General features: G+C 63.1%; 56 protein-coding genes (2 of these 56 running past the window's edge). 24 read left to right on the top strand and 32 right to left on the bottom strand.

Going from position 1 to position 56,109, the window contains the following annotated elements:
- The 10 genes in view from K9B33_RS11650 to K9B33_RS11605 are tightly spaced (at most 2 nt apart) and all read left to right on the top strand, a layout consistent with a single transcriptional unit that may run on beyond the window.
- Positions 1–307 carry the 3' portion of a TrbC/VirB2 family protein gene (locus K9B33_RS11650; protein ID WP_224548920.1) on the top strand. It extends 26 nt beyond the left edge of the window, so the window shows 307 of its 333 coding nt (coding positions 27–333); its start codon lies off the left edge, out of view; it ends in the stop codon at positions 305–307.
- A complete protein-coding gene (locus K9B33_RS11645; RefSeq protein ID WP_224548918.1) occupies positions 307–576 on the top strand; it encodes a VirB3 family type IV secretion system protein in 270 nt (89 codons plus the stop codon). The genes K9B33_RS11650 and K9B33_RS11645 overlap by 1 nt, the downstream gene beginning before the upstream one ends.
- Positions 573–3,008: a conjugal transfer protein TrbE gene (gene trbE, locus K9B33_RS11640; protein WP_224548916.1), complete on the top strand. Its 2,436-nt coding sequence runs from the start codon at positions 573–575 to the stop codon at positions 3,006–3,008. The genes K9B33_RS11645 and trbE overlap by 4 nt, the downstream gene beginning before the upstream one ends.
- Positions 3,005–3,706 (top strand): P-type conjugative transfer protein TrbJ, encoded by a 702-nt coding sequence (gene trbJ, locus K9B33_RS11635; RefSeq protein WP_224548913.1) that lies wholly within the window; start codon positions 3,005–3,007, stop codon positions 3,704–3,706. Before trbE ends, trbJ begins: the two co-directional genes overlap by 4 nt.
- Before the next feature lies 1 nt (position 3,707).
- Positions 3,708–3,992, top strand: coding sequence for a putative entry exclusion protein TrbK-alt (gene trbK-alt / locus K9B33_RS23240; RefSeq protein ID WP_224548911.1), 285 nt, complete (start codon positions 3,708–3,710; stop codon positions 3,990–3,992).
- Positions 3,985–5,265, top strand: a complete 1,281-nt coding sequence (trbL, locus tag K9B33_RS11625; protein WP_224548909.1) for a P-type conjugative transfer protein TrbL — start codon at positions 3,985–3,987, stop codon at positions 5,263–5,265. The genes trbK-alt and trbL overlap by 8 nt, the downstream gene beginning before the upstream one ends.
- Before the next feature lie 2 nt (positions 5,266–5,267).
- On the top strand, positions 5,268–5,951 hold the full coding sequence (gene trbF, locus K9B33_RS11620; protein WP_224548907.1) for a conjugal transfer protein TrbF: 684 nt from the start codon (positions 5,268–5,270) through the stop codon (positions 5,949–5,951).
- A complete protein-coding gene (gene trbG / locus K9B33_RS11615) occupies positions 5,948–6,949 on the top strand; it encodes a P-type conjugative transfer protein TrbG (RefSeq protein WP_224548988.1) in 1,002 nt (333 codons plus the stop codon). Before trbF ends, trbG begins: the two co-directional genes overlap by 4 nt.
- Positions 6,946–8,160 (top strand): TrbI/VirB10 family protein, encoded by a 1,215-nt coding sequence (locus K9B33_RS11610; RefSeq protein ID WP_411974006.1) that lies wholly within the window; start codon positions 6,946–6,948, stop codon positions 8,158–8,160. Before trbG ends, K9B33_RS11610 begins: the two co-directional genes overlap by 4 nt.
- Positions 8,160–8,396 (top strand): DUF2274 domain-containing protein, encoded by a 237-nt coding sequence (locus K9B33_RS11605; RefSeq protein WP_224548904.1) that lies wholly within the window; start codon positions 8,160–8,162, stop codon positions 8,394–8,396. The genes K9B33_RS11610 and K9B33_RS11605 overlap by 1 nt, the downstream gene beginning before the upstream one ends.
- Here the strand turns inward: K9B33_RS11605 and K9B33_RS11600 are convergent.
- Positions 8,332–9,279: a LysR family transcriptional regulator gene (locus tag K9B33_RS11600; protein WP_224548903.1), complete on the bottom strand. Its 948-nt coding sequence runs from the start codon at positions 9,277–9,279 to the stop codon at positions 8,332–8,334. The genes K9B33_RS11605 and K9B33_RS11600 overlap by 65 nt on opposite strands.
- A gap of 443 nt (positions 9,280–9,722) precedes the next feature.
- Here K9B33_RS11600 and K9B33_RS11595 point away from each other — a divergent pair, with 443 nt between their 5' ends.
- Genes K9B33_RS11595 through K9B33_RS11585 form a run of 3 tightly spaced genes read left to right on the top strand, consistent with a single transcriptional unit; the run spans position 9,723 to position 12,312 of the window.
- Entirely contained in the window at positions 9,723–9,857 is a 135-nt protein-coding gene (locus K9B33_RS11595) for a benenodin family lasso peptide (protein WP_156106185.1), read from the top strand.
- A gap of 53 nt (positions 9,858–9,910) precedes the next feature.
- A complete protein-coding gene (locus K9B33_RS11590) occupies positions 9,911–10,573 on the top strand; it encodes a lasso peptide biosynthesis B2 protein (RefSeq protein WP_224548901.1) in 663 nt (220 codons plus the stop codon).
- Positions 10,573–12,312: an asparagine synthase-related protein gene (locus K9B33_RS11585; protein ID WP_224548899.1), complete on the top strand. Its 1,740-nt coding sequence runs from the start codon at positions 10,573–10,575 to the stop codon at positions 12,310–12,312. The genes K9B33_RS11590 and K9B33_RS11585 overlap by 1 nt, the downstream gene beginning before the upstream one ends.
- A 16-nt stretch (positions 12,313–12,328) precedes the next feature.
- Here the strand turns inward: K9B33_RS11585 and K9B33_RS11580 are convergent, their stop codons facing one another.
- The 5 genes from K9B33_RS11580 to K9B33_RS11560 form a co-directional block, all read right to left on the bottom strand.
- Positions 12,329–14,470 carry an Atxe2 family lasso peptide isopeptidase gene (locus K9B33_RS11580; RefSeq protein ID WP_224548987.1) on the bottom strand — a complete coding sequence of 714 codons (2,142 nt, stop codon included), beginning with the start codon at positions 14,468–14,470 and terminating at the stop codon, positions 12,329–12,331.
- A gap of 5 nt (positions 14,471–14,475) precedes the next feature.
- Positions 14,476–17,046 (bottom strand): TonB-dependent receptor, encoded by a 2,571-nt coding sequence (locus K9B33_RS11575; protein WP_224548897.1) that lies wholly within the window; start codon positions 17,044–17,046, stop codon positions 14,476–14,478.
- 93 nt (positions 17,047–17,139) lie between these two features.
- The gene (locus K9B33_RS11570; RefSeq protein WP_224548895.1) at positions 17,140–18,150 is read right to left on the bottom strand and encodes a FecR family protein; all 1,011 of its coding nucleotides are present in this window, start codon (positions 18,148–18,150) and stop codon (positions 17,140–17,142) included.
- Positions 18,131–18,664 carry an RNA polymerase sigma factor gene (locus K9B33_RS11565; protein ID WP_224548893.1) on the bottom strand — a complete coding sequence of 178 codons (534 nt, stop codon included), beginning with the start codon at positions 18,662–18,664 and terminating at the stop codon, positions 18,131–18,133. The genes K9B33_RS11570 and K9B33_RS11565 overlap by 20 nt, the downstream gene beginning before the upstream one ends.
- A gap of 301 nt (positions 18,665–18,965) precedes the next feature.
- A complete protein-coding gene (locus tag K9B33_RS11560; protein ID WP_224548891.1) occupies positions 18,966–19,895 on the bottom strand; it encodes a nucleotidyltransferase and HEPN domain-containing protein in 930 nt (309 codons plus the stop codon).
- Positions 19,896–20,622: 727 nt separating this feature from the next.
- On the opposite strand from K9B33_RS11560, the gene K9B33_RS11555 reads away from it, so the two are divergent.
- Positions 20,623–23,019 (top strand): sensor histidine kinase, encoded by a 2,397-nt coding sequence (locus K9B33_RS11555; RefSeq protein ID WP_224548889.1) that lies wholly within the window; start codon positions 20,623–20,625, stop codon positions 23,017–23,019.
- Positions 23,012–25,099 carry a hypothetical protein gene (locus K9B33_RS11550; RefSeq protein WP_224548887.1) on the top strand — a complete coding sequence of 696 codons (2,088 nt, stop codon included), beginning with the start codon at positions 23,012–23,014 and terminating at the stop codon, positions 25,097–25,099. Before K9B33_RS11555 ends, K9B33_RS11550 begins: the two co-directional genes overlap by 8 nt.
- Positions 25,100–25,418: 319 nt before the next feature.
- On the opposite strand, the gene K9B33_RS11545 is transcribed toward K9B33_RS11550, so the two are convergent.
- Genes K9B33_RS11545 through K9B33_RS11530 form a run of 4 tightly spaced genes read right to left on the bottom strand, consistent with a single transcriptional unit; the run spans position 25,419 to position 31,616 of the window.
- Complete coding sequence (locus K9B33_RS11545; protein WP_224548886.1) at positions 25,419–26,222, bottom strand: phosphoadenosine phosphosulfate reductase family protein; 804 nt, start codon at positions 26,220–26,222, stop codon at positions 25,419–25,421.
- A complete protein-coding gene (locus tag K9B33_RS11540) occupies positions 26,219–29,602 on the bottom strand; it encodes a hypothetical protein (protein ID WP_224548884.1) in 3,384 nt (1,127 codons plus the stop codon). The genes K9B33_RS11545 and K9B33_RS11540 overlap by 4 nt, the downstream gene beginning before the upstream one ends.
- Entirely contained in the window at positions 29,599–30,501 is a 903-nt protein-coding gene (locus tag K9B33_RS11535) for a DUF4007 family protein (protein ID WP_224548882.1), read from the bottom strand. Before K9B33_RS11535 ends, K9B33_RS11540 begins: the two co-directional genes overlap by 4 nt.
- Positions 30,498–31,616, bottom strand: a complete 1,119-nt coding sequence (locus tag K9B33_RS11530) for a cysteine desulfurase family protein (RefSeq protein ID WP_263499551.1) — start codon at positions 31,614–31,616, stop codon at positions 30,498–30,500. Before K9B33_RS11530 ends, K9B33_RS11535 begins: the two co-directional genes overlap by 4 nt.
- A gap of 144 nt (positions 31,617–31,760) precedes the next feature.
- On the opposite strand from K9B33_RS11530, the gene K9B33_RS11525 reads away from it, so the two are divergent.
- Positions 31,761–32,597: a hypothetical protein gene (locus K9B33_RS11525; protein WP_224548881.1), complete on the top strand. Its 837-nt coding sequence runs from the start codon at positions 31,761–31,763 to the stop codon at positions 32,595–32,597.
- A 577-nt stretch (positions 32,598–33,174) separates the two neighbouring features.
- Here K9B33_RS11525 and K9B33_RS11520 read toward each other — a convergent pair.
- Together K9B33_RS11520 and K9B33_RS11515 are read right to left on the bottom strand one after the other, a co-directional pair.
- On the bottom strand, positions 33,175–34,320 hold the full coding sequence (locus tag K9B33_RS11520) for a hypothetical protein (protein ID WP_224548879.1): 1,146 nt from the start codon (positions 34,318–34,320) through the stop codon (positions 33,175–33,177).
- Positions 34,321–34,423: 103 nt separating this feature from the next.
- A complete protein-coding gene (locus K9B33_RS11515; protein WP_224548877.1) occupies positions 34,424–35,206 on the bottom strand; it encodes an esterase/lipase family protein in 783 nt (260 codons plus the stop codon).
- 114 nt (positions 35,207–35,320) lie between these two features.
- Between K9B33_RS11515 and K9B33_RS11510 the strand changes: the two genes are divergently transcribed.
- The 5 genes from K9B33_RS11510 to K9B33_RS11490 are packed head-to-tail and all read left to right on the top strand — an operon-like array spanning position 35,321 to position 36,614.
- Complete coding sequence (locus tag K9B33_RS11510) at positions 35,321–35,584, top strand: hypothetical protein (protein WP_224548875.1); 264 nt, start codon at positions 35,321–35,323, stop codon at positions 35,582–35,584.
- A gap of 41 nt (positions 35,585–35,625) precedes the next feature.
- The gene (locus K9B33_RS11505) at positions 35,626–35,799 is read left to right on the top strand and encodes a hypothetical protein (RefSeq protein WP_224548873.1); all 174 of its coding nucleotides are present in this window, start codon (positions 35,626–35,628) and stop codon (positions 35,797–35,799) included.
- Positions 35,800–35,809: 10 nt separating this feature from the next.
- Positions 35,810–36,232, top strand: coding sequence for a thermonuclease family protein (locus tag K9B33_RS11500; RefSeq protein WP_224548871.1), 423 nt, complete (start codon positions 35,810–35,812; stop codon positions 36,230–36,232).
- Positions 36,232–36,432 carry a DUF5818 domain-containing protein gene (locus K9B33_RS11495; protein ID WP_224548984.1) on the top strand — a complete coding sequence of 67 codons (201 nt, stop codon included), beginning with the start codon at positions 36,232–36,234 and terminating at the stop codon, positions 36,430–36,432. Before K9B33_RS11500 ends, K9B33_RS11495 begins: the two co-directional genes overlap by 1 nt.
- A complete protein-coding gene (locus tag K9B33_RS11490) occupies positions 36,429–36,614 on the top strand; it encodes a DUF6961 family protein (protein WP_224548869.1) in 186 nt (61 codons plus the stop codon). The genes K9B33_RS11495 and K9B33_RS11490 overlap by 4 nt, the downstream gene beginning before the upstream one ends.
- 25 nt (positions 36,615–36,639) lie before the next feature.
- Here K9B33_RS11490 and K9B33_RS11485 read toward each other — a convergent pair whose 3' ends face one another.
- From K9B33_RS11485 to K9B33_RS11475, 3 genes are read right to left on the bottom strand one after another with little or no spacing between them, the layout of a single operon-like run.
- On the bottom strand, positions 36,640–37,254 hold the full coding sequence (locus K9B33_RS11485; RefSeq protein WP_224548867.1) for a GntR family transcriptional regulator: 615 nt from the start codon (positions 37,252–37,254) through the stop codon (positions 36,640–36,642).
- The gene (locus K9B33_RS11480) at positions 37,251–38,180 is read right to left on the bottom strand and encodes a phytanoyl-CoA dioxygenase family protein (RefSeq protein ID WP_224548865.1); all 930 of its coding nucleotides are present in this window, start codon (positions 38,178–38,180) and stop codon (positions 37,251–37,253) included. The genes K9B33_RS11485 and K9B33_RS11480 overlap by 4 nt, the downstream gene beginning before the upstream one ends.
- A complete protein-coding gene (locus K9B33_RS11475) occupies positions 38,177–38,824 on the bottom strand; it encodes an acyl-homoserine-lactone synthase (protein WP_224548863.1) in 648 nt (215 codons plus the stop codon). The genes K9B33_RS11480 and K9B33_RS11475 overlap by 4 nt, the downstream gene beginning before the upstream one ends.
- A 185-nt stretch (positions 38,825–39,009) precedes the next feature.
- Between K9B33_RS11475 and K9B33_RS11470 the strand changes: the two genes are divergently transcribed.
- Positions 39,010–39,285, top strand: a complete 276-nt coding sequence (locus K9B33_RS11470; protein ID WP_224548862.1) for an HU family DNA-binding protein — start codon at positions 39,010–39,012, stop codon at positions 39,283–39,285.
- 39 nt (positions 39,286–39,324) lie between these two features.
- Here the strand turns inward: K9B33_RS11470 and K9B33_RS11465 are convergent, their stop codons facing one another.
- From K9B33_RS11465 to K9B33_RS11405, 13 genes are all read right to left on the bottom strand, one after another.
- Positions 39,325–39,756, bottom strand: coding sequence for a CopG family transcriptional regulator (locus tag K9B33_RS11465; RefSeq protein WP_224548861.1), 432 nt, complete (start codon positions 39,754–39,756; stop codon positions 39,325–39,327).
- On the bottom strand, positions 39,753–41,816 hold the full coding sequence (locus K9B33_RS11460; protein WP_224548860.1) for a conjugal transfer protein TraG: 2,064 nt from the start codon (positions 41,814–41,816) through the stop codon (positions 39,753–39,755). The genes K9B33_RS11465 and K9B33_RS11460 overlap by 4 nt, the downstream gene beginning before the upstream one ends.
- Before the next feature lie 28 nt (positions 41,817–41,844).
- The gene (locus K9B33_RS11455) at positions 41,845–43,656 is read right to left on the bottom strand and encodes a relaxase/mobilization nuclease domain-containing protein (protein ID WP_224548859.1); all 1,812 of its coding nucleotides are present in this window, start codon (positions 43,654–43,656) and stop codon (positions 41,845–41,847) included.
- 178 nt (positions 43,657–43,834) lie between these two features.
- On the bottom strand, positions 43,835–44,554 hold the full coding sequence (locus tag K9B33_RS11450; protein ID WP_224548858.1) for a lytic transglycosylase domain-containing protein: 720 nt from the start codon (positions 44,552–44,554) through the stop codon (positions 43,835–43,837).
- On the bottom strand, positions 44,551–45,096 hold the full coding sequence (locus K9B33_RS11445; RefSeq protein WP_224548857.1) for a S26 family signal peptidase: 546 nt from the start codon (positions 45,094–45,096) through the stop codon (positions 44,551–44,553). Before K9B33_RS11445 ends, K9B33_RS11450 begins: the two co-directional genes overlap by 4 nt.
- A complete protein-coding gene (locus K9B33_RS11440; RefSeq protein WP_224548856.1) occupies positions 45,093–45,602 on the bottom strand; it encodes a DUF2840 domain-containing protein in 510 nt (169 codons plus the stop codon). Before K9B33_RS11440 ends, K9B33_RS11445 begins: the two co-directional genes overlap by 4 nt.
- Positions 45,599–45,862 (bottom strand): hypothetical protein, encoded by a 264-nt coding sequence (locus K9B33_RS11435; RefSeq protein ID WP_411974009.1) that lies wholly within the window; start codon positions 45,860–45,862, stop codon positions 45,599–45,601. Before K9B33_RS11435 ends, K9B33_RS11440 begins: the two co-directional genes overlap by 4 nt.
- Before the next feature lie 5 nt (positions 45,863–45,867).
- Positions 45,868–46,506, bottom strand: coding sequence for a ParA family partition ATPase (gene parA, locus K9B33_RS11430; RefSeq protein ID WP_224548982.1), 639 nt, complete (start codon positions 46,504–46,506; stop codon positions 45,868–45,870).
- A 259-nt stretch (positions 46,507–46,765) separates the two neighbouring features.
- Positions 46,766–47,644 carry a replication initiator protein A gene (locus K9B33_RS11425; protein ID WP_224548853.1) on the bottom strand — a complete coding sequence of 293 codons (879 nt, stop codon included), beginning with the start codon at positions 47,642–47,644 and terminating at the stop codon, positions 46,766–46,768.
- Between the two features lies 1 nt (position 47,645).
- Positions 47,646–47,915 (bottom strand): helix-turn-helix transcriptional regulator, encoded by a 270-nt coding sequence (locus K9B33_RS11420; RefSeq protein WP_037480698.1) that lies wholly within the window; start codon positions 47,913–47,915, stop codon positions 47,646–47,648.
- Positions 47,916–48,134: 219 nt separating this feature from the next.
- On the bottom strand, positions 48,135–48,638 hold the full coding sequence (locus tag K9B33_RS11415) for a DUF2285 domain-containing protein (protein ID WP_224548851.1): 504 nt from the start codon (positions 48,636–48,638) through the stop codon (positions 48,135–48,137).
- Between the two features lie 61 nt (positions 48,639–48,699).
- Positions 48,700–48,864 (bottom strand): transcriptional regulator domain-containing protein, encoded by a 165-nt coding sequence (locus tag K9B33_RS23235; protein WP_224548849.1) that lies wholly within the window; start codon positions 48,862–48,864, stop codon positions 48,700–48,702.
- Positions 48,865–49,021: 157 nt separating this feature from the next.
- Complete coding sequence (locus tag K9B33_RS11405; RefSeq protein WP_224548848.1) at positions 49,022–49,318, bottom strand: DUF736 domain-containing protein; 297 nt, start codon at positions 49,316–49,318, stop codon at positions 49,022–49,024.
- A gap of 409 nt (positions 49,319–49,727) precedes the next feature.
- Between K9B33_RS11405 and K9B33_RS11400 the strand changes: the two genes are divergently transcribed.
- Entirely contained in the window at positions 49,728–51,152 is a 1,425-nt protein-coding gene (locus K9B33_RS11400; protein WP_224548846.1) for an RES domain-containing protein, read from the top strand.
- Between the two features lie 201 nt (positions 51,153–51,353).
- On the opposite strand, the gene K9B33_RS11395 is transcribed toward K9B33_RS11400, so the two are convergent.
- Together K9B33_RS11395 and K9B33_RS11390 are read right to left on the bottom strand one after the other, a co-directional pair.
- Positions 51,354–51,710 (bottom strand): hypothetical protein, encoded by a 357-nt coding sequence (locus tag K9B33_RS11395; RefSeq protein WP_224548844.1) that lies wholly within the window; start codon positions 51,708–51,710, stop codon positions 51,354–51,356.
- A 411-nt stretch (positions 51,711–52,121) separates the two neighbouring features.
- Positions 52,122–52,442, bottom strand: coding sequence for a DUF736 domain-containing protein (locus K9B33_RS11390; protein WP_224548842.1), 321 nt, complete (start codon positions 52,440–52,442; stop codon positions 52,122–52,124).
- 392 nt (positions 52,443–52,834) lie between these two features.
- On the opposite strand from K9B33_RS11390, the gene K9B33_RS11385 reads away from it, so the two are divergent.
- Positions 52,835–53,308, top strand: a complete 474-nt coding sequence (locus K9B33_RS11385) for a thermonuclease family protein (protein ID WP_224548840.1) — start codon at positions 52,835–52,837, stop codon at positions 53,306–53,308.
- Positions 53,309–53,730: 422 nt separating this feature from the next.
- Here the strand turns inward: K9B33_RS11385 and K9B33_RS11380 are convergent, their stop codons facing one another.
- Complete coding sequence (locus tag K9B33_RS11380) at positions 53,731–54,174, bottom strand: hypothetical protein (RefSeq protein WP_224548838.1); 444 nt, start codon at positions 54,172–54,174, stop codon at positions 53,731–53,733.
- A 119-nt stretch (positions 54,175–54,293) separates the two neighbouring features.
- A protein-coding gene (locus K9B33_RS11375; RefSeq protein WP_224548836.1) for a ParB/RepB/Spo0J family partition protein crosses the window boundary here: on the bottom strand, positions 54,294–56,109 show its 3' portion. 11 nt of this gene lie beyond the right edge of the window; only the last 1,816 of its 1,827 coding nucleotides appear in the window; its start codon lies off the right edge, out of view; it ends in the stop codon at positions 54,294–54,296.

The raw sequence follows: 56,109 nt of genomic DNA, 5'->3' as shown, positions 1-56,109 counted from the left end.
CCGGAGTGCCAGTCATCTGGCGCTCGCTGGCATCATAGCCACGGCGTCCGTGATACCAGCCTATGCTGCCGGATCGTCGATGCCTTGGGAAGCGCCTCTCCAGTCCATTCTGGAGTCGATCGAAGGCCCCGTCGCCAAGATTATCGCCGTGATGATCATCACGGTAACCGGCCTGACCCTGGCATTTGGCGATACGTCGGGCGGCGCGCGCAAGCTCATCCAGATCGTATTCGGTCTCAGCATTGCGTTCGGCGCAACCAGCTTCTTCCTCTCCTTTTTCTCGTTCGGCGGTGGAGCGCTCGTCTGATGGATAGGGTTGGACAGGTTCCAGGCTTTGAGGTGCCGGTCCATCGGTCCCTCACCGAGCCGATCCTTCTGGGCGGCGCGCCACGCGCGCTGGCAATCGTCAACGGGACGTTGGCAGGCGCTGTCGGTCTCGGCTTGCGTTTGTGGATCGCAGGCCTTGTGCTTTGGGCCATCGGTCATGTGCTGGGCGTATGGGCCGCCCGCCACGATCCGAACTTCGTCGATGTGGCCCGTCGGCATGTGCGCTATCCGACCTGGCTACGGGCATGATGTCGTTGCGCGAATATCGTTCGACCGCGAGCAGCCTGAGCGATTTCCTGCCTTGGGCCGCTCTGGTCGCGCCGGGCGTCGTCCTCAACAAGGACGGCTCGTTCCAGCGCACCGCCCGTTTCCGGGGACCGGACCTCGATTCCGCGACGCCCGCTGAACTGGTGGCGACGACCGCGCGGCTGAATAGCGCCCTGCGTCGGCTCGGCTCGGGCTGGGCCTTGTTCACCGAGGCGCAGCGGGTGCCAGCGAACGACTATCCCGACGATGTTTTCCCCGATCCGGCCTCGCGACTGCTGGACCGGGAACGACGCGAACAATTCCACGAAGAAGGCGCGCATTATGACAGCGCCTATTATGCTACCCTGCTGTGGATGCCGCCAGCGGAAGACAGCGCCCGGGCCGAGCGATGGCTCTATGAAGGGCGATCGAGGACGGACTCGAACGGTGCTGAACTGCTATCCGGTTTCATCGACCGCTCACATCGGATCGTCCAGCTGCTTGAAGGGTTCCTGCCGGAAATCGCCTGGCTCGACGACGGCGCGACCCTCACCTATCTTCACTCGACGATTTCGACCAAGCGTCAGAACGTGCGCGTGCCCGAAACGCCGATGCACCTGGATGCGCTTCTGGCAGACGAACCGCTGGTCGGTGGCTTGGAACCGCGCCTTGGCAACAGCCATCTGCGCAGCCTGACTGTCACCGGCTTTCCGACCTCGACCTATCCAGGCCTGCTCGACGAACTCAATCGTCTGGCCTTTCCCTATCGCTGGTCGACGCGGGCGATCATACTCGACAAGGCCGATGCCACCCGATTGCTGGGCAAGATCCGGCGACAATGGTTCGCCAAACGCAAGTCGGTCGCGGCCATTCTCAAGGAGGTGATGACCAACGAAGCCTCGGCCCTGCTGGACACGGACGCATCAAACAAGGCTGCAGACGCCGATCTGGCCTTGCAGGAACTGGGCTCGGACATGATCGGCCAGGCCTATGTGACCGCCACAGTGACGGTGTGGGACACCAACCCTGCCATCGCCGCCGAGAAGCTTCGTCTGGTCGAGAAGGTGATCCAGGGCCGGGATTTCACCTGCACGAGCGAAGGTCTCAACGCTGTGGAGGCCTGGCTCGGATCGCTGCCAGGCCATGTCTACGCCAATGTCCGGCAGCCGCCGATCAGCACGCTCAACCTGGCGCATATGATGCCGCTGTCGGCCGTCTGGTCTGGACCGTCGGGCGATGCGCATCTCGATGGTCCGCCGCTATTCCATGCCAAAACCGAAGGATCGACGCCCTTTCGCTTCTCGCTGCATGTTGGCGACGTCGGGCACACGCTGGTGGTGGGGCCGACTGGCGCGGGCAAATCGGTTCTGCTCGCCCTGATGGCGATGCAGTTTCGCCGCTATCCCGGCGCACAGATTTTCGCCTTCGACTTTGGCGCCAGCATGCGCGCTGCGGTGCTGGCGATGGGCGGTGACTGGCAGGATTTGGGGACCGGGCTTCACGCCGAGAATGCGGCTGTATCGCTCCAACCTCTTGCAAGGATCGATGATCCGGCCGAACAGGCATGGGCGGCGCAATGGGTCGGTTCGATCCTGGAGGCGGAGGGGATTACGCTCGATCCCCAGGCCAAGGACCATCTGTGGGCGGCGCTCCGATCGCTCGCCAGCGCGAGGCCCGACGAGCGGACGCTGACGGGGCTTGCGGTGCTGCTGCAATCCCAAGCCCTCAAACAGGCGCTGCAGCCCTATTGCGTGGGCGGCGCCTGGGGTCGCCTGCTCGATGCCGAGGCAGAGCAACTGGGCGATGCCCATGTCCAGATATTCGAAACCGAAGGATTGGTAGGCTCGGCCGCAGCCGCTCCGGTGCTGGCCTATCTTTTCCACCGGATCGAGAACAGGCTCGATGGATCGCCCAGCCTCGTCATCATCGATGAGGGCTGGCTGGTGCTCGACAGCCCGACCTTTGCCGCGCAATTGCGCGAATGGCTCAAAACGCTGCGCAAGAAGAATGCGAGTGTGATCTTTGCGACGCAGAGCCTGGCTGACATTGAAACCAGCGCCATTGCACCAGCCATCATCGAAAGCTGCCCGACCCGGATATTTCTGGCCAATGAGCGGGCGACCGAACCGCAGATCAGCGCCATCTATGCGCGGTTCGGGCTCAATGCCCGGCAGATCGAGATATTGGCGCGGGCGACGCCAAAGCGCGATTATTATGTTCAGTCGCGCCGCGGCAACCGCCTGATGGATTTGGGGCTAAAGGAAGTGGCGCTCGCCTTCACCGCCGCGTCCTCCAAGTCCGACCAGCGCAGGATCGACCAGATACTGAGCCAACCGGGCGACGAAGAGTTCGCCGCGGCCTGGCTGCGCGCATGCGGCCACGACTGGGCGGCAGACCTGCTTTCCACGCAACAGCCAAAGGAGCAAAGCTCATGACATCGCGCTTCATCGTTCGCCCGCTTGGCCTGTGCGCTGCTGCGCTCGCGCTGGCCATGACACCGGCACAGGCACTGGTCGTCTATGACCCCACCAACTATGCCTCCAATGTGCTGCAGGCGGCGCGCGCCTTGCAGCAGATCAACAACCAGATCCGGTCGTTGCAGAACGAGGCGGCCTCGCTTCTCAACGACACGAAAAACCTCGCCAGCCTGCCGTTCAGCAGCCTTCAGGCGCTCCAGCAGCAGGTGCGGCAGACCCAGCGTCTGCTGGGGCAGGCACAGCGCCTGGCCTATGACGTGACCCAGATCGAGCAGGCCTTCGCCACCAAATATGGCGATATAGCGCTGTCGAGTTCAGACGCCGATCTGGTCGCCAGCGCCAGGGACCGTTGGTCCACCAGCGTCGATGCGTTCGAGGATGCGCTGAAGGTCCAGGCCGGGGTGGTCGGCAACATCGACGGCACCCGGACATCGATGGACGATCTTGTTTCAGCCAGCCAGTCGGCATCGGGCGCGTTGCAAGCCGCCCAGGCCGGGAACCAGCTTGTCGCCCTCCAATCCCAGCAACTGGCCGATATCACCGCCATGCTCGCAGCGCAGGGTCGCGCCCAGACGATTGAGGCGGCCCGCGCCGCTACCGCAGAGGCGGAGGGCCGCGTCCGATTCCAGCGCTTCATGGCGCGTTCGGGCCAATAGGATGCGGAGCGGACGCCTGGCGCTGGCGGGCCTCGCCGGCGGTGGCATGCTGACGGTTGCAGTGCTCACGGTCATGCACCAGCAGCCAGGCACGCCCACTGAACAGATACTGCCGATGCCGGTGTCGACCGAGGATCGCGCGGCCGCCCTCGTTCGCTGTCGGCATGTCACGGCAGAGGATCCAACCTGCGCAGCGGCCTGGGAAGCCGAGCGACGCCGTTTCTTCGGCACAGATGATGGCCGCAGCGCCCGATCCGATTGGCAGGAGCATGCCCGACATGAATGATGTCGGCGTCATCGACGGGTTCCTGGCGACCTTCACGGCCTATATCGATTCCGGTTTTGGCCTGCTCGGCGGGGAAGTCGGGTTTCTCTCGACCACGCTGATCGCAATCGACGTGACACTTGCCGGGCTGTTCTGGGCGTGGGGTGCCGACGAGGATGTCCTGCAACGCCTGGTCAAGAAGACGCTCTATATCGGCTTCTTCGCCTTCATCATCGGCAACTTCTCCTCGCTCTCGCAGATCCTGTTCCAGTCCTTTGCCGGCCTCGGCCTCAAGGCCAGCGGCGCCAGCATCGGCCTCACCGAGTTCATGAAGCCGGGTAGCGTTGCGGCGGTTGGGCTTGATGCAGGCGAACCACTTCTCACGTCCGCGTCGGAGATGATGGGGCTCACCTCGTTTTTTGCCAATTTCGTCCAGATCGCTGTGCTGCTGCTGGCCTGGATGATTGTGATCCTCGCCTTCTTCATTCTTGCCGTACAGCTGTTCATCACGCTGATCGAGTTCAAGCTGGTGACGCTGGCCGGGTTCGTCCTGCTGCCCTTCGCCTTTTTTGGGCGGACGGCATTCATGGCGGAGCGGGTGCTTGGCCATATCGTATCGAGCGGCATCAAGATCCTGGTTCTCGCCGTCATCACCGGCATCGGCACGAGACTGTTCGACCAGTTCATCAATGCGCTGGGTGGAACAGCGCCGGCTGCGGAACAGGCCATGTCGATCGCGCTCGCCTCATTGGCCTTGCTTGGTCTGGGCATATTCGGCCCCGGCATCGCCAATGGCATCGTTACCGGAGGTCCGCAGCTTGGTGCAGGCGCAGCGGCGGGTGCGGCGATTGCCGCCGGTGCCACCCTAGCCGGCGGGGCGGCAGGCGCCCGGCTCGCGGCGGGCGCTGTCGGCGGGGCCGTAGCGAGCGCATCGAGCGCCGCTGCCCGTGCGGCCGGATCGACCAGCGCCACCTATAGCGCCGGCGCAGCGGGCAAGAGCGGGGGAGACGCCGTCGCGGGCGGCATGGGTGCGCTGGGAAGAGCGGCCGGCTCTGCCGCCACGTCCCCACTCCGCCGCGCTGCCGATGCAATGAAGCAAAGCTTCGAAGCCGGGAAATCGGGCGCATCGACGAACAGTGGTGGCGCAGAAGCTGCGTCCGGGCCGCCAAAATGGGCGACGGCAATGCGCCAGCGGCAGGCCATCGCCCACGGGGTTTCGACCGCCGCCCACACATTGCGCGCCGGCGACAGCGGTGGTGGCGGCGCTTCAATAGATCTGAGCGGAAGGGACTGATCATGTTCAAACGACCATCCATCCGGTACGGCCAGACCCCGGAGCCGGTCACGCCTTACCAGCGTGCTGGCCAAGCCTGGGACGATCGCATCGGATCGGCGCGCGTCCAGGCGCGCAATTGGCGTCTCGCCTTTTTCGGCACGCTGATGCTGTCTGGTGGCCTTGCCGCCGGCTTGATCTGGCAATCGGCGCGCGGCTCGATCGTGCCCTGGGTCGTGCAGGTGGACAAGTTCGGCGATGCACAGGCCGTCGGCCCCGCCGATGCGGGATACCGTCCGACCGATCCGCAGATCGCCTTCCATCTTGCGCGCTTCGTCGAACAGGTTCGCAGCATCCCGGCCGATCCAATCGTCCTGCGCCAAGCATGGCTGCGCGCCTATGACTTCACCACGGATCGCGGCGCCATGGTCCTCAATGATTATGCGCGGGCGAATGACCCGTTCGTGCTTGTCGGCAAGACGCAGGTTGCGGTCGACATATCGAGCGTGATCCGGTCGTCGGACAGCAGCTTTCGCGTTTCCTGGACCGAGCGGCGATACCAGGATGGGGCACTGGTTGAGACAAGCCGGTGGTCGGCCATCGTGACGGTCGTGATCCAGCCTCCCTCCGCGCCCGATGCCCTGCGCAAGAACCCGCTCGGCCTGTTCGTCAACGCCATCAACTGGTCGAAGGAGCTTTCCCAATGATGCACGTTCATCGTTCCGGGGCCGCAATTGGGGCTTTGCTGATTTCCGTAAACACGACCGCCGCCTGCGCAGCGACGCGCCCAGCCCTGTATGGGGCAACGCAGACGCCTGCGGTGCGCATCGCGGAACCTGAGAAACAGGTCGAGATCGTAACTGTTGCAAAGCCGCTGCCGTTGCCGGGGCAACTCAAGCCGGTGCCGCCCATAGCTCCCGCCCCGGCGCTTGCCGACCCCAAAACCCGGATCGTCGCCGCCAATGCCGCAGCCCGCATAGAGCCCGCGCGCGATGGTTTCATCAACGCCATGCAGCAATATCCCTGGGCGGAAGGCGCTCTTTATCAGGTCTATACGGCGCCCGGCCAGGTGACGGACATCGCCCTTCAGCCCGGAGAAACGCTTGTCGGCGCGGGGCCCGTCGCTGCGGGTGATACCGTGCGATGGATTATCGGCGATACGCTCAGCGGTGCGGGCGAGACGCAACGCGTCCACATCCTGGCAAAGCCGACCCGGCCCGATCTCCTGACCAATCTGGTGATCAACACCGATCGGCGGACCTATCATCTCGAACTGCGCGCCACCCCGACCACCTATATGGCGTCGGTATCCTGGTCATACCCTCAGGATGAATTGATAGCGCTGCGGCAGCGCAACGCCGCTATCGCCATAAAGACGCCGATCGCCGCGGGCATCAACATCGCTTCGCTCGATTTCGGCTACGCGATCAATGGGGACAAGCCGAGCTGGCGACCACTGCGCGCGTTCGACGACGGTAGCCAGGTCTTCATCGAGTTTCCCGCAAGCGTCGCGCAGGACGAAATGCCGCCAGTCTTCATCCTTGGCAGCGGCGGCAATGCCGAGCTCGTCAATTATCGTGTGCAGGACCGTTTCATCATCATCGACCGGCTCTTCAGCGCAGCCGAGTTGCGCATGGGGGACAAGAAGACGGCGCAGCGGGTACGCCTGACACGGATCGCCAGCGGAAGGAGAAGCCGACCATGAGCGACCGTAGCGAGCACAATAGTTCGCCTGCGCCGTCGCCGGCGGCGCCGTTCAAGTTGGGAGGCGATGCGCCGACGGTCATGCGCCTGTCCCGCAAGACATTGGCTGGGGTGGGCGTGTTTGCAGGTTTGAGCATCGGGGGCGCTCTCATCTATGCACTACAGCCGCCGGAGAAACCGGTCGGCCAGGAAGTCTATGCGACCGAGGGCCGGGCAAAGGCCGACGGGCTGGGATCAGCGCCCAAGGACTACAGCCAGGTCCCGCAATTGGGACCGCCACTGCCGGGCGACCTGGGACGGCCGATCCTTGCTGCACAACAGGGCGGCAACGATCACCAACTTTCCCGGCAAGGCTATCCATCCGATCGCCAGGCCATCGATCCGGCCGTCGCAGCACGGCAAAAGGCGCGTCAGGAACGGGACGCTGCGCATGCAAGCCAGTTGTTCACAGGACAGGGGAGTGCCCAATCGACGGGCGGGGCGTCTGAGCACGTCGCCACGGGGTCGCCGACCACCGCGCCAGCGTTCGGCCCGGACCTTGCCGCCCCATCGGCAATGACGGCATCGGGTAGCGCGGCCAAGCGTGCTTTCATGGCGGGCACCATGGACACGCGCTCGCTCGCCTCATCGACCGTCGAACCTGTGGCGTCCGCCAACATCCTGCAGGCTGGCAGCATCATACCCGCCGCCTTGATCACTGGCATTCGATCCGACCTGCCCGGTCAGATCAGCGCCCAGGTCACGCAGAATGTCTATGACAGCCCGACAGGGCGCATCCTGCTCATTCCGCAAGGCGCAAGGTTGATCGGGGAGTATGATTCGCAAATCGATGCGGGGCAGTCGCGGCTTCTGATGGCGTGGACGCGCCTCATCATGCCCGACGGGCGTTCGATGCTGCTCGAGCGTCAACCTGCTGCCGATGCCAGCGGCTTTTCGGGCTTGCAGGACAGCGTAAACAATCATTGGGGTGACGTTGCGCGCGCTGCCATGATCTCTACTCTTTTGGGCCTTAGCACGGAATTGGCGGCCGGTAGCGATAACGACATCATCCGGGCGCTGCGCCGCGGGTCGCAGGACAGCTTCAATCAGGCCGGGCAAGAGATCGTACAGCGTCAGGTAGCGGTAGCCCCGACCTTGACCATCCGGCCGGGCCATCCACTGCGCGTCATGATCACGCGCGACCTTATCCTTCCCCCTCAAGGCAATCGGTGATGGCCAAGCTGCGCCTGGGATCGCTGGCGGACGACAAGCCCGTCAAGATCAGTCTGGAATTGCCAGCCAATGTCCATCGCGACCTCGTGCGCTATGCTGCGGCGTTGGCCACTGAAACGGGTGAAGCGCAGGTTTCTCCCGAACGCCTCATCGGCCCCATGTTGGAACGGTTCATGGCGGGGGACCGCGCCTTTGCAAGGCATCGCAGCGGTAAGGCTTCTCGGCAACGGTCATGATGGTCCCAAGCAAAGGGGCCAGCGCAGGATTGCTAGCGTCTTCACGCCAGCAGAGGCCAAAATCGATGCGCGCATGGCCATGGGGCTCGTGGATGGGCAAGGCGACCAGATGCGGGGGCAAGCGAGCGAACGCCCCCTCCTGCACGATGGTAAAACAGCCTGCTTCAATCAGTTGGTAGAGCCCATTCAAATTCAGCGGGCTACGGACGATCGCCGCACGATCCAGACCAGCCTGCGATTGGGCCAGGGTAAGACGTCCCGCAACTTGGGAGAGCAGGTCGTCCCCGCGCGCGCTGTCCGCAAGTAGAAGGGTAAGGTCGCGCAGATCCGACCAGAACAGCGGCGCACGAAATGCCAGAGGGTTGTCGCGGACCATGACAGCAAAAAGCCGGCTGCTGCCAATAGCGTGATATGCCGCGCCTGGCGGGGCCAGATGGCCTGCAACGATGATGGCGTCGAGTTGGCCGCGCTCGAAGTCGCGTACTAGCGCCTGTCTGTCGCAGACCGCAGCAGATAGCTGGATGTCTGCATGGCGTTTGCTGAATTCCAGCATGAGAGACTGCGCCGCGCTACTGGGCACTGCGCCTGAAAGGCCCAGCTTCAGCGCACCGCGGCGCCCTTGTCCAAAGATGATCGTGTTGCGATGAAGGCTGTTGAGGTCAGCCACAAGCTGGCGCGCGCCCGATATAAAATGGTCTCCTGCGCGCGTCAGTCGGGCGCCGCGGGTCGAGCGCTCGAACAGGTCGGTGCCAAGCCGCTGCTCGAGATGGCGGATTCGTTGGCTCAACGTCGATTGCTTGATGCGCAGCGACTCGGCTGCTTGGCTAAAACTCCCAAGCTCCGCCGTCGCTATGACATAATGGAGGTGACGGATTTCGATCATGCTCCAACCCTCGACGCATTGGTTCTTCAGACAAACCCAATGTTTCGCGGTTCACTCATGCTGGAAATCCCCAGAAATGGGGGAAAAACGAACCCTCGCGGCACCTCTTATAGATGCCAGAATTTGCGATTGTAGAAATGTCGGGATAGATTTGGATCAATGCCGCCGGCAGAGCGGGCGTGACCGGGTCGCTGTCGTGTATGTCCAGGCTTTGCTAAAGACGGCAGCGCATGATCCCAACTCATGTCTCACAGCACGGTCACGTCCCGCGTCGGAAATAGGCTGCCTTCTCCCTGTTAGCATTCTCTGGGATGTCCATTATGCGTGGGGATTGAAGGTCGGTCGCGATTATAATCGGATTATAAAATTCTTATAATCGATCGCCGGGCACATCCTTGTCGGTGCCGCGAAATGGATCGCGGTCTATCGAAGAGGAACGTGTGATGGAAAAGACTGTCGAACGTCGCAACGACGATATGATCGACCTTGGCGCAATCAGCGTCGAGACGAAGGGCCCGGGCCTTGGCCAGGGTGACGAGATCGGGCTGCAGAATCCGGTCGGCCTTTCCGACGACTGACACCACTGCCGGTGCGCGGTGCTCCCGCGCACCGGTTATCGGAGAGGCGTCTCATGGCCTTGTCGCTTCGCCCCGGACTGACATTCTGTGAAATCCAGCATCACCTCATCTTCATGGATTATGAGGCGAATCGCTATTTCAGCCTGACAGGGCCTGCGCGCGACAGTCTTCAAAAGCTTCTGAAGTCCTCCAATGGGGGCCTTACGGAACAGGAGATAGCGCCGCTGCGCGCTGCGGGAATCATTGGCCACGGTGAAGGCGCCAAGCCACTTACACCCTGCCAGCATAAACCAGCCGGGCGCAGCATCTTCGACGAAGAGGATGGCGCCTCACGCATGGCGGCCAAGATTCCTGAGATTATTGTCCGTTTGGCGGCAATGCGTCGCACATTGAAACGGCAGGGTTTGCCGACGACCCTGCGTCGGCTTAAGGAAGCAACACCACTGCCTGCTGTCCCTAGATCGTCCGCGCCCGGCATGCGAGGCCTATGCGCTGCCTATGAAGCGTCGCGTCGCTATTATCTCCCAGTCGATCATTGCCTGATCCGGGCACTGGCCCTCTACCGCCACGCGCAGCAGCGCGGCCATGATGCGAGGCTGGTCTTTGGTGTGCAGTTGCATCCCTTCTCGGCGCATAGCTGGGTTGAGCAAGACGATCTCATTCTCGACGATCGTGTCGATCATGTGCGGCGTTTCAAGCCGATACTGGTCCTGTAATGGCGCTCCGCTACATCGCGCTCGTCTTTCCAGGCGATCTCCTCGAAAGCATCGACACCGTGGTGAATCGCGTCATTGCCGTGACGGGCTTTACAAAGGTCGCCGCATTCGGCCGCGCGGTCGTGTTGGTTGAACCCGGCGGCCCGTTTGTCATGGCGGATGACCGCGCCGGGATCATCCTGGGCTATATGTTCGAAAAGGTTGGCGGTCGCAGCCGCCAGGTCGTGGTCATCTCCCAAGCACCGCCGACCAGTCGCGGGTCATCGAACTGGGGGGCTTATGTCACCATCCGGCAGAGCCCGGACGATATGGCGATCGAGATCGCCCGCGATCCCTCCGGCATGATCCCATGTTATCATGTGCGGCATAAAGGAATCATTGCGTTTGTGTCCGAGCCGGCTTTGCTTGTCGACGCGGGTCTTGTCGGGACCAATATTGATTGGCGGGCACTCACGCGGTTCCTGATCGCCGATCAAATGCGTCCGGCGCAGACCTGTATCGAAGGCCTGACCGAACTGCCCGGGGGCTCGCATATACGGGTTGCCGAGACGGGCTCGCAAGATATTGCGGCTTTTTGGTCACCGTGGCAGCACACCGGTCGCCTGTCGCTCATCCGCGATGAGGTTGAGGCCGTCCGCCTGCTGCGCGAGACTATCATGGACTGCGTCCAAGCGTGGACGCAGCCATTTGCGCATGTCCTCCTCTATTTGTCGGGGGGGCTCGATTCCTCCGTCGTCGCGGCGGCCATGCCCCAGGATGTTCGCGCAAGCCATATTACATTGGTGACCGCCGATCCGTCGGGAGACGAGCGGGATTATGCCCGGCAACTGACCAATCAGCTCGGGCAGCCATTGTTCGAAAGAATGCTGGAAGTGGGCCTCGTTGACCTGCATCGCTCAGGTGCCGCCCGCTTTCCACGCCCCTCGGTCCGATCCTTCGCTCAGGCAGGCGACGCGCTGGGGATAGGGCTTGCAGATGAGGTCGGGGCAGATGTCTTCTTCAACGGCGGCGGTGGTGACAATGTCTTCTGCTATCTGCAATCCGGGGCGCCGATCGCCGATCAGATGCTGGTCGAGGGCATCGGTCGTGGAACCTTGCGGGCGATCATGGACATGAGCGCGCTCGCCCATGCCGATATCTGGTCTGTCGCCAGAAGCGGTTGGCGGAAGAGTCGGCAAAAGGCAGCCCATTATGTCTGGAAGCCGGACCTGAGCTTTCTGTCGTCTTTTGCCACGCAGGAAGCGACTGCAGCCTGCAGGCACGATTGGCTGGACGCGCCAGACGGTGCGCTGCCGGGAACGGCGAGCCACATCGCCCTGCTTTTGCGCATCCAAAACCATCTCGACAGCGAACGTGCTTTCAATAGGCCCGTCATCTCGCCCCTGCTGTCTCAGCCAATCGTGGAACTTTGCCTGAAAATTCCATCCTGGCTCTGGTGCCGCGACGGCCGCAATCGCAGCGTCGCCCGTAAGGCGTTCGAAGATGTCTTGCCCCCGCCGCTTGTCGCCAGATTATCAAAAGGCACGCCCGACAGCTTCGTAGCGACCCTGTTCGAAGCCCATCGGAAGACCATTGCGACCATGCTACGGGAAGGTCTTCTGGCACAGGCGGGCCTTTTGGATATGGGCGCAATCGAGCAGAGCATCGATCGGTCGCAACATGCCCGGAACGGCGATTTCTGGCGGCTGATGCGGTTGGTCGATGCCGAAGCATGGGCGCAGTCATGGGCTGCGCGCTAATGATGAACCCATCCCATTATGGACGACGTTGCGATTTCAGCCTCCGCCACCGATCATATTGCGCCACCTTCTCCGGCGCCGGATCGACGGCATCACGCAACCAGAAATTGAACCAGTCGATATTGCGCGCATAGATGGCCATGCGGTGAGCCGGTTGCCACTTGATGTGGTGATCGCCCGGAAAGAGGAACATCTCGACCGGCGGGCCGATCTCCCGGAAGGCGGTATAGGCCTCGAGCGCGCGCAGATATTCGTCGCTCGCCAGTTGCATCAGCACGGGTCCTTTGATCCTAGCCGCGTTCATGGCGGGCGAGATGGGTTGCCAGAAGGATGGATTATCAGTGGTTGGCGCGGGGTAACCGAAACGCCGCCGTTCCTTTTCCCAGGCTGGCCCACCCATGATCAGGTCCGTTTTGGGGTCGGCGCAACAGGTGCTGACAGAGGTTGCAGCGAACAGATCGGTATTGATGAGCAAATACCAAGCGGTGGTTGAGCCATCGCTCAGACCGGTCAGGCCGATCCTCTTCGGATCGATCACGCCTGTCGCCATAGCCGCCTTGACACCGGCGACGATGGACGAGGCCACATTGTGCCGTTCCCGCCATCCTTTCACATTTTCCGATTCCGCATCCTTCCACGTCCGCCAGTTGCCTTGCTTTAGACTGGTAGCGAAGAACGGCGGGCTCTCGACGCTCAGGACGGCGAAGCCCTGCGCGGCAAAGGCATGGATGGGATATTCGTCACCGATACTGCCACGCAGGAAGCCGCGTGTTCGATATTGGACGACGATCATCGGCAGTTTTGCGCCGACGGGGTAATTGGCGGGCAGAACAAGGTCGCCGAAGGTCTCAAAGCCCAACGGATTCCTCCAGTAAAGGCGCTGGACCTTTCCCATCTGCAGATGCCGGAATTCCGGGTTGGGATCGAAGATAACCGATGATCGGCCGGTATCGGCATCCAACGCCACGATGCGCCGGGGCTGGGTTGATCCTTCCTGGGCGCAAATCAGATGATCCTCCGCAGGGAGGCAGCCCGTCAGCAGGCCATCAGTACCCCACATCTTTCGAGGCGCGTTGCGTCCTGGCGTCCATAGATAGAATGTCAGGCGACTGCCGCCATAGCCGTCGCGGCGCAGATACCGGACGGCTCGATGTTTGGCGGACCACCACATGCCGATGATGCCATCGGAACAGCTGCTGTGCTGACACTGCCATTCACGGCCCTGCCGGTCCTTGCCCCACAAGCGGATAGGACTGAGATAACGATCGGGCACCTCTGCCTTTACCCACCCTTCCTCGCCAGAAGGCGCGGTGATGGCCAAAGGACGGCCCAGCAACATGTCCGGACCGATCAGGTCGAGCGCGGTCCGCTCTGCTGGCGTGGCGGAGCGATCCGATGAGGACGTCGAGGAAATATCTGCAGCGGCATAATGAAGGGGCAATGGCCCCCGGATCATCGGTCGGTCACCATAGATGGGCATCGCCCGATCGTCGAACAGGTAGCCGGTCAGGCTTTCCTGATCGAGCTTAGCATTTTCTTCGATCAGGGATGGCCGGTTGGCATATATGAGCGCCTTCCCGTCATCCGACCAGGCGACGGCCTCGACATCGACGGGGGAATGGGACACCTGCGCGCCGCTTTTTCCACGCACACTCGCCCGCCATGCCTGCGTCCTGCCCCCATCCTTCCGCAGATACGCAATTTGGGTACCATCGGGCGACCACCGCGGCTGGTTGATCGCGGCGATACCCGTGTCTGTCAGAAGTCCGCGCTGTTCGCTCTGGAAGGTGACCCGGATCAATTCTCCACCTTGATCGACGATCCGGGCCACGCTACCCCGCCGAAGATCGACCACCACGAGACCCTGGCAATAGCTGTTGGTCTCAGGATGTGCCCGGGTCAGGATGAAGGCGATCGACCGCCCATCAGGTGACAGGGCAAGCGGACTTTGTCCTGGGGGCATGCCGCCGATTGGCCCTATGTCCCGCAACTTCGCGATATCGCCCGCCGTCACGGCGCGCGCGACGTCCTGGCGCAGACTGGGTAGCAAATCCGCACATTGCGAGGCCATGGCTGGCGTCACCCCGACATTGCCCAGGAGCACGCCGATGCCCACGATCAACAACCGTGCGCGATAGTTCATCCATGCCAATGTCATGACGATCACCAATGCTTGGTGATCGAAAGGCTGACGAAGCGCCCGATCGCTGAATTGTTGGTGGAGTCGTAGGGCAGATCGTAGACTTGCGAGCGGCGCACGACCCCCGGCTTCTCATTGAGGATATTGAGAAGGGTCAGCCCCACATCCATGTTCGATAGCAGACCCGCCTCGCCTATATGATGCCGCGCCGTAAGGTCGATCGTCGTCATCTCGCCCGATCGGGTGACAGGCGTGAAGCGAAGGTCTTCCGTCGATCCCATATAGCTCAGGGTCGTCGACAAGGATGTGGCGCCGTTGGTCCAGGTGACGGCACCGCGACCCCGATAATGGGGCGGATTGAAGATCGTGCCTGCCAGAGCCACGAGCGGCTGGCTGGCACTCAGCTTTTGCGCGCTATGCAGATAGCTGCCGTTGGCACTGAATGTCAGTCGTTGCCCGCCGCCAAGGGCGAGCGCGTAGCGAACCGACAGATCCACGCCCTTGATATTCTGCCGCGTAGCATTGGCGTTGCGATTGTCCACAATGGCGACAACGGTCGCCGGATTGTAGGCGCCGGTCAGATAATTGATCGACTCGGTATTTGCCAGAGCGGACGCCTTGTCAGCCTCGGACGGCGAGACATTTATCAAATCCGCATAGATGGGATTGCTCAGCGACTGACTGCTGTAGGTGATGGGTGCGACGATGCGATCGCGATAGGCAATGTCGAAATAGCTCAATTCGATCTGCAGGTCTGGGACTGCTCGTGGGTGGAGATCGAGCGTCGCTGTCCAGCTCGTGGCGCGCTCGGGCTTGAGATCGGGGTTCCCCCCGGTCACCAATAGCGCGGTGGCGTTCGCCGGATAGCCCGATCCGCCCACATTGCGCACCGCGGTGACCGATACGAATTTCCCCGAATATTGCTGGAACATGGTGGGCGCCTTGAACGATTTCCCCCAGGATCCATTCAATGAGAAATCGGGCGTGGGCGCGTAGATCAGGCCGAGCTTGGGCGTGGCGATCTTGTCGATGCCCGGATAATCCTCATAGCGGATCGCGCCACTGAACGTCAGTTGATCGACGAAGCGCACGCCCATCATCCGCGAGACTAGCGGGAGGTTCAGTTCGGTAAAACCGTAATAGCTGTCCTGAGACACATTGATGTTTTGCGGCGAGCCGGTTGTCCGATAGGCATGAAATCCATTGCGTCGATAGCCGCCGCCGACGGCGAGTTTGGCCTCGCCGCCCGGCAACTGCATCAGCGGCCCGCTGGCATTCAGTTCGATCGACTGGGCATCGTTGCAATAGCAAGCGCGGACCGACGAAAAGACGGATCCGCTGATGTAGGTGTCGGAATCATAGTGCGTCTTGTCCTTGCCGTACATGCCAGCAAGGGAGAGCGACCAGCCCTGGCCGACCGACCAGTCCAGCGACGGCGCCAGAGCGAAGGAGGTATTGCGCGGAAACAGCAATGTTCCCAACTGGCGATAGTCTCCGGTCGCGTTAAGCGGATAATTGTAGAGGCTGGTGCGGTGGTTGTAGAGCGCGTCGAGCGAAAATGTGAGATCAGCGGTCAATGCCTGATGGCCACTCATGATCAGGTTATGCCGTTTTACAGCGGGAAAGAGGGATTGCGCGCCATAGCTGGCGGTATAGCTGCGCTGGCGCGCCTCGATCGCCGTGTCGCGTTCGAAATCATAGGCTATGAAAGCCCCGCCGCTACCCCATTTTTTCCCCACGATAACGCCATATTGCTGCTGCTCGTTGCCGCCATCGGTCGACATTCCCAGCCGGGCGCTGGCGCTGACGCCGTCGAAGTCGCGTTTCAGGATGATGTTGGCAACGCCGGCGACAGCGTCAGATCCGTAGATCGCGGACGCACCGTCCGCCACGATCTCGAGGCGATCGACGGCCAGCATGGGGATGGCGGACACATCGACGCTTTGCCGCGACACATTATAGGCCAGCCGATGACCGTTGAGCAGTGTCAGGGTTGCATCCGATCCCAGACCGCGCAGATTGATGCTTGATCCCGAGCCGACATTGACGCCGCTGGCGGCGGGGACATTCAGTCCAACACCCACATTCTGGCCGCCGCCGAAACTCTGTGGGATGCTCCGAACGACGTCGCCAAGATTGGTTTGCCCGGCGTTCCGCATGTCTTCCTGATCTAGCACGATGGTAGGCGATGGCGACGTAACACCCTTCAGCCGGGATCCGGTGACGACGATCGCGTTCGCCGCTTCACCCGAGGCGAGGGCATCCGCCGCCGCATCTCGCCCCCGAATGAAGATAGTCCCGTCCGTAATACGTGCATGCAGTCCGGTTCCGGCCAGCAATCGATCGATGGCGACCTGCGGCGTGAATTGTCCCTGCAGCGAAGGCGCAGTGAGCCCGGCGACATCGGCAGGTACGAAGAATATCTCCATCCTGGCTGCAGCGGCGGCCTCGCGCAGCGCCTCGGCCATTGGCTGGCTGGACTGATTATATGGCAGCGCGACGTCGGTTTGGGCCGTAGCGCATTGGTACACCCCCAGCGTGGTCAGCGCCGCGCTGGCGAGCAGAGTAGAATGCAGAATTCCGGAAATACGCATAGTCAGCCCCTTTTGTGACGCCTGCCGTTGGCGGTCGTTCAAGGGGATCGATGCGGGGTTAGGCGAAGACCTTAAGGGGGACGTAAAATAATTTCAGCGTCGCAGGATGATCGCACCAGAGGGTTGATGTTCTACGGTCAAATCGAGACTTTGGGCCAGATTGGCAGCTAGCCGGTCGGAATTGTCGATCCGAAACCGACCGGACAGCCGCATGTCAGGAAGGCCGCTGCCCTCGATGCGGATCGGTGCGCGGGCATACCGGTTGGCGATAGCGACGATTTCCGAGAGGGGGGCGGACTCAAATGCCATCATGCCATCGACCCATTCGATGTCGCGCGGGTCGATGGCGGCGATCGGCACGGCATGATCGATCCGGGTGAAGGTCAGGGCCTGACCCGCCTTCAGCTTACGCGGCGGCATTGGACGTGCGATCGACGTTTGCACATCGACGCCCCCTTCCAGCAATCTGACCTGCACGGATCCGCCAAGCGCAAGGGCGACGTCAAACACTGTCCCGGTTGCTGTCACTGTTCCTGTTCCGGCGTGCACGATGAACGGGCGACCGTCATGAGCAACGGAAAAGCGTGCGCGGCCGGCATCCAGCCAGATATCCCGGGCCTTCGGGTTGAAGGCAAACCGCATCACGCTTTGCGTATCCAGCGATACGAATGATCCGTCGGGCAGGCGCCGGCGGGAAATCGCACCATGCTGGTTTTCTATGGTGGCTGATGAGACACTTGTGTCTACTGCAGCGGTCTGCCGACCATTGGTCTCGATTGTGGCAGGGGGCGATAGCGTGTTCCAGAGCGGCCAGGCTGCGCCCAACACGACAACAACGATCGCGACGAGAGCCCATTGCGTGCGGTGACCGGGACGATCCCCCGGTGCTCGCTGCCATCGCGTTGACCGGCTCAACATCTTCGCATCGTGAAAACGGCCGGCCGCCTTATTGTAAGCCGAAAGATTGGCAGGGTCGGCGGCGAGCCACGCATCAAGATCCGATCGATACCGCTCGGCATCGGGTCGCTGCATTTTTGCCAGCCACATGGCCGCAACGGTGCGCGGGTCCAGGTCAGGGGCGGGATCAGCGGGCAAATTGGTCATGGTCGTCCAGATATTGGTCGATATGGGCTATGGCGCGCATCATATGATATTCTACGGCACCCATGCTTAGCGCGATCTTCGTCTGAATTTCCTTGTAGGTCATGCCGTCGCGCCTGCTCATCAGGAAAATCTCACGTGTTTTTGGCGCTAGACCGGCAACAGCCTTTTCGTAAAGGACAAGCAGGTCTCCGGCTTCAATCTCCATTTCTTGTTGTGGCGGATGGGCGCAGTTGATGTCCTCTTCAAGCGCGACCATCTGCCGCTCGAAGGCTCGGCGCGGTCCACGGGCGCGGCCAAAGAGGAGATTTCGGGCAACCCGCTGTAGATAGGCGGCGGGATTGACCAGATCGCCAATCCGCGGAACGCGCGCAATCTGAACGAAACTCTCCTGGACAAGATCACTGGCGGTTTCGGCATCCCCGGTCTTTCGCCGGAAATAGGAAAGCAGGCGTGAAGCCTCTTGCCGAAAAAGCGTGTCGAGCAGCGCGCTGTCCGCGCTGGTCGCGGTCAGCACAGGCCTGTCCTTTGGCCCGGCGCTCATGGCAATGGCTCGCAGTTCGTCCGCACAGGCAGGCAGCAATGATAAAGCATGGAAAGCGTCCACGCGGCATGCTGGAATATCCGGAAAACCGGACAGCCAGATCAGCGATGGTCGCCGTCGTCCAGCGCGGTGCGCGCCTTATCCCGAAACGGCCACCCGTCCGGACAGGACAGGTGTGCATGATGCTGGCAGGTAAATCCTACACCCGGTAGCCAGATCGATCCCGTCGTGCCCAGCAATCATGCCAACTTGGCAAAGGGCATGCAAGGGTGGGTCAGCCCGCCTTGCGGACCTCGCCTTCGAGGACGGCCAAGCGTTCCGAACACACCATATGTACGACGCGCCCCAGCTCCTCGATCTGCTCCGCCAGCCAGTTGAGCTGATCGAGAGAGACGCGATAATGTTTGGAGTAACGCGCCTTCACATAGGCATCTTTGAGCTTTTCGAAGGCTGCGCGGTCCTTTTTCGTGTCCCCCGGCCAGACGTGGACGAGACGGCGGTCGATGCGTTCGGCCTGCGTACGCAAGAAGCCCAGATTATGCACGTGGGGGGAATAAAATGTGCAAACCAATAGGACGCAATGATAGAGACGTTCGCACGCCTGGTGCAAATCGAAAGCGGCATCCTTTAAATAGGCCTTTTCAATATCGAATTTCGCGATGTCGAAGCGCTTCATTGCGGCCGGAAACCACTCTTCATAGTATTCCTGCGCCATCTCCAGCGCTTGGCTAGGCGTTTTGGGTTTGGGCTGATGGAGTTCGGTATCTTCCGCCTCATATAGCGCAATACCGTCTCGGGCGACGTCCATGAAGAAATAGCGTCCGTGGGCCAGGCCGTCGTTCACCTCCTGCAGAGTGTGAACGATGAAGTTCACAGGCGTCCGCAGCCCTTTGGTAACGGTCAGTTCGAGAATGAGGCGTTGATCGAGTTTGGACCAGTAGGTGACGCGATCGGTCAGGCGCTGATCGTTGACGATGATCAGAACGTCATAGTCGGATTGATAGCCTTTGGCGGTATGAGGCTCATCCACCCATCCGCCGCGGGCATAGCTGCCATACAGAATGACCTTCAGAATGCGGCCCTTCTTTTTCCAATCATGCCGGGCAAGCGCCAGCGCATCATCGAATTCCTCGAAGATTATCTGCTTTACCCGGTCGAGCTCACGCTGCTTATTGGCCGGAAGATGTTCAAGATCGGTACGCATCCTCGGCACCTTAGCGTCAGAAGGATGCTGATGCCCAGAACTAAACGAATCAACTTGAGCGACCAAAACTTGCGCAAATTCTGTCTGCTTATCGGCCCGAGCGTCAGATATGGCCCGCCCGCTCTGTGGCTAGAAATGGGACTTTCGCGACAGTCGGCTTCGGAGAGACAAATCCAACAAAGCCGTCATTCACAAACTATATAGAATCCGCTGAAGGGGGGCAACGCGCCCCATCCCAGCCATTCACCCGCCCGACATTTAGGCCCTATAGCCGCTGTCCGTTAAGGCAGCGAGAGTGACCATCATTGGAACCGAAATCGCTGCTTCGAGCAGCGATAGCAGCGCGCGGGATATCGTTCTGATAGCAGTGTCGGACGCTGGCATATTCGAACCTGATGAAAATCAGAACGCGGCTATTGACCGCAGGACAGTATTTTGCGCTATTCGGATCCACAAAGCGGTAAGGAAGCGTGACATCTGGTCTTCAGCCACTTGGTTTGACGAATGGTTATCCTCGGGGCGGTAAACGGCGGCGCATGTGACGCCGGCCCCAGCCATACACCATTGCGTCTGACATGGCGGCAAATCTCCTGAGGGGATGGACCGGGGCCGACATTGTGGGCATGATGTTGATCGATAAGGGGAAAGCATTGCGCGCCGACGACGAAGTATTGATGACGGTTGGATCGCGTCCAGAGCGGGTTGGTCCTATCCAGAGCGCGGCGGGATGAAGTTTCGTGTCACTGCTCGTACGATTCTCCACCTGGGTTCCGACCTAATCAGTTCGGACGGGATAGCCTTCTATGAGCTGGTCAAAAATTCACTGGACGCAAGGTCGCCCGATGTCCGCGTCGACGTGCTCGTGCGCATGCCGTTCGAGACCTACGACGAACTACTCCGCGAACTCGGCGAGCGCCGCGAGCCCAACGAACGCGGTATCGCCAAGCCGTCGGCCGCGCCGCGCAACTGGCGACATCTGCGCGAAACCGCGATCGATGCGGTCGACGAGGAGGCGCCGGAGGCAGACGAGCTGATTGCCGCCCTGCGCGGCGCGGACAACAAGCGCGAGTTCGTCACAGCTCTGCGCGAAGCGAACCGGATCGACGTCGACGACGACGGCACCGGCATGAGCGAGGCCACGCTCGAGCGGGTTTATCTCACGATCGGGACCGGCGAGCGCGCGCGCGAGCGCGACCGGCAGGCCTCCTGTCCGCCGGTCGAGGGCCAGGAGGATCACGTCATCCTGGGCGAGAAGGGCTTGGGGCGGCTGTCCGCCATGCGGCTCGGCGACTGCCTAGAGGTGATCACTGCGACGGCCGCCGACCCGACCTGGAACGTGCTCAACATCAACTGGAACGACTTTGCCGACGCCGGTGACGAGGACATCTCCTCGATCGACGTGAAGCCGGAGGTCGGAGCGAAGAAGGGTGCTGATCGTCATGGGACGATAGTCAGAATAACGGCGCTGACCGCCGCGTGGACTTACGACAAGTTGGACGCGCTTGCCCGCGAACACTTCTCGAAGCTAGTGGACCCGTTCAGCCGCCGCAAGCTACCGCTGAAGCTTACGTTCAACGCGATCAGCGTCGAGATACCCCCCTTCTCCAGCTTCATCCTGGATCATGCCCACGGGGTGTTCGACGCGACGCTCGAATGGGACAAATGGGGCAGGCCCGTGCTGTCCGGCATAATGGACTACAGGCTGCGCAAGCGCAGGCGGCCTTTTGAGTTCAAGGGCGTCGAGGTCGCCACGCTGGCCGGGGAGGCGTCCGCCGAAACGCTGAAGCGGATGGGGCCGTTCAAGCTGGAAGTCTACTGGTTCAACCGCCGCGTCCTCAAGAAGATCGAGGGCATCGGCGACCTCGCCGCCGTGCGCCGGCTGCTGGCCAGTTGGGCCGGCGGGGTGTCGCTCTACCGTGACGGCTACCGTGTCAATCCCTACGGCGGGCCGAAAGATGACTGGCTGGACCTCGACCGCGACGCTTTCTCGACGAGCGGTTTCAAGCTCAACCGCGGTCAGATCGTGGGCCGCGCGCTCATCTCGAAGGCCGGCAATAGGTATCTGGTGGACCAGTCGAACCGCGAGGGGCTGAAGGACACGCCCGAAAAGGAGGCGTTCGTCGGCCTGCTTGGCGCGACGATGGAGTATTTCCGAGGCTTCGTCGTTCAGGTCGACGAGGAGATCAACCGGGCCAACCGGGTCAAGGCGACGGACGCACTGGACCGGTTCCGCGCGGAGGACGCGCGGCTCGAGGAGATCATGCCAGCGCTAATGGCGCTGCTGAAATTGTCGCCCGAGGGCCGTCGGCTTTCCAAGCAGGTCACGGACGCTGTCACCTCGCTGCGCGAAGCGGCGTCGGACGTTGAGACCGCGTCGCGCGCGTCGGAGCAAGAGCGCAGCCGGGTCATGCATCTCGCGAGTGTCGGACTGCTGATCGAGATCCTAGCGCATGAACTCTACCGCGCGACCGCCGGCGGCCTGAAGACGATCGCCAGCGCGCGGACCTCGTCGGATCCGAAGATGACCGGCACTCAGCTTAGGGTGTTGGACGCACAGCTGCGCACGCTCCAGAAGCGCCTGAAAGTGCTCGATCCGCTCTCGACGAACGCACGGCAGACTAAAGAAGAGTTCGACCTGGGCGACTGGGTTACGGACATCGTCGAGGGCTTCGCCGCGCACAACTCGCGCGCGGGCATCGGGTTCGAGACGCGCGTTTCCCCGCGCGGCTCGCACCGCAAGGTTCGCGCGGTGAAGGGCATGTTCGTCCAGATCGTCGAGAACCTGCTCTCGAACTCGGTCTATTGGATCAAGCAGCAGAACAAGTACGATCGCAGTGTGGTCGAGTCGGAGTGTGACGGCCCGATCGGCACCGTCCATGTTTTGGTCGAGCCCGACGAGGGACGCGTGACAGTCACCGACGACGGGCCCGGCATCCCCGAGGATCGCCGCGAGATCGTCTTCGAGCCGTTCTTCACGACCAAGAAGCAGAAGCAGGGCCGCGGGCTGGGCCTCTATATCGGTAGAGAAATCGCGGCTTACCACGGCGCCAGCCTGACCTTGGGTGACGCTGACGACAACGGCTACATCCACTCCGTTATCCTGGAACTCGGAAAAGATGACTGATCCCTTGGCAGAGATCTCGCCCGCCGCCGCCGATGCACCGGAGCCGGCGGCCCCGGATTTCACCGCGATCGCGATGATCGACGACGACCTTCGGCCGCTGGCGCTCGAGCGGGTGCCTGAGGACGATCGAGACGCGGTCGTAGCTTTCTTGGGCGACGCCGACGTGCTCGAGGACCTGCTGGGCCGTGGCATGAGCGCCGAGCAGGTGGCGGCCGGGCCGGATGCCGCCATAGAGGCCTTGACCAGGCCCGATCTCGACCATGGCCTGGCCTTCGCGAAGATGGGCGATGTGTCGGCTCGCACGCAGGAGCTGATTGACCGCCGCAAGTCGATGCGCCAGATCGCGGAGTCGATCAGGGAGACCGGTGGGTGCAGGGTTGTCGAATTCGGCCCCGACGACGACCTGGCGGGCATCGACCAATACGACATCGTCTTCATCGACTACTATCTGGACGACAAGGTCGAGAGCGGCGAGCGCGCTGAGCAGATCGCCGGCCAGGTCCACGACCAGCGTGACGCGTCGCGCAGGCAGCAGATCGTGTTGATGTCGACCAGGGAGGGCGTGCGCGCTATGCGCTCCGACTTCAGGCGCAGCGCGCGTATCGAGGCGGCGTCATTCGCGTTCGTGTCGAAGCTCGACTTGGACGAGGAATGGAAAGTCAAGGCGCACCTGGACATGCTGGCCCGCGGGATGCAGCACTCTGAGGCGCTCGGCGGCTACATCAATGCGGTGAAGGCGAGCGCGAAGGCCGCTGCGGAGGCGCTAACAGCTACGATCGACGACTTGGACATCGGCGACTTCGCCTACATCCAGCGCATTGCGCTGCACGAGGACGGACACCCGCTCGGCGACTATCTGTCCTGGTTGCTCTCCTCGCATCTTACGGCACTCGCGTTCGAGACTGGCCTGCGCGAGCAACAGGCAGTGATCGACGCCCTGGAGTTCCCCGTTGGGCCGTTCAGTCCCGCCGAGCCGTCGATCGGCGTCGCGTCGCTATACCATAACGCGCTATTCGCCCGGAACCTAGGGAAGCTCGGGGGGCACCCCCGGGCGACCGAGGATTCGCCGATCGCGGACGTCCCGTTCGTGCAGCTGGGCGACGTTTTCCTGACCGCCGATCGCAGCAGTTCGGTCGTGATCCTGAGTCCCGACTGCGACCTGGCCTTTTCGACCCACGGCCGGCCGCCGGACCGGAATATGAGCGTGATCCTCATGTTCGGCGATCCGAACGCCGTGACGACGCCCGCCGACAAGGCGACAAACACCTCGACTGAGGGTATGATGCAGGGCTCCGAGGTCTACCGCATCGACTGGCGCTTTAACACGTTCCGGACGGTGCCGCTCGGCGAGTTGGCCAAGTTCCTCGAGAACGGCGGGTTCGACCTGGGCAACCGCGACCGGCTGCGGCCTATCTACTCGATCAAGCTACAGCATGAGCTCGGCAGCCACCTGACGCGCGTCGGTCCTCCGATCATGCCGCCCATCTCGAAGCATGCGCGGGGAAAGATCCGCTACTATTCGGTGGACGGCGTGTCCGATACCACGCTGGATGCGTCGGAACTCGTGGTGTCGCACTTCAAGAAGAAGAGCACCGTCAGGCTGACGCCAGCGCTGATCTCGAAGCTGAAGCTCGCCTGTCGCGAACATCTGGACCTGCTCCGCACCCAACTCGAAGCCATGCCAGAGGGAACCGAGGAAGAACAGAAGGCCCGCCGGTCGCCAGCGGCTAAGGTCCAGGCGCTATCTACGCAGATCGACGGGTCTGAGACGTGGATCAAACTGTTCGGCGACAAGCCCCTCCCGACGGAGGGGAAGTGCGACCGAGTCGGCGGGTGCGTCTACATCGCGCACGGTGCTGGATGGGTGCATCCGGGCCCACCGGCGGTAGTGCTGGTCATCGGCGAGGCGGTCGATGACGGAAACGACGATGTGGAGGGTGGCGGGAACTCTTCGGACGGCGGTGACGCACCGCATCCGCCCCCTGGGGCATCAGACGGCATCGCTGCGGCGGCTGCGACGGCAAAGCAAACGGCCAGGCGTCCCGAGCTCAAAGCGAAGCCGGCGCCGCGCGATACGTAGGACTGTTCCGACGATCTGCCTTATGTCAATCGGGGACGACCGAATGCTCTGCTTATGCGCCGGCGAGGATTCGGCCGATGCGATCGACGCGTACTACTCCAAGGCTCGACGCATCCGGCGAGGCCTCGGATGAACTGATCGAAACCTTCAGCGTAGCCGCGCTCGAGGTGCCGGCCGCGTCGGTGGCCGCCGTTGAGGGCGAGGCTGGCGCTTCGCTGCTGGAGATTGAGGAGGCCGTCATGGCGGCCCACCCGTCTCGATGGTGGGTCGTCTACGTGGTACCGCGGACGGCCGGCGTTGGACCTCGCTTCGCGGCTGACTACAGCTGGCAGATGAGGCAGCCTTCCGGCTCCTCCTCCTCGAATTCGGCGCCGGCCAGCACCGCCGACAGCGGCAAATTCGCCCGCTTGGCCGACTTCCTAGCGGCGGCCGCCTCCCAGTTCCTCTCGATCTGCTCCATTCGCTCGGGCTGCTCGAGCTCCTTGAGCGATTCACGGCTGCACCACGTAAAGCCATCGCTGACGAGCGCGCTGCGCTCCTCATACCACTTAGCCTTCTCGAACAGGTCAGGATGCTTGCGCTTGAGACGGACCCATTCGATCTTCTGCTGGTAGAAGCAGAAGTAGCAGCCCGACCGCGAGCGGCCCCACTCCATATAGGGCGGGAGGCCGAGACCGCTGTCCTCCAAAATCCGCATGATATCCGCGCGCACTAGCCCATCCTCCTGAAACGGATAGACGGCGGTGATGTTTGGCTTGGTGCTGATGTAGCCTGTCCGCTTCTCGTCCGCGCGCAGGCCGACATAGTTGATCGTGGGATCGTCGCCGATGTAATTCTCGAATGGCTTCAGCTTCAGCATCTTCGTACACCAACGCCGGTGGTTCGAAGGCAGCATGTCGCCGTAGACCGCAAGCCAGTGTTCGAAAGTGTCCTCCGGAGTCGTCCGCGTAACGGGCTGCCCTAAGATGCTCTCCAGTCTCGCCATGTAGTCGTAGGTCTCGGGCAGCTCCTTGCCCGTGTCGTGGAAGATATATTCCATGTCGCTGACGCGGTCGCGAAGATAGACAGCGAGCGCCGCGCTGTCCTTGCCGCCTGAGAGGCTGAGGATGTGACGAGTCTTCAACTGGCGGTCCTTGCATTCGGTTCGGCGACGACCTGGTCGTCATGCTGCATGCTCTCGAGCGAGAGCAGCGCAGCGACAGTGTCCAAGCTTAGGTTAGCATCCGCCGCCATCCGCTCGATGCTGTGGATCGCGATGACCTGGTCGGAGCTAAGCCCATCAAGATCGACGATGACCGATCGTTCCTCGCCGTCCGCACGGGTCAGGGAGACGCGAACAGCCTTGCGCTTCGAAGCGCTCTCGCCAAAGGCTGCGGCTTCGACGCGCCTGAAGTGTGCAGCCAGATCCGCAAGGCGCGAACGCCACATCTCGACGTCATGGTCGAGCCAGCGCGAGGGAGGTTTGCCGATAACTGCGCCGCCAAGGGCCTCAGTCCACGAGTCTTCGCCAAGCGCGCCGTCGGCCAGCCTAGTCGCGAACGTCCGCAGCTGCTGCTCGCGAATTCTGAAGACGAGCCCTGCGGCTCGGTCGATGATCGCGGCACGATCTGGTGCGTCCAGCGCCGCGAGCGCCTCGACCCGCATTCGTTCAAGCAACTTGGGGTAGCAGCTGCGCAACTCTGCCACTGCGGCATCGAGTCGCTTTACGAACCGGGTCGCAAGCTCGGAATCGGGATGGGCATTCGGCGCGAACGGTTCGCTGCCACAGGCGATTGGAAGCTCGTTGAACACTAGGTCGATTGGGCTCCGCGCTTGGGAGAGGACCTTTCTGACGTTGCGCGCCTCGGTGCTCAGTGCGGATGAATGTTGGACGTGGAAAGGCAGCTCCACGCCAAATTTGATCAGCGGATCAACTACGGTCCTGATGCCACTTTCCACGGGTGGCTGACCGAGAAGGGCCGCAATCCGGTGGAAGACGTCGGCGCGGACCCCCTCGAGCGACACCCACTGGAGGGTGAAGTGTTCGGGCGATTTGAGCATGCGCATAAACGCGGCGCCGTCGAGCCTCGTGCAGTAGGTTCCGCGCTCGAACAACGCCACTCGATATCCTGCCGCGACCAGGTTTATGGCGAGAAGCAGCGAGCACAGGCCACGCCGGACACCATAGGGCTTCGCTTCGATCTCGGCATAGAGGTCGATGAGCGCCACGCGGTCGCCATCGTTCGCGAGCCGAGCCTGCATCGCGTCAAGCGCGGGACGTAGCCGCAATGGATCGGCGTCAAGGGGTGGAGGGGCTAAAGTCCAAACACCGCCCTCCTCGCGATGCACATTTCCTCGCCGCAGTAACGAGAGATAGAGCGCGCGCTCGGGAGGATTCTTGTTTGGCTTGAATCCTAGCTCGGGATCGAGCGGCCGATCGAACATAGAGTCTATCAGGCGCTGTCGCGCGCCGGCACCGGCCGTCGTCAGCGCGTGTCGGTTTACGAGTTCGTTCTCGACTTTCGGCGCCTCAGAGTAGACAGCGTCGCACAGCGTCGAGATGCGGACGTGGGCAGGATTCAGCAGCGGCTGCGCCTTGCCATTCCAGAACAGGTCCAGTGGATCGCTCGGAGCATGGCCCCGCAACCCCAGCGCCGATTCAATCGAGGCGGAAAGCTTCCTCTCCAGCTCAGCGACTGTTCGTTCGATCTCCGCGGCCGCGTAGGCGTCCTCTTTCAGTTCAGCTGCGTTTGCCACCACCCATCGGTGACGAAGCAGGTCGATCATCGGTTGACCAAGCTCACCCTTCGTCGGGACAGCCGCAGCCAGCATCGTCGAATGCTCCGTGGTGACCTGTGTCGCCCATGCGCGCGCGATGCGCAGCTCATCGTCACTGCCGCAGATCACCGCGACCAGACCGCCGTCCGCATCGCCATGTCCGGCGTACCCCGCGAGGGCGGAGGCATAGGTGCACCTAACCGCGAACCGGCGGTTGGTTCCTGTCGTCACCGAGTGCCGGCGCGCCAAGACGTGCGCGCGGATGGGCAGGGCCGACAGATGCCTGGGAAGTTCGCGCAGAACCTGCTTCGCATCGACCTCGCGCTCCGCGTCAGCCCAAATCGCCGAAAGGTCGACGCGGCGGCTCGTCCATAGACGCAGCTCCATGCGCCCTGGGCGTTGAAACAGCAGTCCTCCATCTGCAAGCCGACCGATTGCGCTCCCTACTTCCTCTGAAGAGAATGCCGGGGCGAGGATGTCTCGAACGCTATCCATGGTGGCCGCGAGATCGGGGGCATCGAGGAGATTCAGAATGCCGATGGTCTTGAGGACCGCGGTCTCAATCGCGTCTGCATCAGCCGCTCGTTCAAGGACCGCACCGATGCGATCCCACTCGCCCGTTCCTGCACGCGAGGTAAGGCGATGCCCGAAGGACGAGGCAACGTAGTCGAAGAATTGGTGAATACCGTAAAGGCCATCGGCCCCCAGCGTCGCGGCGGCGAAGGCCCTGAGGCTGTTCGGCTCCTCGCTTGCGGCGAAACCGAACAGCGAGCGCTCGTTCTGGCCAAAGGTTGCGAAGAACCGCGCCATCACCGGGACAGCCGAGGGATGGACCGGCCAGCAGCCGGCTGCGGCGGCGCCGTTGCGAGGTCCAAGCCAACCGAGTGCGCGGACACGCCGGACGGCATCGTCGTGCGTCTTGCGGACCTTTGCTGGCAGTGAGGCTTCCTCGACGCCCAGCGCAGCGGACAGAAGGGCAGCCGTATGCGAGAGGGGATGGTCGAATACCAGTTCCTCGAAACGCTCGGCTACCTTCTGCCACTCGGTCCGTCGCGCGGCGCGCCAGTCCTCGCCGTAGGACTGAAAGCCCTTGTGGAGGATGAGGATTACAGCGAGCGGCGTGTCACCAGAGCGAGCTGCAGCCTCGGCTAGCGCCTGCAACTGGTAGACATCGGCGCCGTCGTCATCGCCCGTGCTCTCGACGAACTTGCCCATCTCGTCGACGACGAGCAGGAGGCCATCGAACTGGCCTGTGGCGTGCAGCCTGTCGCGTAGCTCAACAATCGCATCGAAGGGATCGTCGACAGCTAGCACCTCCCGTGATGCTTTCGTGCCAAGTAGGCCCTTCGTGGCGACGGCCTTGCGGATCGAGGATGTCAGGGCAGACGCAAGCCCATCGCGCGACCCGGTAACGAGAAGTGGAAACATGCGGGGCGCGCCGCCAATGGACTCAGCAAGCTGGCACACCGGCATTGCTTTGTCGCTCAGCCGAGGGTCAAGCGCCTGGACCAGAGCCAGGGCCAGCGCAGACTTGCCCACTCCAAAGTCGCCGATCACGCGCCAAGCCCTGCGGGTTGAGCGTTCTTGCAGTCCGGTGATGACTTCGGAAGCAACGCGCTCGAGCCAAGGCGTCAAGACGAACGAGCGTCCCGCGGCTGGATCGCTGACATCTCTTTCCAGTGCCACCGAACGGTAGAACATTCCAGGCTCGCCCAGGAAGTCGCCCATGGTCGTCGCACGGTTCACGCGTAGATCTCCCGTAGTCTTGCATCCGGGTCAGGCGTGCGGACGGCCGTGACGCTTCCAGAATCGCCGGACGGCCGATAGCTCCACAGCGCGTTTGTGCGGTCCAGATGGTCGCGCAGGTCCTCAGCTTCCAGTCTTAAAGTTGCGCCTGGGGAGCCTTCCGCGTGCGCAAGGTCCCTGAACGAGATGACGGATTCCGCGCCGTGCCGCTCCTGCCAGAAGCTAGCAATCGCATAGTCGACGACCGGGGAGCCGATCTCGGAGATGGGGATGCGCGATAGCGCGAACACAGGCTCAATCCGATCGACACCGCCGCGCCGCCGGCCAAGCCTCGCGACAAGACCCAGATCTACGAGCGGCCCGTCGAGGGCGTCCTCCGGCGAGGCCGAGCTCAGTGAACCGAGATAGCTGTGAAGGAAGATGTCGCCGTGCTGGACCAGGGTCACGTCAGAATGCTCGTATCCGAGCCGCCGACCCTCGAGGCGCATCTCCGCGAGCAGTTCAGAGCGAGTGAAGTCGGGTCGCATGCGGCGGTAGAGGATATGCCGCCACGCGAAGAGGGGGTTCTCCACCGGGGTGCTCAGCTGCCAGTGCAGAAGCCACTGGGTTTCGATCCGTTCGATGTATGGATCCAGGCCCCCTTCCGCGAAGACGGCCTCACCGAACGGCAGCAGCTTCCACGTGCCGCCGCGCGCCGAGGCGACACCAAACGCCTCGAGCCAGAACCGCAGCGATCGCACCATGTTTTTGCCAAGGCCCAGCTCGAGGATGGCTCGCTCGTCGTCCTGGAGGGCTGCGGGATCTCTCGCGATCAGACGCACCGCTTTGGGGAGCCACGCGAAGCGGCACGCGAACGTCTCATGCCCGCTGAAGCGGGGGCGGATGGCAACGGCGTTCATGCATATCTCCGGGCGGGTTCGGCAGAAGAAAGGGCCGCGGCGATAAGTGCTCCAGCCTCCTCGACCTCCTGCTCCGTGTTCATCTTGCCCAAACCGATGCGCACCGCACCCTCCCTCGCCCAGTCGGAAAGACCCATTGCCGTAAGGACATGCGAGGGCCCAGGCACGCCGGACTGGCAAGCCGCGCCGGTCGATACCGCTACACGACCCCACAGACGGCTGACGGCGACATCTCCTGGCACGTGGGGGGTGGAGACGTGCAGGCTCCCGGCCAGCCGTTGGCTGGGACTCCCGTTGATTCTGAGCCCCTCCACCGCATCGAGCAGGTGCGCCTGAAGTGCGTCGCGCATCAGCAGGAGGCGCGCTTCGTCGTCGCCGGACTCCTCCACTCGCAGTTGTGCAGCGAAGGCAAGCGCCGCCGCCGATGGCACATCGGGGCTGCCGAATACGTCGTGCGCCAAGGCGGCTGACGAAGTTGCCAACGTGCCTATGAGTGCGCCGGCGCGACGGGGACCGTAGAGCTTGGCTCCGCTGACGACGACGAGATCGGCAGCGACGACGTGCTTCATGTTGATGCGCCCGGCGGCTTGACTGGCATCGATCAGGTGTCGCGCGCCGCTGTGCGAGACCAGCTCGCCGATGGCTTCAAGATCGGTGACGGTGCCGACCTCGTTGTTCACCGCCATGGTGCATAGGAGATCCACTCCATTGTTCAGAGCGCGCTCGATGGCTTCAACTTGGGGTGCCCCCACCCCGTCGACCGGAAGCACGGTCAGGTGAACGCGGCCATCCCGCTCAGCCCGGTGCAATGCCGAGAGGAGAGCGGGGTGTTCGACCGCTGTCGCGGCGATCCGAGGGACGCGCTTGCCGGCACGAGCGATCGCGTCTTCGATAGCAAGCCAGAGTGCTGGAGATGCGCCAGGGGTGAACGTGACGTCTGCGGCATCACTCCCAAGAGTGTGAAGCAGGGCCTCGGCGGCTTCGTCCAGCTCACGCTTCGCCTGTACACCCGCGGCGTGCTCCGAACTGTTCGCATTGCCCGATGCTGAGAGCATGGCAAGGCCGTGACGCTCCACAACGCGCGGATCGATGGGTGTCGCGGCCATGTTGTCCAAGTAAATAATCAAGTTACGCCCGGCCCCATATCATGCTGGTTACGCTACACGACGGGGATTCGCAGGTCACGAGCTTATTGCATCGGCTAGGCCTTTTCCGCCGTATGTGTTGCCAAGCCTGTCGCCTGCGGCTGTATTGGCTTAATGCATGAAATAACGACCACGCTTGACGGATCCAACAGGAGGGCAGTCAGACGCAATCCGGACTGGACCCGGGACGAGACGATCCTTCTGTTCGATCTCTATCTGCGCGCGCCGCGTGCGGAGAAGACCCATCCGGAGGTGATCGCGCTTTCGTCAGTCCTTCGGGCCGCCGGCCGGCGAGACGGCCGCGCGGTGCTGCCGAACTTCCGCAACCCGTCCGGGATCGCGATGCGGCTGCGCAATTTCAGAAAGCATGATCCGCAGGTTCCGCCGAGCCAGAATGCCGGATTGCGACCGGGTGGCGCGATCGATGCCCGGATCTGGAGTGAGTTCGGAACTGATTTGGCGGCGCTCGCGGTCGAGGTCTCGCGGATCAGACGCTTGATCTCATCAGAACAATGGACCGTGCGGGACCGGAGTTCGCGGGGTCCGGCTCCATCATTCGGGCGGACGGTAAGCATCTCGGAGGACGGTCGGACCGGAGTCTACCTCCTGCTTTTGGACGGACCGTTGAACCTGCTCGCGCCTGGTAAAATCTTGACTGCCGGATGGGCGGTCATCAAGTTCGGCCGGACGGGCAATCTGGAGCGCCGCATGTCAGAGCTGTCCGGTGGCCTTCCACCAGGTGCCACGATCCGATACCTTCCCTTGGGCCTTCGCATGTTCGGCAACGGCGCGGATGCCCACACATTCGAGCGTCAGATGCTCGACATGTGTGACCGCTTCGGCTGGTCGCTTGGCGGTGAGTTCGCATATGCTCCATTAGCCCAGGTGCGGCACGCTCTGGCGGAATGTCATGGGCGCAAAGCAAAGGACATGGGCCACGCGAAAGGCTAGCTCACCACAGTGTTATCGGGTGAGCCGCCTAGCGAGCGCGACGATGGCGCGGCGCATGCACCGGCGCTGCGCCACTCGCATCGCCCAGCCGCCGCGATACACCATCTTCTGACATGAACGGACGCTCGGCTTTTGGCGTCCGATGCATCCTGAGACACTGCCGCCTTCCATAGCGGGAAAGATCCTGACATAGCGCGCCGGGACCGATTTCATGCGGCCTATCTCGCTGGATTTGCGCTCTTATTCCTATCACCCATGTCGGACAGGGCCTCTAGGGCGCATCAGTCAGAGGCAAAATTCTCGAGGTCTCTCTTGAGGACAGGCAGCGCAAGCTTGCAGCCGAAATAGAGAATGCCCGGGGTGCATTACGCGCCCGCTATGCGGCGATCCTCGCGGAGCTACCGGTCGAACTTTTTGGCGAATGGGAGTTTCGCGACATCGTTGTTCAGCTCACGCGCATGGTTGGGAGCGCGGCGCTTCAGGCGCTAAAAGGCCTCGGCGAGACGCGGAAGTAACTTGTGACGATCGAGCTAAGGAGCAGGTTTGGATTGACCAGGGCAGGCGGCGGCTAATACGGTTATTGGCCGAAACTTCTTTGCCACCAGCCGCGCCTTGGGCCGCCTTCGTTCTCCTCCTCGGCGTCCGCCGGTTCGGGGGCTTGTGCTTCCTCCGGCGCTTCGGCAGCGGACGCTGAAGGTCTGTAGCGCGGCCGCGCCGGTTCGGGTGCCGGCTCCGCCGCGGCTTCAATGACGGGCTCGTCAGACCGTTTGTAATGTCGTCTCTGGGGAGCATCTTTGGGCTGAGGCTTACGCCGGCGTGCACGGACTTTTTCTGCCTCTCGCGTATCAGCGCGTTCCTCGACAGCCGCGAGCTTTTCAATGAGTGTGTAGGTAGCGGTCCAAGTAGCGCGCAGGATGGCGACGTCACCAATGATATCAGCGCGCCGGTCTGTGGGTATAAGCCTCGACTGGCTGAATAGCTGCGGCCAGTTGGGTTCGTCCGGCAATCGCTTGAAGCGCCCCCCGTCAAAGGACCTTCCAAAGAACTTGGCCAGCCAATAGCTGAAATAGATGCCATAGAGTGGGCGCTCGGCCGCTGGCATGATATCGAAAAGATTGGCGAGGCGGGACAGGAACGTTGCCGCCCCAAGCAGGGCGAATGAAATATCGGGAGCAACGTGGTCGGGACGCGCATTTTTCAGCGCTTCAGAAAAGTCGAGCTTATCCAAATCTGACAGCGCAAAATCGTCCAGAATGCTGAGCCATATATCGATCGGCCCATCCTCATACCAGATTCTGAGTTCGCTGAGCATGCCCGCAAACCTGATGGCGCCGTTCGGCAATGGTTCAGGCGGCTGCAAGGCGGGCAGTCCCAGTTCAACATTGACTCGCGCCGCAAGCATGCGCACGCCAATAAATCCATAGCCGTCGACATAGCCACGCGCAGCGGCTGGCCAAAGGGTAGCCGCAAGCCGCCTGCGTGCGTCAGCCCAGGCTTCCTCCAGCGGCAGATAACCCGTCGCGATTGAAAGCTCCTGCAACGCTAAGAAGCCTAGAGCTTCATCCATTGAGTCGCGTAGCTCAAAAAGCTCTTCCTCGACGGGCTCGTCCCAATGAAACCGCAGAGCTCTCGATAGATGAAGAAGGCGAGCTTCGTCGGCTGAGATCGTCTGCGCGGGTAAGTCTATCAACCCATGACCGGCCAAGACGTCATCGCGGGGCATTACGGGGGGGACGACCATCTGTTCGGCAAGCGCACCTTCATCAACCCATGGCCCGGCCAGGAGCGTCTCAAGCCGCGAATGGGCACACGGCGCTGCGCAAGGCTCATAATAGGGCAGCCTTGATCCGGTCGCGCATGACGGACTGGTGCCAATCGGTCGTCTTTACCTTGGTCATCGCGATATGGCCTCCGGATACTTCCTTGCGGCGGTCGTCTTCCCATTTTTCGCCAGTGCCGTAGCCCAGCACTGCATCGTCGCTACCTTGCACGATAAGAACTTGGGGATAATTAACGTAGGAGCGGATTGTTGCGTACCATGTTCGAAGCATGTCGATAAGGGGTCCACCCGGTTCCAGCGCAGCGGCAACCTTGTTCGCACCCGAGAGCAAAAGGTGGGGCTTAGAGATCATATCTAAGAATCCGGACCAGCTTGCCCATTTGGCGAGCCAGCTGCCATCGACGGGACTCGCAAACAAGACCACCGCCTGCAGTGATTCATTGAAGCGGATGGGATGCCCGATCGTGCTGCAAAGAAGTTGCCGTATCGCGAGTGTGCCAAGGGAGTGGCCAAAGAGAGCAAATCTTTCATAGGCATGGGGAAATATGCCGTCCCCCTCAGCCGCGTCCTGAATCCAGGTTTCCAATCTGCGCGTAATAGACATCAAGCTGGGTGCACTGGGCGTGTCGTAGCCGAAGAACAGATAGTCCCAGTCACCGAAGGGGGCTTCATCATCTGCGATCTGCTCAAGGCACGAGGCAAGATCACCCCAGGTAGTAAGATGCGTTCCGCCGAATCCATGCACGAAAACCGCAAGCTTCTTGTTGGTCTGGTCCGTCCGCATGACCAAGGCGCACTGCTGTTCCTGACGATCGATCAGAATTCGCATGCACACTTCCCCCTGGAACCCAGACGCGATCTTATCCATCCGCGCCGACAAGGCTATACCTCGACACCGAATTTTATCCGCTCGCGAAAATTTCGGCTAGGCAGATGGTCGTCCATGGCCCTTTTCGCGCCCTTTCAGGCCAGTGTCATTCTGGATCTCTACGCACGCAATCACGACGCCCACTGGAGTGAACCCTATGCCCAGAGCATCCCAAAGCCCCTCATTGCCAGTGTTGGCCTGTGCCTGTCGTCCACGGCGAACGCCCAATCCCTTAAACTTGGCCAGCGTCCGATTCGGCTGGCCGAACAAACTGCTGCCTTCTGCAATCTCGTGCAATCGGCGGCATGGTGGCTGTGCAACCTGGCACAGCCGCGCTAGCGTCGCCGTTTGAGAAATCGGGAACAGGTATGAACGGATATGTGCGTTTGGAAACGCCGGACGGTGATTTCGTGGTTGTCAATGTCGATCGGGTCAGTTTCGTTCGACGCTTCCGCGGTGAGAACGATACCAGCGCGGTCAATTTCGAGAAGGGAAATTATCTCGTCGTCAAGGGCAGTCTCGACAGCGTCATGACCATCCTGGCCGAAGGCTGAAGTCAGGCTCATGCTTGCCGTCCTATCTGCGGTCGTTCTGGCATCCGGGGAGGCCTTTGCCTGTACGCCGACCCATGTCTGGGACGGGGACGCCCCGATCTGGTGTGCCGAAGGTCCAAGGGTGCGGTTGGCCGGTATCGCGGCACGCGAGATGGACGGCACATGCAAACAGGGTCACCCCTGTCCCAAGGCATCGGCTATTGCAGCACGAGACCGGCTGGTACGCTTGCTGGGCGGCGCGAAAGGCAAGGCGCGGACCGGCCATATTCTTGTATCGGCGCCGACCATGTGCTGCGTGTCGAATGGATCGGCACGAGGCGGTCGCACAGGGGCATGGTGCAATCTGGCGGGCACGGGCGACATAAGCTGCGCCATGATCAGGTCAGGCACCGTCCTGCGATGGGACCGTTATGCGCGAGGGCAGTGCCGCTGATGCCGAGGGGAACGCGCCACGAACTGACCGGCATTCTTCTGGAAGGCGACTTCTATCCGGTGTTGCGTGTTCCCGATGGAGGCGAGTGGCGACTGGAGATCACCAAGGCCTGGCGGCCGCTGCTGGGCAAGCGCGTCGTCGTGATCGGTGTGCGTGACGGTTTTGACCTGATTGCCGTCGAACGGATTACCCTAGCATGACACACGATCAACTTCTGTGGGGCGCCGTGTCCATGCTGATGAAGCAGCATGGTGAGAACGCGCCGCGCAAAGTGGCCGAACGGATCGGCGCCCTTGCCGTTGATGGAGACATGGCTGGCGTGGCGCTATGGAAAGACATTGCATGCCGGGTGGACATGATGATGCGGTCGCCTGTCCAATAGTCGGTCATCGCCTTGGCCATTACAATCAAGGCATGGCGGGCGGTGTTCGCAGCAAGCGTATATAGGTGGCAAGCCGCGCCTTTCGACGGGCATGAAACTGCCGGACGTGCTTGGCCAATGCCGAGGCCGTCGCAGTTTCGGCTGCCGATTCCAACTCAGCCAATTCTTCGCTCGTTTTCCCGATCACGCGTTCATCAAGCTGGCGCATGGCATGGAGCCGATCATTGGCGCTTTCAACAGCGCGAGTGAACGCACTATTGCCCTGCCTCAAGGCAAGACGGAGAAAAAGACGCGCGGTCCGTTCGGGCACATCCGATGCATCATGCTCCAACGTCGTGACACTGCCGATAGATGATCTTGGCTTGCGGATGGCCAGCAGGGCAAGTGCGGCGTTCCAGTCGAGCAGGTCACGCAACATACTCTCGTCCAGCGACGGCACGTAGAAGCCGCCGCCTGCAATGGCTTCGACCAGTCCTTCCCCTGTCAGCCGGTTGAGAACGTCCCGGACAGGCGTGATGCTGACATGCATGTCGTCTGCAAGCCGGGTAGCCTCCAGACGCTGCCCAGGACGAAAGCCGCCATCGATCAGGCGCTGCTTGAGCGTCTGGTAGCTGCGCTCGAGAATCTGCGCCGGACTCACCCGCCCGTGCCCGCGCCATTGTCTTGAAGCCAGGGTCTGTCGTTCCCCGGCACCTGTCGGCTAAGGTAATGATCGACCAGATCCATCTGGTCGGGCCGGAGCGCATCGATCGCGGCAATATGCGCGGGTATCTCGTCCCTGAGCAGGATCGAGGGACATTGCCCCTCATAATTGCCCAGATTGGGGCGATGCTGGGCATATCCCACCAGGGCGGCCAGCGCCGGCGAGAAGGTCCGCGCAACCGGGGGCGGATAGGCAAGCCAGGGATTCTCATAGGGTTTGAGCCAGCCCAGCGAATAGCCGGTGACGATCGCGCGCCTGACCTCGCCTGTGTTGTTTCCGCCTGCGCCGTGCAACGTGGAACCCAGGAACAGGATCGCGGACCCCGGCAGACAGGTCGCCGCGATCGGCTCGTCATAATCCTGCCGGGCCATGCCGGCCGCACCATGGCTCGCGGGATAGAGTTGGGTCGCGCCATTGTCCGCCGTGAACGGGGTGATCGGCCACATGACATTGAGCAGATATTCATGCGCGCCTTTGGCACCTTGCCACATGTCGTGATCGCGATGCGGCAACTGCGTCAGCGCACCGGGATGGATTTCGATGGCCTGGGCGACATTGAGCTGGATCCGGTCGCATGCGGGGCTCAATATTTCGTGCGCGATTCCGACGATGAGCGGATCTTCCACCAGCGGCGCCATATGGCGGCTACGGCGCAGGAGGCCGCCAAAACGCTTGGTTCGCTCGCCATAGAAGCCGCCCTCGCAAAAGGGCGTCGCCTCGAAGATGGGCGACAGATCCCGTTCCAGCTTCTGGAGCGCGCAAGGGGGACGCAGGTCGGGGATGACGCAGAAGCCGTCACGCAATAGGCGACCGGTCCAATATTGTACCGCGGCCAGATGATCGATCGTTTCGAGCGGGTTCATGACAGCATGTCTCCCGCGCGTGCCGATGGTTCGAGGTCGCTACCGATCAGGGCGAAACGGATCGGCTCGTACACGCCATTGGCACGCAGCTTGTCGATGGTGGTGTGATCGATACGAATATGGAGTCCCACCAACAGGTCGCGGCCATGACGCACCGATGGTCCGAGCGCCTGGCAATCCCAGCCGAAACGGGCGATCTGATCGAACCAGGCCTGCTCGGCGACGCCGGTATAGTCGGTGATCCCATGTCGGATGGCGTGGTCGGCCAGCGTGCTGACCAACTGATTGCGCGCGCTGCGCCGTTCGGCTGATCGCTGATGCCGGTCAAGACAGAAGCGCGTGATTTCCCGGATGTTGGGCCCGGTCGGGACAATGCCGGCACAAAGACGCGGATAGAGATGCCCCAATATGTGCTCGCGCTCGGTGCGCAGCAATCGCGCGGATGCGCGATGGACATGGTCGGGGCCAAGCAGGATCAGATATTCGGCATCCGGCGTATCGAACTGGTCCACCTCGAACCGGTCGGCGAGGACGGGCAGATCCCACCCCAGAAGGTCGATGAAGACCTCCTTGCGGGCAGCGAACATCGCACGCATGGCGGCGCTTTCGCGCGGGCCATGACCGGCATCGGTCATTTCCATCATGGCAGGCTCCCTTGTGTAAGGTCCGGCAAGGACAGCAGAAGGGGCCTGGCTCTCCCATACCAAGAAATGGGGGGATGGCTGGGCCTGCCGCTACGCCATAGCCGCCGAAAGCCCGATTTTGCTCGACGATGGCGCGCGAAATTGGCAACCGATGCCATCCAAGACACAGATGAAAGGCTGCACCCATGAACTCTTCCGAACTTATTGACGCGGTGGCGAGCGCGACCGGCACCACCAAGGCCGAGGCCAAGAAGATCATCGACGCCACGTTCGGCGCGATCGGGGATGCCGTCGGCAAGGGTGAGGAAGTCGCGGTCAACGGGTTCGGGAAGTTCAAGCTCAAGCTCAACGCCGCGCGCGAGGGCAAGAATCCGCGTACCGGCGAGCCGCTGTCGATCCCGGCCTCCAAGGGACTTGGCTTCTCCGCTGCCAAAGCAGTCAAGGATAAGCTGAACGGCTGATACAAGCGCCGACGGCCGGATCGGCCGTCGGCTCATACCCTATGTTCGATCGAGTTCGTCACCGCCGAAGTCCTGCCCGATCTCGTCGATCAGGCGCGGTCCTGTTTCCATGCGGCTAGCCAGCGCCTCGACATAGCCGGTCCAACGGATATTGGCGTCCGCGAGCGCGGCGCGCCGTGCTTCCTGCGGCAATGCGGGGTTCTGTAGCATCCACGCATGCACGAACAGGGCAAGCGCTTCACCGTTCAGAGCATTTTGCCATCCCTGCCGCTGTATCTCCCGATTCATGCGATCGAGACGCCGCCCGATCGCCGCTTCGAGCCGATCGGACCCGTCGGCAGACAGGAAGGAAGCAAGCGCCGCCTCGACGACAAGCGCCTGGGGCTTGCGCTTTCGCCGCGCATAGTCCGCCATTTGCATCGAGATCTCCGGCGAGAGGCGGATCGTGTGCTTGATCTTGAGCCCGCTCATAGTGCCACGCCATCGTCAGGATCGAGCGAGGCCTGCCGCGCGGCCCGGCGCATCCGTTTCATCGCCCGCGCGCGCGCCGCGTCCTTGTCGTCATCCCTCTCGTGAAATTCGAACTCCTCTCGCGCGGACCGCTGCGGCGGGACGATCTCCTCCTGTTCGGGAAGATGGGGCTCCCGGCGGATACCGGCATTGGCCGTGTCCGACCTGGTTGGCCGATCATCACGATGATCATCGCTCGATCCCCTTGTGCTGATGCCTTGCGTATCGGTCGCCTGTTGCTCTGGCGACGCAGGCATCGATGGAACAGGTCTCGCCGCCGGTGCCGCGATGGTGGCGCGATCGCTCCAGTCGTCGGCCGGTGGTTTGCGTCCATTAAGCGCTGCGGCCGCCGGTGGCGGCAACAGCCGCGCCGTAAAACGCTTGTCCTCGAAATAGCGGGCCTTGGTGGCGCGCAACGGGGGCATCCCCGATACCATCACGATTTCCTCGCTTGGCGGGAGCTGCATGACCTCGCCCGGTGTCAGGAGAGGGCGCGGTGTTTCGGTGCGCGAGACCATCAGATGCCCAAGCCAGGGCGAGAGGCGATGGCCGGCATAATTTTTCATCGCGCGCATTTCGGTCGCCGTCCCCAGGCTGTCCGAAATCCGCTTGGCGGTCCGCTCGTCATTGGTGGCGAAGGCGACGCGCACATGGCAATTGTCGAGGATGGCGTTGTTGGGGCCGTAGGCCTTCTCGATCTGATTGAGGCTCTGGGCGATCAGGAAGGCCTTGAGGCCATAGCCCGCCATGAAGGCGAGCGCGCTCTCGAAGAAATCGAGGCGGCCAAGAGCGGGAAATTCGTCAAGCATCAGCAGGACCCGGTGGCGCCTGGCGTCGGGTTTGAGTTCCTCGGTCAGCCGACGGCCGATCTGGTTGAGGATCAGGCGGATGAGCGGTTTGGTCCGGCTGATGTCGGAAGGCGGCACCACCAGATAGAGGCTCGTCGCGTGCGCGCCTTCGACTAGGTCGGCGATGCGCCAGTCGCATTGCCGGGTGACATGGGCGACCACAGGATCGCGATACAGGCCCAGGAACGACATGGCGGTCGAGAGCACGCCGGACCGTTCATTCTCGCTCTTGTTCAACAGTTCGCGCGCGGCGCTGGCGACGACCGGATGAACGCCTGCCTCGCCCAGATGCGGCGTCGTCATCATCGCGCGCAACGTGTTATCGATTGTGCGCCTGGGGTCGGACAGGAAGGCGGCGACCCCTGCCAGCGTCTTGTCAGGCTCGGCGTAGAGGACGTGGAGGATTGCGCCGACCAGCAGCGCATGGCTGGTCTTCTCCCAATGGTTGCGACGCTCGAGCGAGCCTTCGGGATCGACCAGAACGTCCGCGACATTCTGGACGTCGCGCACCTCCCATTGCCCGCGCCGCACTTCGAGCAGCGGATTATAGGCGGCCGAAGCGCTGCTCGTCGGATCGAACATCAGCACGCGGCCATGGCGTGCGCGAAAGCCCGACGATATCTGCCAATTCTCGCCCTTGATGTCGTGAATGACGCAGCTGCCCGGCCAGGTCAGCAGCGTCGGCACGACAAGACCGACGCCCTTGCCGCTGCGGGTCGGCGCAAAGCACAGGACATGCTCCGGGCCGTCATGGCGCAGATAGTCCGGACCGAACCGACCGAGTACGACCCCCTCATCCTTGAGCAGGCCGGCTTGCGCGATATCGGCAGGCAGAGCCCAGCGCGCCGAGCCATAGGTCTCAGCCGTGCGCGCTTCGCGGGCGCGCCAGACCGACATCCCGACCGCGACCGCGATGGCCGCGAACCCGCCCGAGGCGGCAACATAGGCCCCGCGCTCGAAGATATGGGGCGCATAGGCGTCATAGCTGAACCACCACCAGAAGAAGGCGGGCGGCAGGTAAATAGGATGGTCGCCGATCATGAACCAGGGTGGCCCGAGTGCCGGTTGGTAGCCAAGGCTGGCCGCGGTCCATTGGGTTGCGCCCCAGATAGCCATCAGCACGACCACCCCGACGAGCAGCAACTGGCCCCAGAGAATGCGTGTGCCCGACATTGTCGTCCCTCCTTGTCGTTGATGAAAGTCACAGGCCGAGCCCGCGACTGCGGCCCTGTGTCCAGTCGATCCGTCCGCCCGGGCTCATCGTACCCAGCACCTGACTGCCAAGCTGGCGATCAAGCGCCGGACGCCAGGGCACGAGCTGGAAGCCAAGACCGTCGTCGATCATCGCGAAGCGGCCCGATGCGAGGGTGATGCGCTCGCGATATTGGCCGCTCACGATTTCGCCAGGTACAGAAGGCTGGTGGGCAAGCCCGGTCGCCTGCGCGATCCGCGTGGCGGCATCCTGCAACTCGGACGCGCGAAGGCTGGCGATCATGCCCGAAGGCAGGATCAGCTGTCCGCCGCGCCGGGTCGCCACGCCAAGCGCAACCAGTTTCTCGCGCCGGGCGTCGAGGGCATCGCGGACCTCACGGCCAAAGCCATTGGCCATGGACAGGGGTTGGTCGCCCACAAGCTGCCGATCGATCCAGGTTGCGCCCAGCGCATCGACCTGGGCGTGGAGCGGCATGTCGGAGCGGCTGGCGAGCGACATGCGGGCGCGCCCGTCGCGACCCGTCCAGCTGCGTAGCTCGACGATGCCGCCGATCGGCGTATCGCCGGTCATCTCGAGATCCTCGAACCGCAGATGATGGGTGCGCCCGTCCACCCCTTCGACGATCGCAAAAGCCGTGCCGGTCAGTTCGTCGTCAAGGCCGCGAGCGGCGAGTCTGCCGATGACCGGATCTGTGGGCGCGCCATCGTGCAGGGTGAAGGTTGCGAGGTCGGGGCGGCGTCCGCTTGTCTGCATCGCCCGGTGCATCGTCTTGATGATGTCCGTGCGCATGCCGACATCGCGCAGGCTATCCTCAAGGTCGGGTCGCAATGTCCACATCGCCGGCGCAATCGACTCGGCCAGCCCCATCCGTTCCAGCCGGGCTGCGCGTCCCAGCAGAAGCTGGTTGTCGGGGTCGCCATATCCCGACGCCTGATCAGGTCCCGGACGTAGGCCCGAAGACTGGTCTTGGCCCGGCCCCCGACCCGATAGCACAGGCCGTAGATCGACGATCCCCATGTTGCGGGCGGCCAGCCGCTGCAGTCTCTGGTCGAGCGACGTCCAGCGCTCGGCATCGACCTCGCGTGCAAGCGTCCGGGCGATCTCCTGGCTGGTGCGCGGCCCCAATTCCAGCGTGGCCCGCGCCTCCGCGCGGGCGCGCATGCCTTCGCTGATATAGTCGCGATCGATGACGAGGTCGGACCCGTCATCGGCGCGCCCGCGCAGCAGGATATGGACATGGGGATTGTCGGTGTTCCAGTGATCGACGCCGACCCAGTCGAGCCGTGTGTCGAGATCGCGCGCCATGTCGGCCATGAGGTCGCGCGCAAAACCGCGCAGGTCCGCCATATCGGCACCATCCTCGGGCGAGACGATGAAGCGGAAATGGTGGCGATCGTCCTCGCAGCGCCGTGCGAAATCCGCCGCGTCCACCCCTTCGGTACGCTGGTCGAACAGGCGGGCGTCCTGTCCGTCGCTTGTGACGCCGTCGCGGGCGAGATAGTCGATATGCCGGGCGAGCGGCGCGGCGCGGAAGCGGGTGCCCTTGTGCCGCACGATCCGCGCCTTGATGACCACTCTGCGTCCGTCGGCACGGAAGCGGGCGGATGCCGCCGCTAGCCTGCCCCGACCGATCGTGCCGGTGCCGCCCGACCGACGGGCTCTGGACAATCGCATATGCCCGGCCTTGGCGGCCGCGCGCCGGACCTGAGTGGCCAGTGATGCGGCGCGTCTGCTCTGTCCGGCACCACGATCGCGTGCGCGGCCGGGGCGGACGTCGAAATCCTGCTCGTCCCGGCTCATGGCGCAGGATTCCCGCTCAAAATGACCGTTGCCAGTCCCCGATCCGTTGAAAAAAGGGCAGAAATTGATGCGAGCGCCGTCGCTGCAATTGCAGTGCCGCCGCTGAAAAAGCCCCAAAAGCAACCACATGAGCCCAGGCCGACGGCGGGCCTTTTATCTCGCCATCCCCAAAACCCCCTCATGGCCTTGCTCCCGTTCGCGCAACAAAAAGCGAAGGGACGGGGGAGGCGTCGCGCCGATGCCCTGCATCGTCGGTCCGATCCTGTGGCTCGGATGGCGCTGGGTATTCACCCAGCGCCGCCGCCGCCGCCCGCCTTGGAAAGAGCGCGGCTTCCGTCCAAAGAGGGCGCGGCGGAAGAGACGGGACGCCCGCTCCCCTTAGCGATCCTGTGTCCATGATCGGCAGCAATCGCGCGAGATAGACGCGCGTTTCAGCGGGCAGCGGCCTGCCAAAACGCACATAGGCTTCGTAGCGGCCCGGCCCCGCATTATAGGCCGCCAGCATTCCAGCCATGCCGTAGCGATCATGCATCTCGCGCAGATAGGCTGCGCCCGCGATGATATTGTCGCGCGGATCATAAGGGTCGGCACCCAGGCGATGCCGCGCCGCCAGCATGGCCCATGTCGCGGGCATGATCTGCATGAGGCCCATGGCACCAGCGCGCGAAAGCGCGCGCGGATTGCCGCCACTCTCCTGGTCTATCACCGCCCGGATCCAGTGCGCCGGAATAGCAAATTGCTGCGCCGCTTCTGCAACGGGCATGGCATAAGGCTGGGCTGTCGACGTTGCGCCGACCGATCCCTCGGTCTGTGCGATCGCTGCCGATCCGATGCACAGCTGTGGCACGATCATTGTCGCGAGGATGACAGCCATATTGCCCTGAAGCCGCGCCATCATGGCCTCCACCCATGCCAGACAAAGGGCGCGCCACTGTCCGCGCGCGTCAACATCGGCCGTACCGTGCCGATCACGCCTTTTGCCGACATCGGTCCGAAATAACGTCCGTCGAGACTGTCCCCGACTGTCGGGTTAAGGAGCATGATCTCGCAGGACCCAAGTCTGCGACATCCCGACCAGACGGGTAAGGGACGGCCTGCGCGATCGTAGGTGCGTGCCCTGGCGACGGGCCTGTGATCGATCGTGATGGTTACGCCCGAACGGCAGACCGTCTGCCCTGCGGTCGCCGCGATATGTTTGATGAGCGGCACGCCAAGCGGAAGGGCGTGACGCTGCGCCAGCCAATGGGCCAGACGCGCGTCGGGCATCATCAGCGCCATGTCCCCGACGCGCGGCGAGGCAGCCGGCGACACCGCATAGAGGCCGATCGGGGCGCTGGCCGTCGCGTTCCAGACCAGGCGCGGTGCCGGACCGAAGCAGGCCAGCACCACCGTCACCTGCGCCGCGACGACAGTGATGAAAACATAGCCCGACCGAGTCATAGATCGAGACCTTGGCGCAGTTCGAACGCGCTATGCCGTGCAGCCGTATAGGCGCGCGGCTCCATGCCCGCGGCAACGCGGCTGTGGACATGGCGCCAGTGATCGGGCGCGGCGCGGGTCGGATCCACCCCCGCCGCTTCGACCCGATCGATCGCGCCCAGTACCTTTTCGACTTTTGGCCAACCTTCGATGCTGAGCAGGATTTCACCGCCTGGCCGTACGAACGGAAGAGTCGTATAGGCTTCACCGGGCCGTACCGTACGCACGATGTCGATGCGCGATTTGACAGTGCCATGATCGTTGGCCGCCCAGCGAATGAGCGCGAACAGCGCGTCGGGTGGAAAACTCAGGACGCGCGTGCGGCGACTGACGATATGTTCGCAGACATGCAGCCCGAAGCGCAGCCAATGTTCGAGCCGGCCTTCGATCCAGATCAGTTCGATATGGGTCTGACTGTCGGCGGCATGGCGCGCGTCGCGCGCATGTCCTGGGACGTGGCCTATCATGTGGGTTCCTCAGAATTTTCAGGAAAATGCGCGTCGATCAGCGCGCGCATAAGATCGGCGACGGTAGTGCCGCGGGTGACCGCTACGAGCTTGAGGCGCTGGCGCATGGCGGGCGTCACATCGATGGTGAGCCGGGCGCTGAACAAGGCGGCGGCGTCGGATGCGCTGGGTGCAGCTTGGCGGATCCAGCGCTCGGCGGCACCGGGCCGGGTCGCAAAGCCCGCCACGGTGTCCGTCACTGTGCCCGCCTGTGTCGGCATCTTCTTCATCGGTCCAAAGTCCCGATCGCGGACGCGAGGGCAGCGACCTCGCGCGCAGCGACGCCGCCCGGATCGCTTTCGAACACCAGACGGCCTTGCGCCATCACCTCGGCGAAGAGGATGCGCTGGGCAATGCCGGGGCCGAGCAAAGATGGCTGCTGGTCGGCAAGCCCTGCTCGCGTGCTACGGGCGATCCGTGTGCGAGGATCGCAGCGGTTGAGGACGAAGCGGGCTTCGAGCGCGGGGTGGTAGCTGCGGGCCTCGCGCACCAGCGCCACGATCTCGGCCGATGCCCAGCCGTCGAGTGCCGATGGTTGCACCGGGATAAGCGCCAGGTCGGCGGCGATCAGCGCCGCGCGTATCAGGCCGGCGACACGCGGCGGGCCATCGATGACGACATGGTCCACGCTGGCAGCCTGCACCCGTGCCTCCAGGTGAAGCGTCTCGCGGGAAAGGCCGATGACGCCGAACAGACGGGGCAGGCCCGACTGGGCGCGTTGTTCCGACCAGTCCAGCGCTGAACCCTGTGGATCGCCATCGATCAGGCAGACGCGCGCGCCCTCATGTGCCCAATGTCCGGCGAGATGGAGGGCGAGCGTCGTTTTGCCGACGCCGCCCTTCTGGTTGAGCAGGGCGACGATCATGGCCGTCGCCTCGTTCCGCCTGTGGCGCGCGGCCTCGTCGCCGTCCTGCGCCGCGTCGCACGCAGCGATTTGCACGGCGCATCGGCGCTCGCGGGCGCAGCCCAGGTTAGTAAGAATCCGTAGGATTCTCTATTAGCATTGTTAAGGGGCCAGAAAGCCGCGCATTTCTGCGGCTTTGCGGGCAAAATGCGTTCCCGATAGGCCGAACTTTGCGTTCCCGATAGGCCGAGTTTCGGTGTTCCCGATAGGCCGAGTTTTTTCATCGCTTTTGCCCCCGGCAATGGCGCACCCGGCGCAGGGCCAGGTCGAAAGGATCGTCCAGCACGGGACGAAAATTCAGCATCTCCTTGTCGGCAATCGTCTGGAGCGCCAGCACATAGCCGGGCAGCGATTGCGCATGCACGATGCCGCGCAACTTGAAGAGGAAGCGCCGTCTTGGGATCAGCATGCCGGACTTGAGGTGCAGATGGCCGACCTCGAAGCTCCAGCCATTGACCTGCCGTCCGCCATGCTTGCGGACTAGGCGGTAGAGCCAGCGCTCCATGCCGCCGGTCAGTTTGAAATAGGCGCGATCTATGGTGAGGATGAGCCCGGAATCGAGGACGCCCGCATAAAACCAGTCGGGCAGGATCATCTCGATGCCGAGTGGCCGACCGTTTTCGTCGAGCCGCTCCTTCCATTCGTTGATCCAGGAGAAGCGATGGCGACGGCGTTGATGCGCTTGCCGGATCGAGGTTGCGACGGTGGTCGACTGCAAGCGGTCGAGCGCGGCCTTCAACCGGTCATAATGGTCGCCGCCGGTGCCCCGGCCGATGAAACTGAGCAATTCGTGCGGCTTGGTCGCCATCAGCCGGGAGGTCGGACGCCCCATATCGCGGGCCTCGACAATCTGGCTGGCGGCCCAGATGAGGATATCGGCGTCCCAGATCGTCGCCATGCCATGCTCATGGGTGGCTTCCACCGCGATCGTGACATCGCCCATCCTGAAATGGATAGGGGCGATGCGCTTGGACTTGGCGAGACTGAAAAAGGGCCAGGACATGAGGTCCTGCGCGTCGCGCGGCGCAATGTCACCGCGGACCGCGCGAAAAAGGTCGAGTTGCCGGTCCTGCGCCCGGTCGGGCGAAGCGGGCATCATGCTAGCGCCGCACCGGCGCGCCGGGGTCGATCCGCTTGGCAGGATGCACAGTGCCGCGTCCCGGATCGGAGGTCGAGCGCCGGGTGCCGATTTCGGCCCAGGCTTCAAGATCGACCAGCGCATAGACAATGCGTCCGCCCAGCTTGCGAAAGACGGGGCCGGTGCCAAAGCAGCGATGCTTTTCCAGCGTGCGGGGCGAAAGGCCCAGATGCAGGGCAGCGTCGGGGGTTCGCAGATAGCGCGGCGTGACGACCGCAAAGTCGCGTTCCATATCGGTCTCCAGCGTCGGGGCTGGCATGGCTGACCGGCCCTGGGGTGTCGCTGGCGAGAATGGCGAACAGTGGAGGCTCGAACGGAGTGGCAAAAGCGCGGGCGAAAATTGTCACCCCCCCCTGGCTTTTGATCTGGGACTGTCCTGGAGGCATGGCGCGAAGACATGTCACTGGGGCTTGTCTGGGCGGGGCGTGCTGTTGGTGCGGGATAGCCCGATTCAGCCCGCCCGGAGCAAGTCCCGATAGCCGCCATCTCGCAGGCCTATTGCTTGGGTGAGCAGGCGATGGGTGCCGCGCCGCTCGCTCGAAGCCTTCCATAGCGCCGACGACAGATCCGGCATCGCCGGATAGGCCAGATACGCCAACTCTCGTAGCGTGACGCCGGCGACATGCGCGTCGAGCAGGCAGAGCATCAGGTCGAAGCGCGCGGCCTGGAAGGGCGACAGATCGCTTTGCGAGGTGGCCGATCCGCCTGTTCCCCCAAGCCAGAGGCGGGCATGGGCGGTGGCGCGCAGTCGCCCATCGAACAGCGGATCGTCCGGCAGATGGAATGCTGTGCGGGGTTCGCGATGCAGGCCGCGCTGGGGGCCGCGCAGCCACAGGCGGATCGTGCGTCCGCTTGCAAACAGGGCGGCATGGGTGCCATCCTCGGCTTGCCCCAGCTGCTGGATCCCAGGCAGCGCATGCGGAACCGGGAAATCAGGCCCTGGGTCGATGATCACGACGCAAGCGGCTGCCGCCGGATCCCACAAGGCGGGTCGCCTCTTGGGCGGTATGTCGGGATCAAAGGGGAAAGCGAAGGCCCCACGACCGGGCAAAGTCCTCCTTTGCCTGTCGGTCCAGCGCGGCAATGGTAGCGTAGCCTGCTCGGTAGGCCGGCGAATATGACAGGAATGCTTGCGCATAGTCGCAGTAATCCCTTCTTGCCGTCGCCGCGCCTGTCGCCATCGCGTCTCGCTCCTTTCGCGAGAAGGCTGGCAGCGCAGAGCGTTGGCGGAAGTCCTTTGGTCGGGAGAGCGTTATCCCTCTCACGGTAGATGTCCCAGCGCTTGCGCAGGGACGGCTTCAACCCGCACCCCGCTATGCGGGGTGCGGGTCTGCCGCGTCAGCGGGACCAGATGAGAGAGAAGTTTTCGCCGTCGTCGGCCGCCACCAGGCTGGCGTAGATCGGCGCCGGGAAGCTGGGATCGTCGATCTTGCAGCTCAGATAGTCCGACCCGGCTGCGGAAAGCTTGGCCCAGGCAGCGCCGAATTCGGCGGTTCCGGCATAGATGCGGTAGTCGGGCGCCTTCTCGCTATCCTTGGTGCTGGGGCGGATGGTCGTCTTGACATTGAGAGTCAGCGTCTTGATCGTGCCCGCGAACCCGTCTGCGGTCTTGGTGAAAGTGCCGATGATTGCCATGATGTCTACTCCTGTCTTCGAACCCGCGCCTGTCGCGGCCTCGATGGGCATGACAGGGCCGGAACGAAGGGTGGCGCACCTGAAAGGCCGGAGCACACGCGCAGGACCTTGGCACCGGAGCTATTTTGTCTCGCGATGCAAAGCCGGCTTGCCGGCGGCGGAAAATAGGTCCGGCGACAGGGTTGCGACCCGCCTGGAGAGGCGAAGCCGGTTTTCGGGCAGATAGGTCCATCGAACGCAGGCCGTGCAGCCGGGACGACGACCAGACGGAGAGATCAATCAGCGGTTATCCCGTGACCGCCGGCGGGATGCAACGGGCAGCGGTCTCATCAGGACGGAAAGTTCTTGCCGTGCGCCGTAGCCGATGATGAGATGGCGCGATGACCGTTACCGCCCTTCTCGATCTACGATGACGCGCCGGGTCTGTTGGCACTGTATCGGTGAGCCGGTCGTCAGAGCTGAGATCAGGCAGGAGCAACCAGCCCGGACTTGCAGCTTCTGCGGGTTTCGACGGCGGGCCATCTCTCTCGAAGACCTCGCGACCCGGGTGAAACACTCGTTTGAGATGGTCGTGGGGCAGGCTCCGGCAGGCTATGTCGTGCGGGACGGCAATCCCGACTGGGCGCCAGATGGTGAATACCCCAGCTGCCTTTTGACCGAAATGCTTCAGGGGTTTGACGAGGCCATCGGCAGCGAACTGGTTGCGATCCTGGCAGAGCGCAGCCGCCATTATGTGAACGACGGCGGGTTCGACTGGTATGACGACACCTCCGATAGCTACACGATACTCGACGCCGAAGATGATTGGTTCGGCCGCAGCTGGAAGGGCTTCTGCGACGAGATCAAGCATCATCGTCGCTTCTTCCTCGATCAGAGCGCACAGGTGCTTAACGAGATATTCGGCCCGGTGCTGCGGGGCGAATGGCCACCGGGCGGCGCTGTGCGGACGATCGGCCCAGGCACCGAACATAGTCACATCTTCCGGGGGCGGGCGGCGAATGACCGGAATACCCAGATATCCATCTACCAGGAGCGACTTCGCCAACTTGGCGCGCCGGCACCGGGCATCGCAGGGGCTGGCCGCATGAACGCGGCCGGGATCAGCGTCTTCTACGGATCGTTCGACCGCGATACCTGTGTCGCCGAGCTACGGACGCCGGTCGGGGGTCATGCGATAGTGGGTCGCTTCGAAATACTGCGTCCGTTGACAGTGCTCGATCTGACCTTGCTCGACCGCGAGCCTGAGCCATTGAGCTATTTCGACCCGCATTATTCGCAGCAGATGGCCTACACGGCCTTCATGCAGGGCTTTCATGCCGAAATCCGCCGGGCCATCATTCCCGGCCGCGAGACGCTTGACTATCTGCCGACGCAGGTCATTGCGGAATATCTCTGGTCGCAAACCGAGCCTGCGATCGATGGCATCATATTCGGGTCGGCGCAGATCACGGAATCGGCCAACAACGTCGTGCTGTTTCCTGATTCGGCTTCGGTCGAGGGCGCGGAGGAGGAAGTCGCCCGTACGATCCGTCATTTCCACTTCCGCGAGGCCCGGGCAGACGAAGACGCCGATGAGGCCGATCGGCAGGACCGCGACGTCGTCGCTTTCCGGCCGCTGAGAGCGGAGGATCAAGAGGCAGCCGTCGAGCGTCCCTTCGACGAGGATAGCTGGTTCGGCGCGTTGTTTGATCCGCTCGACCCCATCGAGCAACCTGGGCCTGCGCTCAGACTGGGTGATGACGATGTGTGGCGCATACGGGTCGATAGCATCCGCTACGACACCCATTCCATTCCGGCGGGGTTTCGCAACATGCAAGACGAAGACATCGACTGATCGCCTGCCGGGTTAGCTTGAACCTCCATTGCCGTGCTTCAGGATTAGCTTATCCACGTTTTTCAGCAATTGCGCTTCGAGCGCATGCAGGATCGTCGTGACTGCGTATATACGGATTCTCGCCTTGGCGCGGATACGCTTTTCCGTATCCGCGCCAAGGCGAGAACCGGGGCGCCGCCAGGCGCCCCGGTCCGGCTGGCCTCATCGCGTCTGCGCGAAGGCAAGAGCCGCTGCATCGGCAGATGCACATTTCCGGCAGCTCAGCATACCGTGGGCATTGCCATCGCCATCGACGATGAAGAGTGCGACGAACCAGGGCCCGTCCAGGAAGCCCGTCGCCGCGATCCGGTCGAGTTCGACGTAGCCCTCTTGGCTCCCATAGGCGCCGATCCAGCGCTCTTCGTTGCGGGCATCCCAGTGAATATCGATATCTTCGGCTTCCATGAAGCGGGACGCCAGCGCTTCGCCTGCGCCACGGCCAAATTCCAATTCAAGCCCTGCGATCAGGGCCGTCATCACGCGATCCGATGCAAGGGCAATGGGCTGAACGATGCTCATGGGAAAATCTCCTTGTGCTTGCGTCCCCAAGATCGGGGACCGGCAGGGAGGGACGGGCGCCGGAAGGCTGTCAGGGCGGCCGCGCGCAAGCCGGCGCCGCGCAAGCGGGCGCTAGGGGGAGCCGATTTGGTGAAGCCAAATTGGGGGGAACCTGCGAGCCTTGAAAGCCGCGCCGCCGCCCGTCACGATGGGAGGGTCTCGACGTGCCACCACCCTCTTCTCCAATGATGCGCCGCCGGCATAGCCGGCGCTTCCGCAGACTTGCCGTTCCTTTCGTCGCCACGCCGGCTTCATCGTCGTTCCCGCGCGACGGGCGCCAACCAGGCCGATCGGCCGGACGCCTGCGCGCCGACCGATCAAGTGTTTGGGCGAGGCTTTGCCCCGCGCCGCCAGGCGCGGGGAGGTTCCGCCTCAGACGTCGGGGTTCCAGATGAGGGCGTAGCTGTCCTCGTCGTCCTGCCCGGCGGCACGGCCGAGATTGGCGTAGATGGTGCGCGCGCCGAGTTCCGGTGCCGCCATGGCGACGCGGATATATTCGCGGCCCGAGACCTCGCCGGTGCGGATCCAGCCGCCGCCCAGTTCCGAGCCGCCCGAGAGGATGCGATAGTCGGGCTGGTCGCCGGTCTTGCCCCGGTTGGGGATGATCTCGATTTCGGCGCGGACTGCGAGCGTTTTGAGGATGCCCTTGAAACCGCCATTGTCGAGGCGCTGCACGTAACCGATGGCTGGCATGTGTAATCTCCTTGGGTCGTGATGCCCCTGCGGCCGATCCGCCGGGCGTGCGGACCGTGAGGCCGCGCGCTGGGTGCCCCCGAACCGAAGGCCGGAGCGACATGAGCGGAGGACCGGAGGGCCGTCTTCAATTTGTAGCGAAGCGCCCGCGAGGAGCCGGAACGGCGGGGAAATTGGAGCGGACCGATGGTTTTTGCGGGGCACCCGAGACGCTGCCAGGTCAACGCACTTCAACCGGCAAAGGGCTGCAAGGGGTTGCGACCCTGGAATATCATGCCGACCGGTACGCTTTCCATTGCGCCTGGAATGGCGAAGACCAGGGCGGGAATCGAGCCGCGCCTCGCTCGACGGCCGGGCTCGACAGGCGCCGTCCGCTGGGCCAAGCGCGGGACATGCCCATCGTCCCTTTTCTCCTGGCGCTCGCCTCGCGCGCCAATCCGCCCTGGCACTGTCGCGCGCGCTTTGTCCTGCTGGCGCTCGCTGCCACCGCCGCGCCCGCCACCCTGGCCAGGGTGCCCGACGCGCGTGTTGCGACGGGGACCGTGCGCACTGTCACCGATGGCGACACCTTCCGCCTGACGAGCGGCGAGCGTATCCGCATCGCGGGGATCGACGCCCCGGAGACGCAGGCGCAGCGCGCCCTCTGTCCGGCCGAGCGCCGCAGGGGCGAGGCCGCCAAGGCGCGCCTGACGACGATGATCGCGGGACGATCGATCCGCTTCACGCGGGTCGGCCGCAGCTATAATCGCACGGTCGCGACCGTGCGACATGGCGGGCATGATCTTGCCACCCGCCTTGTCGAGTCGGGGGATGCGCGATGGTGGCCGCGCGGCAAGACCAAGCCTGATTGGTGCCAGCTGGACTGACGGCCGGGTCCGTGTCCAACCGCTCCACTGAGAGAGCGAAGAAAAAGCCCCCCGGCATTTCCGCGCGCGGGGGGCTGATTGTGCAGGCTGCGCTACCGATAAAACCAAGGCTGATGCCGTTGAAGGCAGAGCCGACGAGGCTATTATTGAAGTTCCTGTTTATGTTCATGCTGTGTGTCCCTTCTGCATCTGGCCCCTGATCGGGCACGGAGTTGAGAAGAAGGAACAGCAGGAGCAGAACCGCACACACAAGAAGTAACGGAATCGAACCGACCGCAGCCCAAAGCTGATGCAATCATCATAGCCGATCACGGCAATTTTCGCAATATCCATCTCGGCCGTAAGCGCTGGTTCCGGCGCGGAACGACATACAGAAGTCCGCGCCCCGGCCCGCCTGGCGGGGTCGGGGCGCGGCCGATTTTTCAGGGCAGGAAGCGCAGCGGCGGCACGGCAGGGTCGCCTGCGACGAAATGGGCGATGATCGCCTCATAGCTGCCGAGCCGTTCGGCCCGGTCGCGGTCGATCATCAGATTGCCGTCCTCATCGGCTGCGAACAGGGCCACTTGGCCCGCACCGGTGAAGACGGCGCGTTCCGGGCCGAACTGCGCGGCGTAGCCGCCCGACCAGCGCGCGAAGGGCAGCCCCTGCTCCACGCAGAAGCCTTCCAGTTCGTCGGCCCGCCCCCATGCGACTTCATGGGCGTAGAGACAGAGCGGGCGATCGGCGGGAAAATCCTCCGCTCCGAAATCCTCGCCGTCATAATCGAGGGCCAGACCCTCGCTCTGGATGCAGGCGACCAGATCGTCGCGCAGGGCGGCGGCGAGGTCGCCGCCGATGGTGATGGAAAGCGAAACACGATCGACCATGATGAAACTCCCAATAGGCGCGCCGTCGCCGGAACGGGGGCGGCGCGCCCGATTTTCGATGAAATCCAAGGTGGCGGGGAAAGAGCGGGCGGCGGCTAACCGCCGCCCGCAGGAGACAATCAGGCGGCAAGACGCTGCGTCCCTTCCTCCGTCTCGTTGGGCAGCGGGCAGATGCTGCCGGGGGCATCGGGATCGGGTTGGGGGGCGTCATGGATCGCCAACGCGGCGACGACCTTGGCATGGGCATCGACCGGTCCGACCCCGCCCCTCGCCGAATAGGCAGCGGGCGGGAACTGCATCCAGCGCGGCACCCAGCGGTCCTTCTTCTCGCGGCCATTGGTGCCGTCGAGCGCATCGCGCATGATGGCCTTCAGGGTCTTGCCCTTCTCCTGCCCATTGGCGGCGGCGACGGCGGGATCGGTCACGTCCGCCACGAGATGCCCCAATATCTCGCGGTCGCGCAGCAGCTCGAAGAACGCCTCGTCCGCCTGCCAATAGTCGGCCATGTCGACGCCGATATGCAGGCCTACCGCATCGACGGCGGCGCTGCCGCTGGCGAGGCTCTCGCCCATGACGATGGCGATAACGTCCATTACCTGCGCGTCATCGAGATCGAGCAAGGCCAGAAAGACGCCAACGACCCCATGTTCATCGCCATTGCCGCCGATCAGCGTGGGTTCCTCCGCGCCAAAGCCGAGCAGCCCAAGCGCCTTGCGCCGCATCTGGTCGAAATCCGCCTCGCCCAGCGCATTTTCGAGGCTTTCGGCTACGCAATCGTTGCGGCAGCTCTGGGGTTCGGCCTGCACCCTCCACAGATGCGATCCGACAATGGCATGGGCGACCATCAGTCGCAGCGCCACGGCGGGAAAGCCGGTCAGCGCCGCGCGCACGGCGGCATAGCGATGGAGGTCGATATAGGTCGCCATGGTCGAGGTGACTTCGGGACGCGCGACCTTCATGCCCGCACCGCCGGGATCACCCTTGGTGATACGCGCGGCCTCCTTGCGGGTCAGATAGCCTTCATGGAACGTGACTTCGCCGGTTGCGCGCACCTCTACATAGATGCGCCCGCCCTTGCGCTTGCTGGATTGCACATGTTCCCAGACTGAGAAATAGTCGTTGGGAGACAGGATGACGACGTCATTCCATCCCTCGTCCAAATAGTCCTCGCGTCGGGCCTCGATGGCGGCGTTCTGCGCGTCCCAGAAAGCATCGGCATCGGCGAAATAGCGGTCGTCGCCGAACAGGTCAGCAATGGTGACAAGGCCGCTTGCCTCGATATCGAACAGGGCATGACGGGTGCCGACCGACTGGCCGCCAAACAGCCAGCCCTTCAACTGGGAGCCGGTGGGCGCATAGGCGTCCTCGTCGTCCACCAGCGCCAGCCATGCCTTTTGCTGGCTTTTCGACGCGAGGGTGAGGTGGCGGACGGTCGCCCGGTCGATATTGTCCTTCGCATACATCTGCCGGATGCGCGGCAGGAGATTGCCGAGCGCCATCACCCGCCGCACGGTGAGTTCGGGCAGGCCGAAAGTATCGGCGATGTCGCCCAGCTTGCGGCCTTCCTTCACCAGCCGGGTGAAGCTTTCCCATTGCGTTACCTCGTCGGCATCGCGCCGCGCCATATTCTCGATCATCGAGGCTTCGACCGCATCGGCGTCGTCGCCATCCTCAAGGATGGCGCAGGGGATCGCGGCGACTTCGCTGTCGGCGTCGCCCATGGCGCGCTTCTCTTCCGCGACGATCAGCGCGGCATGGAAGCGACGGCTTCCCGCCACGATCTCATATGCGTCAGGCGCACAATTGGGGCGCACGATGATTGGCTGGATCACGCCGCGCCTGCGCACGGTCGGCAGGATATCCGACACATCGGGGGCCGTCTTGGCGAAGCGCATATTGGTCTTGCTGATGGACAGCTTGCTCAACGGGATAAAA

Source organism: Sphingobium sp. 3R8 (genome assembly GCF_020166615.1).
In the GTDB taxonomy this organism is placed as follows: domain Bacteria; phylum Pseudomonadota; class Alphaproteobacteria; order Sphingomonadales; family Sphingomonadaceae; genus Sphingobium; species Sphingobium bisphenolicum.
This window is presented reverse-complemented; position numbering and strand designations above follow the sequence as displayed.

Bases quoted from the DNA above. Each gene is read 5' to 3' on its own strand.
- K9B33_RS11610 (WP_411974006.1), top strand. From the start codon at position 6,946: ATGAGCGACCGTAGCGAGCACAATAGTTCGCCTGCGCCGTCGCCGGCG.
- K9B33_RS11400 (WP_224548846.1), top strand. From the start codon at position 49,728: ATGACGCGCCGGGTCTGTTGGCACTGTATCGGTGAGCCGGTCGTCAGA.
- K9B33_RS11570 (WP_224548895.1), bottom strand. From the start codon at position 18,150: ATGACCAATTTGCCCGCTGATCCCGCCCCTGACCTGGACCCGCGCACC.
- K9B33_RS11450 (WP_224548858.1), bottom strand. From the start codon at position 44,554: ATGATGGCGCGGCTTCAGGGCAATATGGCTGTCATCCTCGCGACAATG.
- K9B33_RS11455 (WP_224548859.1), bottom strand. From the start codon at position 43,656: ATGAGCCGGGACGAGCAGGATTTCGACGTCCGCCCCGGCCGCGCACGC.
- K9B33_RS11460 (WP_224548860.1), bottom strand. From the start codon at position 41,816: ATGTCGGGCACACGCATTCTCTGGGGCCAGTTGCTGCTCGTCGGGGTG.
- K9B33_RS11575 (WP_224548897.1), bottom strand. From the start codon at position 17,046: ATGCGTATTTCCGGAATTCTGCATTCTACTCTGCTCGCCAGCGCGGCG.
- K9B33_RS11380 (WP_224548838.1), bottom strand. From the start codon at position 54,174: ATGGTCGATCGTGTTTCGCTTTCCATCACCATCGGCGGCGACCTCGCC.
- parA (WP_224548982.1), bottom strand. From the start codon at position 46,506: ATGATCGTCGCCCTGCTCAACCAGAAGGGCGGCGTCGGCAAAACGACG.
- K9B33_RS11385 (WP_224548840.1), top strand. From the start codon at position 52,835: ATGCCCATCGTCCCTTTTCTCCTGGCGCTCGCCTCGCGCGCCAATCCG.
- K9B33_RS11535 (WP_224548882.1), bottom strand. From the start codon at position 30,501: ATGAACGCCGTTGCCATCCGCCCCCGCTTCAGCGGGCATGAGACGTTC.
- K9B33_RS11590 (WP_224548901.1), top strand. From the start codon at position 9,911: ATGGCCTTGTCGCTTCGCCCCGGACTGACATTCTGTGAAATCCAGCAT.
- K9B33_RS11520 (WP_224548879.1), bottom strand. From the start codon at position 34,320: ATGCCCCGCGATGACGTCTTGGCCGGTCATGGGTTGATAGACTTACCC.
- K9B33_RS11465 (WP_224548861.1), bottom strand. From the start codon at position 39,756: ATGAGCGGGCTCAAGATCAAGCACACGATCCGCCTCTCGCCGGAGATC.
- K9B33_RS11500 (WP_224548871.1), top strand. From the start codon at position 35,810: ATGCTTGCCGTCCTATCTGCGGTCGTTCTGGCATCCGGGGAGGCCTTT.
- K9B33_RS11605 (WP_224548904.1), top strand. From the start codon at position 8,160: ATGGCCAAGCTGCGCCTGGGATCGCTGGCGGACGACAAGCCCGTCAAG.
- K9B33_RS11580 (WP_224548987.1), bottom strand. From the start codon at position 14,470: ATGACATTGGCATGGATGAACTATCGCGCACGGTTGTTGATCGTGGGC.
- K9B33_RS11470 (WP_224548862.1), top strand. From the start codon at position 39,010: ATGAACTCTTCCGAACTTATTGACGCGGTGGCGAGCGCGACCGGCACC.
- K9B33_RS11550 (WP_224548887.1), top strand. From the start codon at position 23,012: ATGACTGATCCCTTGGCAGAGATCTCGCCCGCCGCCGCCGATGCACCG.
- K9B33_RS11495 (WP_224548984.1), top strand. From the start codon at position 36,232: ATGCCGAGGGGAACGCGCCACGAACTGACCGGCATTCTTCTGGAAGGC.
- trbJ (WP_224548913.1), top strand. From the start codon at position 3,005: ATGACATCGCGCTTCATCGTTCGCCCGCTTGGCCTGTGCGCTGCTGCG.
- K9B33_RS11645 (WP_224548918.1), top strand. From the start codon at position 307: ATGGATAGGGTTGGACAGGTTCCAGGCTTTGAGGTGCCGGTCCATCGG.
- K9B33_RS11445 (WP_224548857.1), bottom strand. From the start codon at position 45,096: ATGACTCGGTCGGGCTATGTTTTCATCACTGTCGTCGCGGCGCAGGTG.
- K9B33_RS11560 (WP_224548891.1), bottom strand. From the start codon at position 19,895: ATGCGTACCGATCTTGAACATCTTCCGGCCAATAAGCAGCGTGAGCTC.
- K9B33_RS11585 (WP_224548899.1), top strand. From the start codon at position 10,573: ATGGCGCTCCGCTACATCGCGCTCGTCTTTCCAGGCGATCTCCTCGAA.
- K9B33_RS11525 (WP_224548881.1), top strand. From the start codon at position 31,761: ATGCATGAAATAACGACCACGCTTGACGGATCCAACAGGAGGGCAGTC.
- trbL (WP_224548909.1), top strand. From the start codon at position 3,985: ATGAATGATGTCGGCGTCATCGACGGGTTCCTGGCGACCTTCACGGCC.
- K9B33_RS11555 (WP_224548889.1), top strand. From the start codon at position 20,623: ATGAAGTTTCGTGTCACTGCTCGTACGATTCTCCACCTGGGTTCCGAC.
- K9B33_RS11475 (WP_224548863.1), bottom strand. From the start codon at position 38,824: ATGATGGAAATGACCGATGCCGGTCATGGCCCGCGCGAAAGCGCCGCC.
- K9B33_RS11420 (WP_037480698.1), bottom strand. From the start codon at position 47,915: ATGGAACGCGACTTTGCGGTCGTCACGCCGCGCTATCTGCGAACCCCC.
- K9B33_RS11600 (WP_224548903.1), bottom strand. From the start codon at position 9,279: ATGATCGAAATCCGTCACCTCCATTATGTCATAGCGACGGCGGAGCTT.
- K9B33_RS11440 (WP_224548856.1), bottom strand. From the start codon at position 45,602: ATGATAGGCCACGTCCCAGGACATGCGCGCGACGCGCGCCATGCCGCC.
- K9B33_RS11425 (WP_224548853.1), bottom strand. From the start codon at position 47,644: ATGATGCCCGCTTCGCCCGACCGGGCGCAGGACCGGCAACTCGACCTT.
- K9B33_RS11595 (WP_156106185.1), top strand. From the start codon at position 9,723: ATGGAAAAGACTGTCGAACGTCGCAACGACGATATGATCGACCTTGGC.
- K9B33_RS11515 (WP_224548877.1), bottom strand. From the start codon at position 35,206: ATGCGAATTCTGATCGATCGTCAGGAACAGCAGTGCGCCTTGGTCATG.
- K9B33_RS23235 (WP_224548849.1), bottom strand. From the start codon at position 48,864: ATGGCGACAGGCGCGGCGACGGCAAGAAGGGATTACTGCGACTATGCG.
- trbF (WP_224548907.1), top strand. From the start codon at position 5,268: ATGTTCAAACGACCATCCATCCGGTACGGCCAGACCCCGGAGCCGGTC.
- trbK-alt (WP_224548911.1), top strand. From the start codon at position 3,708: ATGCGGAGCGGACGCCTGGCGCTGGCGGGCCTCGCCGGCGGTGGCATG.
- K9B33_RS11405 (WP_224548848.1), bottom strand. From the start codon at position 49,318: ATGGCAATCATCGGCACTTTCACCAAGACCGCAGACGGGTTCGCGGGC.
- K9B33_RS11390 (WP_224548842.1), bottom strand. From the start codon at position 52,442: ATGCCAGCCATCGGTTACGTGCAGCGCCTCGACAATGGCGGTTTCAAG.
- K9B33_RS11480 (WP_224548865.1), bottom strand. From the start codon at position 38,180: ATGAACCCGCTCGAAACGATCGATCATCTGGCCGCGGTACAATATTGG.
- K9B33_RS11490 (WP_224548869.1), top strand. From the start codon at position 36,429: ATGACACACGATCAACTTCTGTGGGGCGCCGTGTCCATGCTGATGAAG.
- trbE (WP_224548916.1), top strand. From the start codon at position 573: ATGATGTCGTTGCGCGAATATCGTTCGACCGCGAGCAGCCTGAGCGAT.
- K9B33_RS11435 (WP_411974009.1), bottom strand. From the start codon at position 45,862: ATGCCGACACAGGCGGGCACAGTGACGGACACCGTGGCGGGCTTTGCG.
- K9B33_RS11395 (WP_224548844.1), bottom strand. From the start codon at position 51,710: ATGAGCATCGTTCAGCCCATTGCCCTTGCATCGGATCGCGTGATGACG.
- trbG (WP_224548988.1), top strand. From the start codon at position 5,948: ATGATGCACGTTCATCGTTCCGGGGCCGCAATTGGGGCTTTGCTGATT.
- K9B33_RS11510 (WP_224548875.1), top strand. From the start codon at position 35,321: ATGGCCCTTTTCGCGCCCTTTCAGGCCAGTGTCATTCTGGATCTCTAC.